This is a genomic window from Pseudomonas sp. C 49-2 (genome assembly GCF_003970195.1).
Classification (GTDB): Bacteria; Pseudomonadota; Gammaproteobacteria; order Pseudomonadales; family Pseudomonadaceae; genus Aquipseudomonas; species Aquipseudomonas canadensis.
Genome location: NZ_RXYG01000013.1, coordinates 112,773 through 169,306, shown reverse-complemented (window position 1 = coordinate 169,306; position 56,534 = coordinate 112,773). Strand labels below are relative to the sequence as shown.

53 protein-coding genes and 3 pseudogenes (2 of these 56 cut by a window edge) are annotated in these 56,534 nt (G+C 60.7%); 33 read left to right on the top strand and 23 right to left on the bottom strand.

Features of this window, described 5'->3' with window-relative positions; genetic code table 11:
- Window positions 1-955 carry the 3' portion of a GlxA family transcriptional regulator gene (locus EJ576_RS23840; RefSeq protein WP_122724106.1) on the top strand. Its footprint begins 50 nt before the window's first position, so 955 of the gene's 1,005 nt are visible here — the last part of the coding sequence; its start codon lies off the left edge, out of view; its stop codon occupies window positions 953-955.
- On the opposite strand, the gene EJ576_RS23835 is transcribed toward EJ576_RS23840, so the two are convergent.
- The 4 genes from EJ576_RS23835 to EJ576_RS23820 form a co-directional block, all read right to left on the bottom strand.
- Window positions 889-1,803, bottom strand: a complete 915-nt coding sequence (locus tag EJ576_RS23835; protein ID WP_126571281.1) for an alpha/beta fold hydrolase — start codon at window positions 1,801-1,803, stop codon at window positions 889-891. The genes EJ576_RS23840 and EJ576_RS23835 overlap by 67 nt on opposite strands.
- A 74-nt stretch (window positions 1,804-1,877) precedes the next feature.
- Window positions 1,878-2,351, bottom strand: a complete 474-nt coding sequence (locus EJ576_RS23830; protein WP_122724110.1) for an isochorismatase family protein — start codon at window positions 2,349-2,351, stop codon at window positions 1,878-1,880.
- Between the two features lie 48 nt (window positions 2,352-2,399).
- Complete coding sequence (locus EJ576_RS23825) at window positions 2,400-4,226, bottom strand: glycoside hydrolase family 15 protein (RefSeq protein ID WP_123474266.1); 1,827 nt, start codon at window positions 4,224-4,226, stop codon at window positions 2,400-2,402.
- Window positions 4,219-5,019, bottom strand: a complete 801-nt coding sequence (locus EJ576_RS23820; protein ID WP_126571280.1) for a glucose 1-dehydrogenase — start codon at window positions 5,017-5,019, stop codon at window positions 4,219-4,221. Before EJ576_RS23820 ends, EJ576_RS23825 begins: the two co-directional genes overlap by 8 nt.
- 253 nt (window positions 5,020-5,272) lie before the next feature.
- On the opposite strand from EJ576_RS23820, the gene EJ576_RS23815 reads away from it, so the two are divergent.
- From EJ576_RS23815 to EJ576_RS23745, 14 genes are all read left to right on the top strand, one after another.
- Window positions 5,273-5,977 (top strand): HAD family phosphatase, encoded by a 705-nt coding sequence (locus tag EJ576_RS23815; protein ID WP_126571279.1) that lies wholly within the window; start codon window positions 5,273-5,275, stop codon window positions 5,975-5,977.
- Window positions 5,978-5,994: 17 nt separating this feature from the next.
- Window positions 5,995-7,218: a transaldolase family protein gene (locus EJ576_RS23810; RefSeq protein ID WP_126571278.1), complete on the top strand. Its 1,224-nt coding sequence runs from the start codon at window positions 5,995-5,997 to the stop codon at window positions 7,216-7,218.
- Entirely contained in the window at window positions 7,215-7,943 is a 729-nt protein-coding gene (locus EJ576_RS23805; protein ID WP_126571277.1) for a sulfotransferase family protein, read from the top strand. The genes EJ576_RS23810 and EJ576_RS23805 overlap by 4 nt, the downstream gene beginning before the upstream one ends.
- A 10-nt stretch (window positions 7,944-7,953) precedes the next feature.
- A complete protein-coding gene (locus EJ576_RS23800; protein ID WP_122724126.1) occupies window positions 7,954-8,679 on the top strand; it encodes an SDR family oxidoreductase in 726 nt (241 codons plus the stop codon).
- Complete coding sequence (locus tag EJ576_RS23795) at window positions 8,676-9,812, top strand: hypothetical protein (RefSeq protein ID WP_028619546.1); 1,137 nt, start codon at window positions 8,676-8,678, stop codon at window positions 9,810-9,812. The genes EJ576_RS23800 and EJ576_RS23795 overlap by 4 nt, the downstream gene beginning before the upstream one ends.
- A 7-nt stretch (window positions 9,813-9,819) precedes the next feature.
- The gene (locus tag EJ576_RS23790) at window positions 9,820-10,590 is read left to right on the top strand and encodes a bifunctional 2-polyprenyl-6-hydroxyphenol methylase/3-demethylubiquinol 3-O-methyltransferase UbiG (protein WP_122684182.1); all 771 of its coding nucleotides are present in this window, start codon (window positions 9,820-9,822) and stop codon (window positions 10,588-10,590) included.
- A 10-nt stretch (window positions 10,591-10,600) separates the two neighbouring features.
- Window positions 10,601-11,830 (top strand): nitrate/nitrite transporter, encoded by a 1,230-nt coding sequence (locus EJ576_RS23785; RefSeq protein ID WP_126571276.1) that lies wholly within the window; start codon window positions 10,601-10,603, stop codon window positions 11,828-11,830.
- The gene (gene cysC / locus EJ576_RS23780; RefSeq protein WP_123474257.1) at window positions 11,827-12,429 is read left to right on the top strand and encodes an adenylyl-sulfate kinase; all 603 of its coding nucleotides are present in this window, start codon (window positions 11,827-11,829) and stop codon (window positions 12,427-12,429) included. The genes EJ576_RS23785 and cysC overlap by 4 nt, the downstream gene beginning before the upstream one ends.
- A gap of 96 nt (window positions 12,430-12,525) precedes the next feature.
- A complete protein-coding gene (locus EJ576_RS23775) occupies window positions 12,526-13,170 on the top strand; it encodes a CGNR zinc finger domain-containing protein (protein ID WP_126571275.1) in 645 nt (214 codons plus the stop codon).
- An 83-nt stretch (window positions 13,171-13,253) separates the two neighbouring features.
- Entirely contained in the window at window positions 13,254-13,754 is a 501-nt protein-coding gene (locus tag EJ576_RS23770) for a sigma-70 family RNA polymerase sigma factor (RefSeq protein ID WP_123474256.1), read from the top strand.
- A gap of 26 nt (window positions 13,755-13,780) precedes the next feature.
- The gene (locus EJ576_RS23765; protein ID WP_126571274.1) at window positions 13,781-14,734 is read left to right on the top strand and encodes a FecR family protein; all 954 of its coding nucleotides are present in this window, start codon (window positions 13,781-13,783) and stop codon (window positions 14,732-14,734) included.
- 97 nt (window positions 14,735-14,831) lie between these two features.
- Entirely contained in the window at window positions 14,832-17,237 is a 2,406-nt protein-coding gene (locus EJ576_RS23760; RefSeq protein ID WP_126571273.1) for a TonB-dependent receptor, read from the top strand.
- Between the two features lie 224 nt (window positions 17,238-17,461).
- On the top strand, window positions 17,462-18,271 hold the full coding sequence (locus EJ576_RS30090) for a hypothetical protein (protein WP_256656645.1): 810 nt from the start codon (window positions 17,462-17,464) through the stop codon (window positions 18,269-18,271).
- A 651-nt stretch (window positions 18,272-18,922) separates the two neighbouring features.
- Window positions 18,923-19,816, top strand: a complete 894-nt coding sequence (locus tag EJ576_RS23745; protein ID WP_240037306.1) for a hypothetical protein — start codon at window positions 18,923-18,925, stop codon at window positions 19,814-19,816.
- 58 nt (window positions 19,817-19,874) lie between these two features.
- Here the strand turns inward: EJ576_RS23745 and EJ576_RS23740 are convergent, their stop codons facing one another.
- A complete protein-coding gene (locus EJ576_RS23740; protein WP_028619555.1) occupies window positions 19,875-21,026 on the bottom strand; it encodes an MFS transporter in 1,152 nt (383 codons plus the stop codon).
- A 269-nt stretch (window positions 21,027-21,295) separates the two neighbouring features.
- Complete coding sequence (locus tag EJ576_RS23735; RefSeq protein ID WP_123474252.1) at window positions 21,296-21,958, bottom strand: carboxymuconolactone decarboxylase family protein; 663 nt, start codon at window positions 21,956-21,958, stop codon at window positions 21,296-21,298.
- Window positions 21,959-22,131: 173 nt separating this feature from the next.
- Between EJ576_RS23735 and EJ576_RS23730 the strand changes: the two genes are divergently transcribed.
- From EJ576_RS23730 to EJ576_RS23710, 5 genes are all read left to right on the top strand, one after another.
- Window positions 22,132-23,106 (top strand): diaminopimelate epimerase, encoded by a 975-nt coding sequence (locus EJ576_RS23730; protein WP_126571272.1) that lies wholly within the window; start codon window positions 22,132-22,134, stop codon window positions 23,104-23,106.
- Window positions 23,107-23,410: 304 nt separating this feature from the next.
- Window positions 23,411-25,429, top strand: coding sequence for a type VI secretion system tip protein TssI/VgrG (gene tssI, locus EJ576_RS23725; RefSeq protein WP_126571271.1), 2,019 nt, complete (start codon window positions 23,411-23,413; stop codon window positions 25,427-25,429).
- A complete protein-coding gene (locus EJ576_RS23720) occupies window positions 25,429-26,265 on the top strand; it encodes a DUF4123 domain-containing protein (RefSeq protein ID WP_126571270.1) in 837 nt (278 codons plus the stop codon). The genes tssI and EJ576_RS23720 overlap by 1 nt, the downstream gene beginning before the upstream one ends.
- A complete protein-coding gene (locus tag EJ576_RS23715; RefSeq protein WP_126571269.1) occupies window positions 26,258-27,034 on the top strand; it encodes a hypothetical protein in 777 nt (258 codons plus the stop codon). The genes EJ576_RS23720 and EJ576_RS23715 overlap by 8 nt, the downstream gene beginning before the upstream one ends.
- A 14-nt stretch (window positions 27,035-27,048) precedes the next feature.
- Window positions 27,049-29,199, top strand: coding sequence for a lipase family protein (locus EJ576_RS23710; RefSeq protein ID WP_126571268.1), 2,151 nt, complete (start codon window positions 27,049-27,051; stop codon window positions 29,197-29,199).
- A gap of 9 nt (window positions 29,200-29,208) precedes the next feature.
- On the opposite strand, the gene codA is transcribed toward EJ576_RS23710, so the two are convergent.
- From codA to EJ576_RS23665, 9 genes are all read right to left on the bottom strand, one after another.
- Complete coding sequence (gene codA, locus EJ576_RS23705) at window positions 29,209-30,444, bottom strand: cytosine deaminase (RefSeq protein WP_068931749.1); 1,236 nt, start codon at window positions 30,442-30,444, stop codon at window positions 29,209-29,211.
- A gap of 27 nt (window positions 30,445-30,471) precedes the next feature.
- Window positions 30,472-31,677 (bottom strand): PucR family transcriptional regulator, encoded by a 1,206-nt coding sequence (locus EJ576_RS23700; protein WP_126571267.1) that lies wholly within the window; start codon window positions 31,675-31,677, stop codon window positions 30,472-30,474.
- Window positions 31,674-32,942, bottom strand: a complete 1,269-nt coding sequence (gene codB / locus EJ576_RS23695; RefSeq protein WP_126571266.1) for a cytosine permease — start codon at window positions 32,940-32,942, stop codon at window positions 31,674-31,676. The genes EJ576_RS23700 and codB overlap by 4 nt, the downstream gene beginning before the upstream one ends.
- Before the next feature lie 191 nt (window positions 32,943-33,133).
- Window positions 33,134-33,757 carry an NUDIX hydrolase gene (locus EJ576_RS23690; protein WP_126571265.1) on the bottom strand — a complete coding sequence of 208 codons (624 nt, stop codon included), beginning with the start codon at window positions 33,755-33,757 and terminating at the stop codon, window positions 33,134-33,136.
- A gap of 3 nt (window positions 33,758-33,760) precedes the next feature.
- Window positions 33,761-34,207 (bottom strand): GNAT family N-acetyltransferase, encoded by a 447-nt coding sequence (locus EJ576_RS23685; protein ID WP_126571264.1) that lies wholly within the window; start codon window positions 34,205-34,207, stop codon window positions 33,761-33,763.
- A gap of 26 nt (window positions 34,208-34,233) precedes the next feature.
- On the bottom strand, window positions 34,234-34,431 hold the full coding sequence (locus EJ576_RS23680; protein ID WP_016980040.1) for a helix-turn-helix transcriptional regulator: 198 nt from the start codon (window positions 34,429-34,431) through the stop codon (window positions 34,234-34,236).
- The gene (locus tag EJ576_RS23675) at window positions 34,428-34,802 is read right to left on the bottom strand and encodes a hypothetical protein (RefSeq protein WP_126571263.1); all 375 of its coding nucleotides are present in this window, start codon (window positions 34,800-34,802) and stop codon (window positions 34,428-34,430) included. The genes EJ576_RS23680 and EJ576_RS23675 overlap by 4 nt, the downstream gene beginning before the upstream one ends.
- 128 nt (window positions 34,803-34,930) lie before the next feature.
- Window positions 34,931-35,287, bottom strand: coding sequence for a 6-carboxytetrahydropterin synthase QueD (gene queD, locus EJ576_RS23670; RefSeq protein WP_003190259.1), 357 nt, complete (start codon window positions 35,285-35,287; stop codon window positions 34,931-34,933).
- A gap of 663 nt (window positions 35,288-35,950) precedes the next feature.
- Entirely contained in the window at window positions 35,951-37,030 is a 1,080-nt protein-coding gene (locus tag EJ576_RS23665; protein WP_122724173.1) for a patatin-like phospholipase family protein, read from the bottom strand.
- Between the two features lie 157 nt (window positions 37,031-37,187).
- Between EJ576_RS23665 and EJ576_RS23660 the strand changes: the two genes are divergently transcribed.
- The 4 genes from EJ576_RS23660 to EJ576_RS23645 are packed head-to-tail and all read left to right on the top strand — an operon-like array spanning window position 37,188 to window position 39,785.
- Entirely contained in the window at window positions 37,188-37,490 is a 303-nt protein-coding gene (locus tag EJ576_RS23660) for a PepSY domain-containing protein (protein WP_122724176.1), read from the top strand.
- The gene (locus EJ576_RS23655) at window positions 37,490-37,801 is read left to right on the top strand and encodes a PepSY domain-containing protein (RefSeq protein WP_028619569.1); all 312 of its coding nucleotides are present in this window, start codon (window positions 37,490-37,492) and stop codon (window positions 37,799-37,801) included. The genes EJ576_RS23660 and EJ576_RS23655 overlap by 1 nt, the downstream gene beginning before the upstream one ends.
- Complete coding sequence (locus EJ576_RS23650) at window positions 37,801-38,469, top strand: response regulator transcription factor (protein ID WP_028619570.1); 669 nt, start codon at window positions 37,801-37,803, stop codon at window positions 38,467-38,469. Before EJ576_RS23655 ends, EJ576_RS23650 begins: the two co-directional genes overlap by 1 nt.
- Window positions 38,466-39,785, top strand: a complete 1,320-nt coding sequence (locus EJ576_RS23645) for a sensor histidine kinase (protein WP_122724178.1) — start codon at window positions 38,466-38,468, stop codon at window positions 39,783-39,785. Before EJ576_RS23650 ends, EJ576_RS23645 begins: the two co-directional genes overlap by 4 nt.
- A gap of 25 nt (window positions 39,786-39,810) precedes the next feature.
- Here the strand turns inward: EJ576_RS23645 and EJ576_RS30330 are convergent.
- Window positions 39,811-40,398: pseudogene (locus EJ576_RS30330) on the bottom strand (methyl-accepting chemotaxis protein); the annotation flags it as partial.
- A gap of 270 nt (window positions 40,399-40,668) precedes the next feature.
- A pseudogene (locus EJ576_RS30325) lies at window positions 40,669-41,739 on the bottom strand (HAMP domain-containing protein); the annotation flags it as partial.
- Window positions 41,740-42,313: 574 nt separating this feature from the next.
- Between EJ576_RS30325 and EJ576_RS23635 the strand changes: the two are divergent.
- The 3 genes and pseudogenes from EJ576_RS23635 to EJ576_RS30315 all read left to right on the top strand — a co-directional run bounded on the left by EJ576_RS23635 (window position 42,314) and on the right by EJ576_RS30315 (window position 45,404).
- Window positions 42,314-43,633, top strand: coding sequence for a Na+/H+ antiporter family protein (locus EJ576_RS23635; RefSeq protein WP_164393630.1), 1,320 nt, complete (start codon window positions 42,314-42,316; stop codon window positions 43,631-43,633).
- Between the two features lie 91 nt (window positions 43,634-43,724).
- Window positions 43,725-44,546, top strand: a pseudogene (locus EJ576_RS30320) (cache domain-containing protein); the annotation flags it as partial.
- 36 nt (window positions 44,547-44,582) lie between these two features.
- Window positions 44,583-45,404, top strand: a complete 822-nt coding sequence (locus tag EJ576_RS30315; protein WP_371923955.1) for a methyl-accepting chemotaxis protein — start codon at window positions 44,583-44,585, stop codon at window positions 45,402-45,404.
- A 120-nt stretch (window positions 45,405-45,524) separates the two neighbouring features.
- Here the strand turns inward: EJ576_RS30315 and yegQ are convergent, their stop codons facing one another.
- Window positions 45,525-46,838, bottom strand: coding sequence for a tRNA 5-hydroxyuridine modification protein YegQ (yegQ, locus tag EJ576_RS23625; RefSeq protein ID WP_126571260.1), 1,314 nt, complete (start codon window positions 46,836-46,838; stop codon window positions 45,525-45,527).
- Between the two features lie 224 nt (window positions 46,839-47,062).
- Between yegQ and EJ576_RS23620 the strand changes: the two genes are divergently transcribed.
- From EJ576_RS23620 to EJ576_RS23610, 3 genes are read left to right on the top strand one after another with little or no spacing between them, the layout of a single operon-like run.
- Window positions 47,063-47,326: a DUF2790 domain-containing protein gene (locus EJ576_RS23620; protein WP_028619575.1), complete on the top strand. Its 264-nt coding sequence runs from the start codon at window positions 47,063-47,065 to the stop codon at window positions 47,324-47,326.
- 42 nt (window positions 47,327-47,368) lie between these two features.
- Window positions 47,369-47,581, top strand: a complete 213-nt coding sequence (locus EJ576_RS23615) for a hypothetical protein (protein ID WP_122724194.1) — start codon at window positions 47,369-47,371, stop codon at window positions 47,579-47,581.
- Between the two features lie 31 nt (window positions 47,582-47,612).
- Window positions 47,613-48,821: a cytochrome c biogenesis protein DipZ gene (locus tag EJ576_RS23610; protein ID WP_122724196.1), complete on the top strand. Its 1,209-nt coding sequence runs from the start codon at window positions 47,613-47,615 to the stop codon at window positions 48,819-48,821.
- Between the two features lies 1 nt (window position 48,822).
- Here the strand turns inward: EJ576_RS23610 and EJ576_RS23605 are convergent, their stop codons facing one another.
- The 3 genes from EJ576_RS23605 to EJ576_RS23595 are packed head-to-tail and all read right to left on the bottom strand — an operon-like array spanning window position 48,823 to window position 51,461.
- On the bottom strand, window positions 48,823-49,488 hold the full coding sequence (locus EJ576_RS23605) for a response regulator transcription factor (RefSeq protein ID WP_122724198.1): 666 nt from the start codon (window positions 49,486-49,488) through the stop codon (window positions 48,823-48,825).
- A gap of 39 nt (window positions 49,489-49,527) precedes the next feature.
- Window positions 49,528-49,899: a response regulator transcription factor gene (locus EJ576_RS23600; RefSeq protein WP_100491106.1), complete on the bottom strand. Its 372-nt coding sequence runs from the start codon at window positions 49,897-49,899 to the stop codon at window positions 49,528-49,530.
- A complete protein-coding gene (locus EJ576_RS23595; protein WP_122724200.1) occupies window positions 49,899-51,461 on the bottom strand; it encodes a PAS domain-containing sensor histidine kinase in 1,563 nt (520 codons plus the stop codon). Before EJ576_RS23595 ends, EJ576_RS23600 begins: the two co-directional genes overlap by 1 nt.
- A 197-nt stretch (window positions 51,462-51,658) precedes the next feature.
- Here EJ576_RS23595 and EJ576_RS23590 point away from each other — a divergent pair, with 197 nt between their 5' ends.
- Together EJ576_RS23590 and EJ576_RS23585 are read left to right on the top strand one after the other, a co-directional pair.
- Entirely contained in the window at window positions 51,659-52,075 is a 417-nt protein-coding gene (locus tag EJ576_RS23590) for an organic hydroperoxide resistance protein (RefSeq protein ID WP_099494521.1), read from the top strand.
- A 148-nt stretch (window positions 52,076-52,223) separates the two neighbouring features.
- Window positions 52,224-53,195 (top strand): quinone oxidoreductase, encoded by a 972-nt coding sequence (locus EJ576_RS23585; protein WP_164393636.1) that lies wholly within the window; start codon window positions 52,224-52,226, stop codon window positions 53,193-53,195.
- On the opposite strand, the gene EJ576_RS23580 is transcribed toward EJ576_RS23585, so the two are convergent.
- Window positions 53,176-54,402 (bottom strand): MFS transporter, encoded by a 1,227-nt coding sequence (locus EJ576_RS23580; RefSeq protein ID WP_122724202.1) that lies wholly within the window; start codon window positions 54,400-54,402, stop codon window positions 53,176-53,178. The two genes, EJ576_RS23585 and EJ576_RS23580, sit on opposite strands and share 20 nt — an antisense overlap.
- 173 nt (window positions 54,403-54,575) lie before the next feature.
- Between EJ576_RS23580 and EJ576_RS23575 the strand changes: the two genes are divergently transcribed.
- Window positions 54,576-55,868, top strand: a complete 1,293-nt coding sequence (locus EJ576_RS23575) for an epoxide hydrolase family protein (RefSeq protein WP_122724205.1) — start codon at window positions 54,576-54,578, stop codon at window positions 55,866-55,868.
- Between the two features lie 7 nt (window positions 55,869-55,875).
- On the opposite strand, the gene EJ576_RS23570 is transcribed toward EJ576_RS23575, so the two are convergent.
- A protein-coding gene (locus EJ576_RS23570; protein WP_126571259.1) for a winged helix-turn-helix domain-containing protein crosses the window boundary here: on the bottom strand, window positions 55,876-56,534 show its 3' end. It continues 2,212 nt past the right edge of the window; the window shows 659 of its 2,871 coding nt (coding positions 2,213-2,871); its start codon lies beyond the right edge, outside the window; the stop codon is at window positions 55,876-55,878.

Sequence of the window (56,534 nt, the reverse complement as noted above, 5' to 3'; positions counted from 1 at the left end):
TGTCACCGGACCGTTGCAGGTGTTCGCCTCCACCAATGACCTGGCGCGTCAGCGCGGCCTGCCGTTGCCTTACGCCGTGTCGGTGATTGCTGCCCAAGCGGAGCCGGTGATGACGTCGGCTGGCTTGGCACTGCTGGCCGAGCCGCTGCCCGCCGTCGATGCGCCGTGCGATACGTTGGTGATTGCCGGCGGCTGGGGCGTATACGGCGCCGCCGAAGATCCGGCGCTGGTGGAGTGGGTGCGCGAGAAAGCCCGTCACACCCGGCGCATGACGTCAGTGTGTACCGGCGCGTTCCTGCTCGCCGCCAGTGGCATGCTCGATGGCTGTCGCGTGGCCACCCATTGGACACGTTGCGAAGAATTGGCGCGCAAATTCCCGGCGTTGACGGTGGAGTCCAACCCGATCTTCATCCAGCAAGGCGCCGTATGGACGTCCGCCGGCGTCACTGCTGGCATCGACCTGTGTCTGGCGCTGGTGGAAGAAGACCTGGGCCGCGCTGTGGCCCTGGAAGTGGCGCGGCACCTGGTGGTGTTCCTCAAGCGCCCCGGCGGCCAGTCCCAATTCAGCGTGACCCTGTCCCTGCAAAAAGACGACAGCCGCTTCGCCGAACTTCACGCCTGGATCGCCGAAAACCTCACCCTGGACCTGAACATCGCCACCCTGGCCGCCCAAGCCGGCATGAGCGAACGCAGCTTTGTACGCCACTACCGCGCCGAAACCGGTCAGACCCCGGCACGTGCCGTCGAATTGATCCGCGTCGAAACCGCGCGTCGGCAATTGGCTGACAGCGCGGCGTCGATCAAACGCATCGCCGTGCAGTGTGGTTTTGGCTGTGAAGAAACCCTGCGCCGCAGCTTCCTTCGCGCCTTGTCGGTGACGCCCCAGGCTTACCGCGAACGCTTTTCGCCCAGCAACTCCAGCAGCGCATCCAGCGTGGCTTGCGGTGCTTCCTGAGGGATATTGTGACCCACGCCGGGCAGCACCTGACGCCGGTAAAACCCGCTGAAATGCTCGACATCATCATCCACTTCAGGCGGTGGCCCCACCCCATCATCGGCGCCGCACAGCGAAATGCTCGGCACCGAGATCGGCGGCTGCAAAGCCAGCGCCTGCTCGATGGCTTCCAACGTCGGGTCGCCGGGCGCATACATGAAGCGGTGGCGATAGGAGTGAATCACCACCTCGACAAAATCCGGGTTATCGAACGACGGCGCGGTCTGCTCATACAGCCCCGGCCCCTCGGCCCACGACGGCGACCATAACGACCACAGCAACTTGCACAGTTCGCCACGGTTGGCGGTCAAGCCGTCCACGCCGCGCTGGGTGTGAAAGTAGAACTGATACCACAAGCGATGCTCCGTCATTGGCGCCCTGGGCTTCAGTGACTTGGCGATGTCCTGGATGTTGTAGCCATCGCCGGTCACCAACCCGCGCACGCGCTGCGGCCACAACGCCGCGACGATACACGCGGCTCGCCCACCCCAGTCGTACCCGGCGAGGGTGGCTTGCGGGATCGCCAGCGCATCCATGAAATCCAGTAGGTCCTTGGCCAATGCGGCCTGCTGTCCGGAACGCATCACCTGCTCGTTGATAAACCGCGTCGGGCCGTAACCGCGCAGGTACGGCACCAGTACCCGGTAGCCACGCTCGGCCAGTACCGGCGCAATCGCGTCATAGCCGCGCGGGTCATAGGGAAAACCGTGTAGCAGGATCACCGGCTCACCGTCGAGGGGACCGTGGGCTTCGTAGGCGATATCGAGCATGGGCGTGCGTGCGTACAGCAGCGGGGTGGCGATCGTCATCGGAGGCTCCTGTTAGATGCTGGAACTCTAGCCCAAAGGTGTGACGCAATGGCGTGCAGATAAACGCAGTGGTGTTACTTGTCTAGACTCAGCTCGGTGCTGTGCAGCACATGCTTGAAATGATGCCGCCACAGATCCACCCCCAACTGCCCCGACCGGTCCAGCGACGAACCTACCGTGAGGTCGCTGATCAAGGTCGGCTGCAACCCCGCGTCGAACAGCGCGAACCCCGCCGCCAGCACGCAGGTGTCGGTCTGGATACCACACACCAGTACACGTTGTGGCGCGAGGCTTTTCAGGTAGGAAACGGTCTCGGGGGTTGGCGCATAGCCGTGTTTGATAAAGATGCGATCAGCGGCCACCAGGCTTTGGTCGTTCGGCGCCGGTTGCCAGCCGAGTTGCCGGGCGAAGGGCGTGACGCTCTCGTCGTGGCGCTCCACGGTGGCGACTGACGGCATGCGCCCCAGCAGGGTGTTGATGCCGTCCACCAGCCACGTGGGCGGGTTGAAGGAAGGTTGCACGTCGATGATCAGCAGTACCTGGCGCATGGCGTTCCTGTCCGTGGTCGAGTGGCCGCCCATTGTGCACAGGCCACTTCAGGGTTGCCAGGTGGTTTTCTCCCCGCTGAGCTTGCGATCCAGGAACGTCGCCGCGCTGATCAACGCCAGGTGGCTCAAGGCCTGGGGTGTATTGCCCAGGTGGCGGGCCTGGGTGTCGAACTCTTCGGCGTACAGGCCCAGCGGGTTGGCGTAGCGCAGCAGTTGCTCGAATTCCAGGTGGGCCTTTTCAACTTGCCCGGCGCGGGCCAGGCATTCGACGTACCAGAACGAGCAGGCCGCAAACGCGCCTTCGGTGCCTTGCAGACCGTCGATCTGGCTGTCGTCGTTACGATAGCGGTAGACCATGCCGTCGCGCACCAGGCTTTTCTGGATGGCTTCCAGGGTCGAGAGCCAGCGTGGATCGGTGGCCGCGACAAACCTCACCAACGGCATCAATAACATCGAACCGTCGAGCGCGGTGGTGCCGGTATGCTGCACGAAATGCCCGCGCTCTTCGTTCCAGAAATTGCTCCAGATGTCGGCGTAGATCGCCTGGCGGGTCTGGTCCCAGCGTGCAAACGGCGCCGGCAACGAGCGCTTGGAGGCCAGGCGGATGGCGCGGTCCAGCGCTACCCAGCACATGAGTCGTGAGTGCAGGAAGTGATGCTGCTCGCCGCGCATTTCCCAGATGCCCACGTCTTTAGTGTTCCAGATTTCACAGACCTGGTCGGCAACTTCTACTGTATGTTTCCAGCCCTCATGGGAGATGGCTTCACCGTACTTGTTGACCAGATACACCGCGTCCATCAGCTCGCCATAAATGTCCAGCTGGATCTGGTCAAACGCCTCGTTGCCGATGCGCACCGGTTTGGCGCCGCCGTGGCCTTGGAAGTGCTCAAGCTCGGCCTCGGGTAATTCCTGGCGACCGTCGATGCCATACAAAATGTTGATCTTGGTCGGCTGGTCGCAGCAGTCGCTCACGCGGCCTTTGAGCCAGCGCATATAAGCGTTGGCTTCCTCGACAAACCCCAGGCGCATGAAGGCATACACGGTGAACGATGCGTCGCGGATCCAGGTGTAGCGATAGTCCCAGTTGCGTTCGCCGCCGGGGGTTTCCGGCAGGCCGAAGGTGGCGGCGGCGATGATCGCGCCGTGTTTACGCGAGGTCAGCAGTTTGAGCGCCAGGGCCGAACGGTTGACCATTTCGCGCCAGCGTCCACGGTAGTTCGATTGCGCGATCCAGCCGCGCCAGAACTTCAAGGTATGGGCCAGCGCCAGGTCCGTACAGCTGCTGTCCACCCGTTCATCCTCTTGGCCGCCGAGGACGAATTCGGCACCTTCTTCCTGGCCCAGGGTAAAGCTGGCCACGGCGGCGCCGTCTTTGATCTGCAAGGGGTGGCTGCCGGACAAACGCAGGCCGGGTTGGCCTTCGGCGCTGAAGCACACCGTGCCGTTGTCAAGGGTGGCTTGGGTGAGCGTGCGCGCGTAGTCATGGCGCACCGCACAGCGCAGATGAATATCGGCCTTGCCGCTGACCACACGTACGCGGCGGATCAGCAGCGGCAGGTCATCGATTTCTTCGCTGATAGCCAGCAGGTCGGTGATCTCTACTACGGCCTCATCGCTGAGCCAGCGGGTTTGCAGCACATTGGTGTCGGGCAGGTAGATCTGTTCGCGGCGCGCGTTGGGCAGGTCCGGGGTGAGCTGGAAAATGCCGGCATCGGGGCTGTCCAGCAGCGAGCAGAAGATCGACGGGCTGTCGAACTCCGGCCAGCAGAAGAAGTCGATGCTGCCTTTATCGTTCACCAATGCGGCACTGCGCATATCGCCGATGATGCCGTGGGCATCGATGGCGCTTTGTTGTTCGTTCTTCAAATCAACCATTGCCACGGAACTCCGGATAAAGGCTCATGCCGCCATCAATAAAGAGTGTGCTGCCTACTACATAGTCGGATGCATCACTGGCCAGCCACACGACGGCGTTGGCCACATCTTCCACATTACCTACGCGACCGTAGGGAATCAGCTTGAGCAACTCCTGTTCCGCCGCGCCTTCGGTGGCCGCCCGATTGATCGCCGTACGGATCGCCCCCGGCGCAATCCCGTTGATGCGGATGCGCTGTTCACTGACTTCCTGGGCGAGGGTGCGCATCAGCATTTCCACACCGCCTTTGGAAGCCGCGTAGTTCACATGCCCGGCCCACGGGATCAGTTGGTGCACCGAACTCATGTGGATGATTTTGCCCGCCGCCCGCGATACGCCTTCGCGGATGCCCTGGCGGTTGAAGATGCGCACTGCCGCGCGGGCACACAGGAACTGGCCGGTAAGGTTGACGCCGATCACCGCATTCCAGTCATCCAGGCTCATGTCCACCAGGTTGGCGTCCTTCTGCATCCCGGAGTTGGCCACCAGGATGTCCAGGTGGCCGAAGGCATCGAGGGTCTGGGCAAAAAGCCTTTCCACCTCTTCTTCTTTAGAAACGTTGGCGCCGATGGCAATCGCCCGGCCGCCCTCGGCATTGATCTGCTCTGCCAGTGCCTCGGCCGGTGCGGCCTGGCTGTTGTAGTTCAGCACCACGGCTGCTCCGGCTTGCGCCAGAGCCTTGGCCGCGCCCGCGCCGATTCCGGAACTGGCACCGGTCACCAGCGCCACTTGTTGCTCCAACGAGATACGCATTGCTCACCGACCTTAAATTCGTGAGTTCAAGTAGCTGACTGATCGCGCGCAAGGGAAGTTCACCCGTGTGAAATTAGCGACTACAACCATCGTGAAAAATGGAATAACAGAACTATAAAAAATAACCATAAGATACTAAAAAACCGCTCAAAAGCGTTTGACAGGCTTTTTCGCCCCGTGTCTTATAGGCACACATCAACCCGCTCCGTTGGTAGTTCGGAAGTCATCGCGGGGCCACCTATAAGAGATTTCTATGTGCCTTTCGGCCGATATAGGGGAACTACCAGTTCAGGTAAAAGCAGCGGCCTTAGTTGGCGTGCCTAAGTTAGTTATCTTCGATTGCGACGGTGTGCTCGTCCAAAGTGAAGAAATAACCCTGTCTGTATTGATCTCCATGCTTAATGCCCTTGTTCAGGGCGACCCGCTGCTTGATGTCACCTGTTTTACCGAGCGCTTCCGTGGGCGGAAGATTGCCGAATGTTTGCGCGAGGCTGAACAGATATTAAATATCAGTTTGGATACAGAGTTTGAACAGCACTTTCGCGAGCGGGCGTTGCAAGCACTGACACTCAGTTTGAAAGCCTCGGATGGGGTGCTGGAAGTATTGCAAAAGTTGGAAGTTCCTTATTGCGTAGCCTCAAGTGCACCCCGCAACAAGATAGAGCATTGCTTACGCCTGGCTGGGCTGTTTTCTTATTTTAAAGGGCGAATATTCAGTTGTTACGAGTTGGGTAGTTGGAAGCCTGATCCCCTGGTATTTCTGACGGCCTGCCGAACTTACCGCATTGACGTGAGTGATGCGCTGGTGGTGGAAGACAGTGTGACGGGTATCCAGGCTGCTGTAGCGGCCAATATAAAAGTGTTGGGCTTTGGTCCCGCGCATCGGCATGCGCAATTGGCCGCGGCCGGAGCATTGCCGATTGCTGACATGCGTGAAGTATTGACCATTTTTAATTGACTCAGGGAGGAGGCGTCGTGAACACACTTGGTTACCCGGAACGGCTCAAACGCAACGATCAATCTTCAGAAGTGTGGTGGGATTCATCGCCTGCCGTATACCTACCGTATAAAAAACACCTGCTGGAAAAATACCCGGCCGCTGTGACTTATATAGAAGCGTTGATGCCGGATGAATTCTCCCAGCCCTGGGGCTTGTGCAGTGTGACCACCAACCCTCGGTTAGTGACGGCCGTCATCCTCGAAAAGCGCGAGTATTGGTCCTCACGTTTCAACGTGGGCAAGCTGTCTCCCAGGGAGTTGCGCAAGCAGTTGTACAACGCAGTCATCGTCGAAGGGGCCGCCACGCTCAAGCCGCGTTGGATTCAGTCGGCGCAGGCCGAAGGGTGGATTTCCGCCCAGGTCGACCCGGTTGACGTGCGCTGCACTGAGCGCATGAGCGCCCGGGGATTGGAACTGCAGCGCCTGGCGCCGAACGTGATGGTCAAGGTGCCGGGTAGCCTGGAAGGGCTGGTAACGGTTGAACACCTGGTGGCCCAGGGCGGCTCGGTGAATATCACGTTCTGCTTCACGGTTGCGCAATTCCAGGCCGGTCTCCAGGCCATCGAGCGCGGTAGGGCGACTGCCCGCAGCAATGGTATCGACACTGCGCGCTGCAAGTACGTCATTACGTTCATGATCGGGCGTTTCGCCTGCCAGCCCGAGTTTACGCTGCAGGCCGCCGAGCGTGGTCTGGCTTTGAGTGCCGAGGAACTGCGCTGGGCTGAGTTGATGATCTACGAGCAGATCCAAGCGCTGGTGGCGGCCTCGAAGACGCCGGTCAAGACCCTGCTGTCCAGCATAAAGGTCGATGTGGACGAGCGTGGCAACAAACATTGCTGGCACCTGGAGAAGACCGGGCATACGGCGACCTGCTACACGCTGACACCGGAGGTGGTGGAGTTCCTGATCGAGCGCGAAAGCCATGGCAAACCCGTCGTGCCCGCGCTGGAACCTCAGAAACCGCCGGCGTCGACCTTCGCAAAGCTGATCCGCATTCCGTATTTCTACGAAGCCTACTTTGTCGACAGCATCGAACCCTACGACTTCGGTAACCATGAAGCCTTTATCAACGCCTGCAATGAAGCCAACAGCGCGCATCGGCGCCTGGCGGATTACTGCGTTCGGCTCTGCCCAGTGACGACGCCGTTCAAGCGTGCGCTCAACGCGTTGCTCGCCGCTGAATTCGGGGTGATCGCATGAACAGGATGATCGGGTTGTGGGCACATCCACGTTCGCGCTCCACGGTGCTCGAACGTGTGTTTATCGAGCGGGGCGATTTCGAGGTCTTCCATGAGCCGTTTGCGCATATGGCGTTTTCCGAGGACTCGGCGATTCCCTCGGATGAGTGGGATCACAGTTTGCCCACCACTTACCCAGGCATAAAAGAGCATCTGCTTAATGTCCGTGAGCGTGCGAACGTTTTTCATAAAGACATGTGTTATCACTGTTTGGATGACTTGAAAGTGGATGTTGGCTTTCTCGCGCAACAGGACAATATCTTTCTTATTCGTGAACCCGCCAGCAGCATTATTTCCCATCATCGGGTGCATCCCGATATGCCGTTACAGGCTATTGGGCATAAAGCGCTATACGACATATTTTGCGTGGTCACCAAGCTGACCGGCAAAGTGCCTTATGTGATCAATGCGGATGACCTGGCCGCAGAGCCGGAACGGGTGATCCGTAAACTCTGTGATCATTTGAATATAGAGTTTATGCCACATGCGATGACGTGGAAGCGTGAGTGCCCACAACAATGGAAAACGTGGCGACGTTGGCATGTCGACGCGGAAAACAGTGAGCGGATTGTTTCTCCAGATACTCCGCACGTTGATATCAAAGCATTTGATCAATATCCGAATTTAAAGGCGATGTACGAATATCACCGTACGTTTTACGCGCGCATGAATGAATTTTGCCAATAGGGATTGTTGCATGAAGAAGTTGATTATTACCGGAGCGGCCAACGGGATTGGCCGGGCCACTGTGGAGCTGGCGATTCTACAGGGCTATTTTGTTATCGGCGCGGACAAGGATGCCGAGGGCTTGAAAGTACTGCAAGGTCTCTATGGCGCTGATGTGTTCGAGGCGCACATTGCCGACTTTTCGGATATGACCGTTATCAAGGGGTTCATTCCACGACTCTATGAGCGCCATGCAAGTATTTATGGTTTGGTGAATAACGCCGGTATTTATCACGGTAAAAGTGTCTATGCCTACTCCGATGAGCAGATAGACGAGATCCTCACCGTCAACCTCAAGGCGCTGGTCTATCTCTCCAAAGACTTCGCCGAACGGGAAATGCCGCACGAAGCCCCGCGCAGCATCGTCAACATCGCTTCGGTGGCCGGTGAAGTGGGCAGTTGCGACGCGCTCTACGGCGCCACGAAGGCGGCGGTGATCGGCCTGAGCAAGGCCAACGCCTGGAACTTCGCGCCGTTCGTGCGGGTAAATGTGGTGTCCCCGGCGCTGATCCATGAAACCGCCATCTACGGCACCATCCCCGAATACCGACGTGCTGAGTACGCCCGCCAGGAAGTCCTCAAGGACCCCATCCTGCCTGGTGGCGTGGCTGAGGTTATCTTGCTGTTGTTGGGCGATGCGATGCGTCACATCACCGGAAGGGTCATCCCGGTCGACAACGGAGCCTACCCGCGATGAGTCTTCCGGTGCGCAAGAAAAAGCTGTTGCTGGTGGGCGCCGGCAACCTGTGCTTGCAGATACTCAAGATTCTGGGGCCGAAAAACGCGTTCGACTTTGTGGTGCTGGGGCGCAATGAAGAAGCCACGATCCGCTTGTGCAATCTGGTGGCGTTGTCGTGTGCGCAGTTGGGCCAGTTTATCGACATTAAGCCCGTCGTTGCCGACCTGACGGATGTCGGCAAGGTCACGCAGCTGCTGCGTGAAGAAGCCCCGGATATGCTGGTGAACTGTGCGTCGCTGCAGTCATGGCGGGTGATCACCGGGCTGCCCAAGCTGTCGTTCGAAAAGCTCGACCAGGCCCAGTTCGGCCCCTGGCTGCCCATGCACCTGACGTTGATGCATTGCCTGATGCAGGCGGTGAAAGCCTCCGGCATCAGCACCAAAACTGTGAACGCGGCGTTCCCCGATGCGGTCAACCCGATCCTGGCGCGCATCGGCCTGGCGCCGGACATTGGCGTTGGTAATGTGGCCAACCTGATTCCGGCTGTGCGTTTTTCCATTGCACGGTTGCTCGAATGTGCACCCGCTGATGTGCACGTGCAGCTGTATGCCCAGCATTACTTCAGCCACTACGTGCCGCGCGGTGGTTTACCGCCGCGTGCCAATTACCGCTTGTTGTATGAAGTGCGCGATCGACCGGAAGTGGGGCGCCTGCCGGCCGAGGCGATTTTCTCGACGGTGAAATCCGAGTTCCGTCGCCTGGGCGGGGTGGATGGGCAGTTCCTCACCGCGTGCTCTGCGGTCACGGTCATCGAAGGGCTGTTTTCGCCCGTGCCGGTCCTGGTGCATGCGCCGGGGCCTCTTGGGCTTCCGGGCGGGTATCCGGTGTGGCTGCACGATGGGCGGATCCAGGTGCAGTTCTCCAACGCGTGCCCACAGGACGAGGCGGTGCGCATCAATAGCATCTGCCAAAGCCAGGATGGCATTGATGAAATCCATTGCGATGGTTCGGTCACTTACAACCCGCAGTGCATGGCCGTCATGCAATCGATGCTGGGGTATTCCAAGAACACCATGGCCATCGAGCAGTCCGCCGAATTTGCCCGCGAGCTGGCGAGCAAATACCTGTCCTTCAAGAATTCAACCTGGTAGGTGTGTGATGAATCAAGTTTTCAGAAACAAGCACAGCGAAGTTGCCAGTTATGCCACGCAGTACTCTCCGGATTTCGTCGAGCGTTGGGATGAGTTGATCGATTGGAATAAACGCAAGGCCGGGGAGGACGGGTTCTTCGAAAACCTGCTGCGTAGCCACGGTGTGCACTCGGTGATCGACGTGTCGACGGGCAGCGGTTTCCATGCCGTCCAGCTTAAGCAGGCGGGCTTCGAAGTGGTGGCCACGGACGGCAGTAGCACCATGTTGACCAAGGCGCGGGCGAACTTTCGCAAGCATGGCCTGGACATTCAGTCTCATTACCGAGACTGGCATTCACTGGACTCCCAGGAGCTTGGCCAGTTCGATGCTGTGGTGTGCCTGGGCAGCTCGTTGTGTCATGTCTTTGCCGCCCACGATCGGTTGCGGGTGCTGGCGAAATTCCGCTCCTTGCTCAAGCCGGGTGGCTTGCTGATTGTGGATCAGCGTAATTTTTTCGCCATTCGTGCCGGCAAGTACAAGGCCAGCGGAAATTACTATTACTGCGGTACGAATGCGTCGGTCAGTCTGGGGGAGGTCAATGAGCGTCTGTGTGAGTTCATCTATTCCTTTGATAACGCAGAACAGTACCGGTTGCAGGTCTATCCCCTGTTGCCGGGTGAATTGAAGGGGGAAGTGCTCAAGTCCGGGTTCACTCACCATGAGAGTTACGGCGACTTCGAGCGTGACTACGACATGATGAATTGTGATTTCGTCATCCACACGGCGCGCGCCGAATAAGGAGGGCTTGATGAGCACACTCGTACAGAGCAATGCCCGGCCCTTGGACAGCGTCGTATTGGCGGTGGTCCTTACCGGGTTCGTGGCCAGCACTTATGGCTTTGGCGTCTACCTGTTCGCCAACCTGGTGGTGGACATGCGCCGCGACATCGGTTTCGACTACACCACGGTGGGCCTGATCACCGGCGGCGCGCAGATTGGTTTCCTGCTGTTTTCATCGGTTACAAGCTATATAAGCCGGTTTTTCGAGGGCTGGAAGATCAGCCTGGTATCTACGGTGATGACGTCCCTGGCACTGCTGGGGTTGAGCGTCAGTCACAGCATCTGGTTGTCGGGGGCGTTGTTGATCCTGCTCGGTGGCTGTTCCGCCTCGGTGTACATCCCGTTGGCGGAGATCGTCACCAAAGGCTTCAGCCCGGGAAATCGCTCCCGCGTCATGGGGCTGATTTCCAGCGGCACCAGCTACGGCGTATTCATCAACGGTTTGCTGGTGTCGTTCCTGACATTGAATGGTGGCTGGCGCTCGATCTGGCTCACCGCGGGCCTGATCTCGGTGGTCCTGTGCGTGGTGGCCTGGTTTCTGTTACGCAACCTCGCCGCGAGCCAGGACACCGGGTTTTCCGGGGAGCGCGCCACCGCCTTCGACAGTCGGCAGCCCTGGCTCAGTCGTTCGTTATACCTGACCTGGGCCATCGCCTTTCTCAATGGCATGGCGTTGCTGCCGTTCCAGACTTACCTGGCGCCGTTCCTGCGTGATGAGTTGGGCGTGTCGGTACAGGACGCCGGGTTTATCTGGACCACCATCGGTGCGGTGGGCATGGCGTCGGGCTTCCTGGTGGGGTGGATTGCCGACAAGGTGGGCGTACGTGCGTCGTTGGCGATGTGTTTCCTGAGCGCGGGACTGGCTGCCGCCTTGGTGTTCAGTTTCAACAGCCTGCCGTTGTTCTACTTGGCGGCGTTTCTGTTTGCGCTGGCGTTTTATCCTATCTTCGGGCTGGTCCCCAGTTACATCGGGCAAATCGTGCCGGTCAGCCGCCTGACCCAGGCCTTCGGTATTGCCAACGTGCTGATCGGCTTGGGCGGTGTGTGCGGTAATTTCCTGGGCGGGTTCTCCAAGGATTTGACCGGGTCCTTCTCGACGGTCTACTGGGTGGTGGCACTGTTGCTGTTCGTGCAATGCGTGATGGTGTTCCTGTTGGGTAAACAGCCTGTTTCGGTCAAGGAGAGCGAGCAGCCATGAGTTATTTTCCAGACACGCCGCACCGCAACCTGCACGCGTTTGCGTTCAGTCACCGCGCTGGCATGAAACACAACCCCGTGGTCATCTGGATGACCGGGCTCTCCGCGTCCGGCAAGTCGACCATTGCCGATGCGTTGGACAATGCCCTGCAGGAACAGGGCCGGATCACTGCGATTATCGACGGCGACTCGGTACGTGGCGGGCTGTGCCGAGACCTGGGTTTTACCGACAGCGACCGCGACGAGAATATCCGGCGTGTCGCCGAGGTGGCGCGGCTGATGCTGGAGGCGGGGCTGATCGTGATCGTGGCGCTGATTTCACCCTCGTCGGCGAGCCGACACTACGCGCGCTCGATCATCGGCAATGAGTGCTTTGTTGAAGTGCATGTGGACGCGCCGTTGGAAACCGCCGAGCAACGTGATCCAAAGGGCCTCTATAAAAAAGCCCGAGCGGGCTTGATCAAGAACTTTACCGGTATCGACTCCAATTACGATGTACCGGTATTTCCGGAAGTGCACTTGGACACCCAGGCGCTTTCAGTGGAACAGTCGGTTGCGACGATTCTTGATTGGCTTGCGCATAACGACGTTCGCACTTAGCCGTCTGTCTTTGCGCGGGGATGACACGCTTTGCACGCTGAAAAAACAAGGTAATCTGCGCCATCGCAGGGAGAACGCGTTTTTTCAGGAGTAGGCATGACACATTTCACGGGCACTGCAAAATCGATCCGTCTGATTGGTGGAGCCCGTGTATTGGACTTCATCAATACCACCAATGGGCGTCGCCCTGGCACTTCGCTCAAGGTCATAGAGGAGCGACTCACCAGCTTTCAGTTCTTCTTCGAGTGGGCATTGCATGCGTCGTTGATCTCGGCCCGAGAGTTTGACGACTACAAGCCGATGGTATTTGCGTCATCCATGGCCTACCAGCCGGACCTGGACGCGATCATTGCATTCAGGGAGTGCCTGTACGCGGTGTTTTATCCCTTGTCGTTACAGGGGGCCGCGCCCGATGACGCTTTGCAGCATATAAACCAGATGTTCCAGCAAGGCGTTGCCTGGCGGGTGCTCCGTTCCGTGGAGGGCAAACCTGCCTGGACGTGGAAGCCCTGCACCACGGCGCAGGAGTTGACGGCCATGGTGCTCGGGCGCTTGGCCATCGAGGCCACGCAGTTACTGGTCTCTGGTGATCTGCACGCATTGCGCATTTGCGGCGCAGCTGACTGCGATTGGGTGTTCTTCGATAGCTCCAAGAACAAGCAGCGCAAATGGTGCCAGATGAGCGTGTGCGGCAGCCGCGAAAAGCTCAGCCGACTCAAGCAGGTGACCAGCACCCATTAGTTTGAGGTCATCCGGCGGGTAGCAATTGCCCCACTTAATAGGAAGCATTACTATTCACGCCCCGCCTCCCCAGTGCACCCGCGATGATCCCTCAGCCGCCCCGCAGAACAGGCTTTTTCGAACATTACGAAGAGTTGATCGGAACCTGGACGCGCCGCCTGAGAAACCGTCAGCAGGCCGAAGATCTGGCCCATGACACCTTTTTGCGGGTGCTGGAGTCAACTTCCTCCGAGGTTGAGCAACCGCGCGCCTATCTGCATCAGACTGCGCGCAATATCGCAGTGGATGCCTATCGACGCGAAGACCGTCGCGGGGCCATCACGCTGGAAGCCTTTGATCAGCGCTCGCCCCACAGCGGCGACCCGGAGCATTTCATGCACGCGATCCAGTTGGCGGACTCAATCGAGCGGGCCTTGGCTGAGCTGCCACTCAACTGCCGCAAGATTTTCATCTGGCAGAAGATCGAAGGCCTGACGCAGCAGGAAATCGCCGGACGCCTGGGGCTGTCTAAAAACATGGTGGAAAAGTATATGATCCGCACCCTGCGGCATCTGCGCGACCGCCTGGACGCGATGGCGCCATGACTGCCCGCTTTGAAACAGGATCTTCCATGATGGATAACCGTGCCCGAGACGAAGCCGCGCAATGGTTTGTGCGCCTGCAAGACGCCGAATTGAGCGCTGCCGATCGCCAACGCTTTGATGCATGGTGCAACGAGCATCCCGATCACCAGTATGAATTCGATGTGTTGCAAGGCCTGTGGAGCGCCACCGACTTGCTACCCAAGGCGCGTTTGCGGGCGTTGTGTGAGACCCCGGTGGAGCGGCCCAAGCGCCGCGCCGTGTTGCGTTATGCGGTCGCCGCCAGTGTGGTCACCGTCGCTCTGGGTTTGGGCCTGTTCAGCGGGCTTGATCATCCCAAACCCTACAGTGCCGAGTTCAGCACGCGCCTGGGTGAACATCGCCAGGTGGCCTTGCCCGACGGTTCGGTGATGGACCTCAACAGCCGCAGCGTGGTCGCGGTGCATTTTGAAAAAGGCCGGCGTGGCGTGGAACTCAAGCAGGGCGAGGCGATGTTCAGCGTCGAGCATGACGCCAGTCGACCCTTTGTGGTGGCCGCCGGGGCAGGGCAGGTGACGGTAACCGGCACGCGCTTTGATGTGCGTCGTGATGAAGACCAGACTCGCGTGATGGTCGATGCCGGGACCGTGAAGGTGCAAGGGCATTCAGCGGACAAGGTGGTGACGCTGACGGCAGGCCTGGGTACCCACGTCGACAACAAAGGGTCGGTGGCCGCGGCCTACGCCGTGAACACCGAAGAATTGACCGCCTGGCGCACGGGCAAGCTGGTCTTCAACAACGCTTCGCTGGGCGAAGTGGCGCGCGAGGTTTCGCGCTATCGCGAGCAACCGCTGCGGGTTAGTACGCCTGCGGTGGGTAGCCTGCGCCTGACCAGCGTGTTCAAGGCCAACGACACCGACGCCTTGCTCAAGGCCTTGCCGCATATACTGCCGGTGGCCTTGCGTACCTTGCCGGACGGCAGCCAGGAAATTATTTCACGCTGACATTCAGGTTTTTTTCGAGTTCTTCGTCTTCTCCTGCAACTGCAACTGGTTTGCATTAACAGCCGCATACTCTTGCGATCACAGGACTAGGTTCGACGTGAAAAAACTCGCCGTTAACAACAATAAAATCTCCCGCTGGGCGCCGCTGGCCCTGGCGCTCGCGGTCAGTGCCGCGCTCCCAGCGGCCTATGCGGCCGACGCCATTCATATCCAGGCCCAGCCCCTCGGCGCGGCGCTGAGCCAGTTGGGCCAGCAGACTTCCCTGCAAGTGTTCTTCAGCCCCGAGCTGGTCGCGGGCAAGCAGGCGCCGGCAGTAGACGGCAACCTTTCCCCTGAACAAGCCCTGCGCCAATTGCTGCAAGGCAGCGGCCTGGACTACCAGATCGACGCCGGTTCCGTCACCTTGCGCCCGCTGAACAGCGGCACCGGTGAAGCCGGCTCACCCCTCGAGCTGGGCGCCACCGACATCAAGGTGGTCGGCGACTGGCTCGGCGATGCCAACGCTGAAGTCGTGCAGAACCATCCCGGCGCCCGCACGGTGATTCGCCGCGAAGCCATGGCAGAGCAGGGCGCAATGAACGTCGGCGACGTGTTGCGTCGTGTGCCAGGCGTGCAGGTGCAGGAATCCAACGGCACCGGCGGCAGTGATATTTCCCTCAACGTCGGCGTACGTGGTCTGACGTCGCGCCTGTCGCCGCGATCTACCGTTCTGATCGACGGCGTGCCAGCCGCATTTGCACCTTATGGCCAGCCGCAATTGTCGATGGCGCCGATTTCAGCGGGTAACCTGGACAGCATCGACGTGGTGCGCGGTGCCGGTTCCGTGCGTTACGGGCCACAAAACGTCGGCGGCGTGATCAACTTCGTGACCCGTGCCATTCCCGAGAAATTCTCCGGCGAAGTCGGCACCACCCTGCAAACCTCCGCCCACGGCGGCTGGAAGCACGTGGACAACGCTTTTATCGGCGGCACCGCCGACAACGGTATCGGCGCCGCTTTGCTGTACTCCGGGGTCAATGGCAACGGTTACCGCAACAGCAACAATTCCAACGACATCGACGACGTGATCTTCAAGACCCACTGGGCGCCGACCGATCAAGACGACTTCTCGCTGAACTTCCACTACTACGACGCCAGCGCCGACATGCCCGGCGGCCTGACCCAGAAGCAGTTCGATGCCAACCCGTACCAATCGGTGCGTGACTGGGACAACTTCAGCGGTCGCCGCAAGGACGTGTCCTTCAAGTACATCCGCCAGATCGACGACCGCACTCAGGCCGAAGTGCTGACTTACTATTCCGACAGTTTCCGCGGTAGCAACATCGCCAACCGCGACCTCAAGACGATCGGCTCTTACCCGCGCACCTACTACACCTTTGGCATCGAGCCGCGGGTGTCCCATGTGTTCGACGTGGGCCCGAGTACCCAGGAAGTCAGCCTGGGCTATCGCTACCTCAAGGAAGGCATGCATGAGCAGGCCACCAGCCTGAACCTGGTCAACAATGTGCCGACGCCGGGTGGGCAGAGCGATGGTCACGTCTACCAGGACCGCACCGGGGGGACCGAGGCCAACGCGTTCTATATCGATAACAAAGTCGATATCGGCAAGTGGACCATTACGCCCGGTATCCGCTTCGAGGACATCCGTACCGAATGGCACGACCGCCCGGTGGTTGCCTTGAACGGCACGCGTACCCAGGAAAAACGCCGTGAAGTCCACAACAACGAACCGCTGCCGGCCTTGAGCGTGATGTACCACGTCTCCGACGCCTGGAAACTGTTCGCCAACTACGAGACTTCGTTTGGCAGCCTGCAATACTTCCAACTGGGCCAGGGCGGCACAGGCGATCAGACTGCCAATGGCCTGAACCCGGAAAAGGCCAAGACCTACGAAGTGGGTACGCGTTACAACGACAATGTGTGGGGCGGCGAACTGACGTTCTTCTACATCGACTTCTCGGATGAGCTGCAATACGTCAGTAACGACGTGGGCTGGACCAACCTCGGTGCGACCAAGCACACCGGCATCGAAGCCTCGGCCCATTACGACTTGTCGAACCTGGACCCACGCCTGGATGGCCTGACTGCGAATGCCGGCTTCACCTACACCAAGGCCACCTCGGAGGGCGACGTACCGTTCAAGGGCCGTGACCTGCCGTTGTATTCACGTGAAGTGGCCACCTTGGGCCTGCGCTACGACGTCAACCGCTGGACCCATAACCTGGATGTGTACGCCCAGTCCGGCCAGCGCGCACCAGGCACGACAAGCACCTACGTCACTCAGGGCACAGCTGACGGTCAGTACGGTGATATCCCCGGTTACGTCTCAGTCAACGTGCGCAGCGGTTATGACTTTGGCGAGCAATTGTCCAACCTGAAGCTGGGTGTGGGCGTAAAAAATGTCTTCGATCAACAGCACTACACCCGTTCCAGCGACAACAATGCCGGGTTGTACCTGGGCGAGCCGCGTACGTTCTTCGTACAGGCCAGCGTCGGGTTCTGATTGAAAAAGCGCCGCTCTTCCTGATCAAGGAGAGCGGCAAGTCCTGCCGATAGAGTGGGTTGTCTCTCACTCGTCCAGATGCTCTTCCTACTTCAATTCTGGAAAATTTCAGCGCTCTCAGGAACCGGCTCCTACCGTTCTGCCACTCAGCAAATGCCTGCCTTCGCTGGCTTCCTTGGCGATTCAAGGTCAGGCACTTGAATACACCGAACTGGAGAACTGGAATGTCGGTATCAGCATACAATCAGAGCGTCGCTCCTAATTTTGATAGCACATCCCCCGGAGCGGAAAAACCCAGTAACGAACGGTCTGCCACCGCAACACGTGCTCAGGTCTCGGCAGGCATCCATTTCACCTCGCATTCCAGTCATTGCGGCCCGATATTCGGCGGCCCACCGCCGCGCCCACTCCCAGAAAATGTGTGCCCGAACCCCGGCCCACCTCCGCGTCCGACCCCGGTATTGCCGGACCCTCATTATTCAAAGCAGAGCAACGAGCAATTGGCCCAGGCGCTTTTAAACAATTATGACGCGTTCAGGGGGCGCTGGCCTTCGCGCTCCGTCACGCAACAGAGTTTGGAAAAAATGGCCAATCGACCGTTGACCGGTAACCCTTCAACGGACGCGAATATTCGGCTGGCGAACGAACTGCTGCGTCGTCCTGGGCTGCTGCAATCGCTCGATCGAAATGGCAGCACCGGTGGACTGGACGGGCGTTTGTCCAAGGACGATATCAGGAGCTTTATTCAGTCAGACAACCCGTTGAAATCGAAAGACGACAAGCAAATCGTTCAGGAAATGCTGAACCATTTCAATGAATTGAAAGGTGGATTCTTCAGCGGCACGATCAAGCTTCGTGACCTCCATGCGCTTGCGATGCGACCGTTGACCGGCAATCCACGCAGCGATCATCTCATCCAGTTGGCGCAGGAGGTCATGGCGCGTTCGAACCTGATGTCGGCTATGGACAACGTTCACAGTTGGCAGCGCGATGGGAAGATCTCTCGACAGGAATTGTACGCACTGCTTCGTTAGACCTGGGGCCCCCTGCGCTGCACTACGCGGCAGGGGGCCGCAAGCGCTTGGCGCAGCCATACCCTCCAATCAGGTGGAGCTGGTTGCAAAGAGCTACCACCAAGAAAATATCCACCGGCCATTGAATGCCGATGGGGGCCTTCATCTACCGGATTAGGTCTGGACCATGAACTCGACAACATTTGAATCCCGATACTCTCAGTACAACGCCCCGAACTTGGCTGCACTTGCACAAGAGGTAAAAAATCCAAGAGAGCCAAAGGGGCTCAACCTCACATCCTCGCCGAAGTTCAGCTTCAAGGCGCCCACCGCCGAAGATTTTGACAAAGGTTCTCGGGTGTTGACGGAGGAGTCGGCGCCCAGTTCTGTGATTTCCATATTAGCCAGTTTTTGGAGCAAGTTGTCCCGGCGCTAGATGTCGTTGTTTTTGAACAGTGGGATTTTCCAGGGTAGAGATGCGCGGCAGGGGATCTGGTTACAAGCGCTTAACATTCCCTGGGGCATATCCAGTGTTTTGGATGACTGTCTTCGGAACCGTTGTTTTCTGGGGACCACTCAATAGCTGCTTGTGCCATCTTGATTTCGAGGCCTTTTCGAAGATCAGGCAATCAAGGCCCAGGCTACGAAATCTAGATAGGGTGGAGGTGAATCATGATTAGTCGTTTCAATAATCTGAGATATACGCAAACTGGGCCAACGGGGAGCGGTCAGTCTCGCTTTGAGGTCGATGCGCGTGCGCTGGGTAAGCCGCTGCCGGCGGCGCAGCCATTCAACACCCGTTTCGCGAACGGCGCCGACCGACACTTCGACGGCCAGAATATGTATGGAGGCATGACAAAAGTTGGCAACCCCTTCGTCAGCTCGGACGACCATCTGCTGGCGACCGACTTGAAGAACAACCTGCCATTGCTGGACGCCTTCAAGAAAGATGGCCGGCTGACCCAGGACTCCTTACAAGAGATAGCCAAAGAGGAACCCAGCAGCAGCAAGGTCTCAGAGCGCACCATTATGTTGGCGCGAGAGATACTCAACCGGCCCCGATTGAACGATGCGATTATTGCCAAGGGTGGCGAAATCACTCATGACAGCCTGACCAAGGCTGGCGACGCACAGATCGGCAATACCAACCCCAATACACAAAGCGCGGACCCGTTCCATGCGAAAACCGACGCTCAGGTCGTCCAGGCATTCAGAGGCATGTTTGATGATTTCAGGGATAAGTCCGAAGACCGCACATTCTTTTTCGAAAAACACCGGTACGTCAAAAAAGACACAATCATCGAGATCAGCAAGGATCCGAACCAGACTGATAAGAAAGGCGAGCCTTTACGCGATGTGCGCACCGGGTTTCCCTTGAAAAAGTACAGCGAACAACAGGTCTACCTGGCCAAGAATCTGATGGAACGACCAGGATTGATAGCCTCTCTGGACAGTCATAAAGCCAACGGCTACAACATCTTCGGCAGTCATAACGACGATGGCTGGTTGAAGAACTACAGCATTGACCGCTGGCTGGAGAACGACAAGGCAGAGAAGGGGAAGTAAGGTATGCAGGCGCGCATCAGCGGCTTGAAAGCCTCAAGCCGACGATGCCGCCCTACGTTCAGACCCGCAAGACTTTTCCACTGACAGCCACTGCCACAAGTAACCCTCCAATTAACAGGAAGGCGGTGGCCAGGCTGCTGCCATGGGCGATGAACCCGATTACCGCCGGCCCAGCCAATATCCCTGCATAGCCCAGGGTGGTGATGGCCGGCACGGCGATATGTTCTGGCATGACGGTCTGCTTGCCAACAGCGGTATAGAGTACCGGGACGATATTGGAGCAACCGGCGCCTATCAATGCATAACCCAGCAAGGCCATTTCCCAGGCCGGAGACAATGTGGCAAGGAATGTACCGGCCGCCGCCAGTGCGCCACCGGCTACGATCACCCGCGTAGCGCCCAGTCGGCGCACGATGGCATCGCCGGTCAATCGCCCGGCCGTCATGGTCAAGGCAAAGGCCGCGTAACCCAAACCCGCATAGGCTTCGTCCACGCCGCGTTCGGCACTGAGGAACACTGCGCTCCAGTCGAGTACCGCACCCTCGGCCAGGAACACGATAAAACACAGGCAACCGATGAACAGCACCACGCCGTGGGGCACGGCAAACGCCGGGCCCGAACTCTCGCTGCCGTAGGGCAGCAAGTGCGGCGCGGCCTTGAGCAGTGCCGCCAGCGTGATAACGATCACTACCAGGGTCGCCTGCAGTGGCGACAGTCCTAGCCCCAGTAACGCCGAAACGCCCGCCGCACCGACAATCCCACCCAGGCTGAACAGCCCGTGAAAGCCCGACATCATGGTCTTGCCGCTGGCTCTCTCGACGATCACCGCCTGCAGGTTGACCGTGGAGTCCACGGTGCCGAGGCCGGCGCCGAACAGGAACAGCCCCGCCATCAATAACGGAATTGAGCTGACCGTCGCCAGCATCGGCAATGCCAGGCAGATCATGATCGTCCCGGCGCTGAGCACGCGACGGCAGCCAAAACGCGATGCCAACGCACCGGCGGCCGGCATGGCAATGATCGAGCCGACACCCAGGCACAGCAACAACAGGCCCAGTGTGCCTTCGCTCAAATCGGCACGGGCCTTGGCATAGGGCACCAGCGGCGCCCAGGCTGCGATGCCGAAGCCGGCAATGAAGAAAGCGATACGGGTCGACATTTGCTCCAGCCGTCCGGGAACCACGGGCGCTGAGGTGGGGATGGCAGTCATGAAAAATCCTTGGTTTTGCGTTCTACGAACGATGTCCGGCGTGACATCCTTGCACATCAGGCCGTGGCACGCGAGCCGGGTTCCCTTGGGATTGCGGCGGTCGGGAATTTTATTTTTACACATCTGGAACGTCCGTACGGCGCGCCGCCACACAAGCAGTATCGAGTGTGTAGGAGGCGGTCTGGAAGGTGCGTAATCCCTGTGGGGGCTTTTGAACCCCAGGGTTCTCGCGGTGGATTACCACCTTCCAGGCCGCCTTCGGCACCTGGTCAGGCAGACGTTGGCCCATAGACCTTGACCTCAACCACCTCGGCGCCCACCACACGCACCAGTAGCATCCCTCTGGGGTGGGTTTCCTTACCCTTGTAACTCTCGATCACCACCCTATCCGCCGCTGTGGCGTGCAGTGACAGGCGGCGAGGATTGCGCAGGAGTTTGCGGACCTCGGCGTCCACCGGGAAGGAAGGCTGGCCCCTGCGTACACTGGCGCAAAAAGCCATGACGATTGCGCGTGGTGCCGGTGGCGGAGGAGAAGGCAGGCCCGCGCTGGCGAACAGTTGGTTGAGTTGATCGGCCGTCGCCACCGCGCGGGGGAACCCTGTGAAAGCTGACGCAACCAGTAGCAGTTCGGTCAGTTCACCCGGCGCAAGGCCCTCTGCGAGACTGGTCTTGAAGTGCACGCTCAGCGGCGGCCCAACCATGCCCGCTGCCACAATCGCGGCAAAGATCGCGGCCTCTTGCAAGCGTGGGTCAAGGCCGGGGCGGCTATGCAGATAGCCGTACACCACGCCTACCGCCAACTCACCGAGGGCGGGTGCCGTATGGAACAGCGCATCCAACCGTGCACCGCCATCCGGCACCAATTCGATAAATGTCTTGCGGCCTTCTCGGTATAAGGCTTCAACGGGACTGTGTGGGGTGATTGTCTTCATGCTTGCATCCTCTAGCGTGAGAGGACGGCGTTTGCTCGACTGCGCACGGACTTCGGCCTGATGAAAACGTCCATCCAGGGGAACTGAGAGTGTAGTGCTTGCAGGATGGTGTATAGCGTCGAGATCCCACACAATCTGCTCCTCCTTCAGCACATGCCCAGGTGGACGACCTCATGGCACTGTTCTACGACGCCCGCGGCAATATCTACGGCGTGGTCAGCCCGGCCTCATTGAGAGACGCGGGCATTGCTGTACCCGAGAGCGCTGCGCGGGCTGCGCGTACCCGCAACAACTGGACATTGTCGGCTATCGCCGCCGAATGCAGTTGGGGCTCGCTACCACGTCCGGCCGGTGCCAAGGCTCATCGCTGTGATGGCTTGCTGGTCGGGCCGTTCCAGGCCGAGCCGCCGTTTGACCTGCTGATCGTCAACACCGACGGCTCCCTGGCCGAACGCAGTGGCAACGGCTTGACGATTTTCGCCCAGGCACTCACCGACCAGGCCCTGATGAGCGAGGCCTGTGAGTTGCGGGTGCACCACGACAAATCGGACGCGGTATCACCCGTGTCGACACGGGTTGAACCGGCAATCCTTGAACAGGTCGCGGGGTTCTGGCTTGAGTTGGGGAGGCCGGGTTTCGGGCCCGAGGCGGTGGGCGCGCAGAGGGATGTGGATGAAGCTGGACTGAGTCATGTGAGCGACTTGGCGGCGATCGACCCACAGTGGGCAACCAGCCAATTTGTACGGGTGGGTAACCCCCATTGCGTGACGCTGGTCGAGCTGGTGTCGGCGTTGCCGGACAACACACAGATGCAGCAACCCGCCCTGTTCGAACCCTTGAAGGCCATTGCGTTTGCGCCGCCTGCGGGTAGTGGTCGGCCCTGTGCAGCAGGGGTGAACCTGCAATGGGCGGCGCGCTTGCCCGGCAATCGAGTCATCGCGCGGGTGTTCGAGCGGGGAGAGGGGCCCACCGCGTCTTCCGGAACCAGCGCCAGTGCGGTGGCGTGTGCCGCTTGGCGGGCGGGCTGGGTCGAGAGTGGCGAGGTGTCGGTGGTGATGCCAGGTGGCATTGCGCCGGTTCGCTTGCTCACTCAGGGCGAGACGTTGTTGAGCGTCAGTCTGTTCGGCACTGCGCAGCTGCAGGCATGAAGTTTTTTAACGGCTGACGCTGTAAATCAGTGTCGGCCGTTTCTATGTTAGTTAGTTATGCTGGTGTAAGTTTTTGTAGGACATTTCTTGTTATTAAGGGATGGCACACTGGCTCGTTTTATTGTTTTGTAAAAGATACTTCCAACTTCGCCGTACGAAACTTCTTTTTTATTTTTAAACGGTCGATTCCTGTCTGAAATGACTAAGCTTTGGGGCGTTCCAGCACTTTTCTCGGCCACTAATTTCACATTTGGCGCGAGGGAATATCTCAGGGTTTTCCTTCATTAACGGCGGGTAACAACGGATGGTTAACGCGTTTGTTTCTTCACGTTTCAATCTGGTTCTTCCACCCCTCAACATCGATTCGCAAGTCCTGGCATTTAAAGGCAGTGAAACCCTCGATCAACTGTATTTCATCCACATACAGGTGGTCAGCGAAAACCCTTTTCTTGATCTGGAGGCGCTGCTCCACCAACCCGCCTACCTGGATTTCGGCGAAACGAACGGGGGCCTGCACGGGTTGATCTACGCCATTGGCCGTGATGACCCCGGTCGGCGCACCACGCGCTACCACCTGACCCTGGCACCCCGGCTGGCTTACCTTGCACACCGACGTGACCAGAGGATTTTCCAGCAGCGCAGCGTGCCACAGATCATCGCAGAGGTCCTTGAGCAACATGGCATCCTGGCGGACGCCTACGTTTTCGAGCTTGGCCCCGTGGTTTATCCGCCGCGCGAGTTCTGTGTGCAGTACGCAGAGAGTGATCTTCACTTCATCCAGCGGTTGTGTGAGGAGGAGGGAATTCACTACCATTTTCGTCACAGCGTGGACACTCATCTGCTGGTGTTTGGCGATGACCAGACCGTGTTTCGGCGTTTACCCGTGCAACGCTATAGCGCTCCTGGCGGGCCACAAGCAGATGCGCCGGTTATCCAGCGTTTCGACGTACGCCTGGGCATCCGCAGCCAAAAGACGGTGCGTCGTGATTACGACTTCGAACATCCCTCCTTGCATCTGCACGACAGCGCGGGTGTCGCGTCGACACTCCCGCTTGAGGACTATCAGTATCCCGCAGGATTCACCGGTCATACCCGTGGCAAGCAATTGGCATGTCGGAGCCTGGAGCGTCACCAGCGCGACCGGCATCGGGCATTGGGTAAGAGTGATCAGCCAATTCTGCGCAGCGGGCACTTCCTTGAGATACGAGACCACCCCGACCCATCCTGCAACGACCTGTGGTTGATCACGTCAGTGCGTCATGAGGGTTATCAACCCCAGGTGCTGGAGGAAGCAACGCCCACAACCGACCTGTTCCAAGGCTATCGCAATCGTTTTACCGCAACGCCTTGGCAGGCTGTGCATCGGCCGCCCCTCAGGCATCCCAAGCCGACCATCAATGGCAGCCAGACCGCAACCGTGACCGGGCCTGCCGGTGAGGACGTGCATTGCGATGCCCATGGCCGGGTGAAGGTGCGCTTTCACTGGGACCGCCTGGACAACACGGATGATAAAAGCAGTTGTTGGGTGCGCGTGGCGTCCGGGTGGGCCGGTGACGGGTTTGGTGCAACGATGATCCCGCGGGTCGGTATGGAAGTGCTGGTTACCTTCCTGGACGGGGATCCCGACCGCCCTTTGATCAACGGCTGCCTGCCGAATGCGTTGCACCGGCCGGCCTATTCCTTGCCGCAGCACAAGACCCGCAGCGTTTTGCGTAGTCGCACTTCCCGTGGTGGTGACGGCGCCAACGAGGTGTACCTGGAAGACCGTCGTGGCGAGGAGCTTGTCTACCTGCGTGCGCAACGGGACCTGGAGCAACGGGTCGGTCATGACAGCCGGTTGGAGGTCGTGGGGGAGCGGCGAGAAGTCATCCATGGGCTAAGCACGGTTTACTTGGAAAACGAAGAGCATCGTCAGGTCACCGGCGATCGCAAAGTGCTGCTCAAGGCGAGCGACTACCTTGATGTGCAGGGCGATAGCCGGACCCACGTGGCGCAGACCTTGGTCATTGAGGCTGGGCAGCAACTCCACCTTAAATCCGGTGCCAGCCTGGTAATCGATGCCGGGGCGCAACTGAGCCTCAAGGCAGGTGGAGAGCATCTGGTCATCCAGGCTGGAGGCATCTTCAGCAGTCGTCCCATCGCCCTTGGCGGTTTACCGTCTGCGACCCAATTGGCGAGCGCCTTGAGTGTGGCCGGTGCGCCAGAGGTCTCCAAGGTACAAGGCGCGATCATGACCCTGGCCAGGCAATTGGGGGCGGACTACTGCCCGGTGTGCGCGCGCTGCCGTGAAGGCCTGTGTGATTTGCCGGCGAGGGCTGCCTGATGCAGGACATGCCAGGCCACTGGATGGCCCAACAACAGCAGGTCGGGCGGCACCTGTGTTTGATCCTCGACGGGCAGAGCGCCGCGCGCGCGCCGCTGCTGGCTGTGCGCAGCTTGTCGGACTATTGCAGCGTCTATGGTGAGACGGTACTGGCGGAACTCGCGATGGAAGGCCCTGTGATCCTGCGGCTGAAGCAGATGAACGAGCCTGCATTAGGAGACCTCCTGCAACAGTCCGAGAGTAACTGGGGTTGGCTGGGCAGCTTGCCGAGCGATGACCTGGCGGCCGTGACTCGACATTGGCGCGATCGTTTGCTGACGGGACCGGAAGAAGCGCAATCGCTGTACCGCTTTCACGACAACCGCACCCTGGCGCGTGCGCTGGCCCATATGTCTGCAGAGCACTGGCCGGCATTCCTCGGCCCCTTGATCAGCGTCTGTTATTGGCACGAAGACCGCTGGCGCATCGCGGACAACCCGGCCCCTGGCGAGAACTCGCTGCCCGACCCGGTCCCTTGGCTGAACACACCCAACCCAAACGCCGAAGCCATCCTGCACGCCAATATCCTGCGTTACCTGTTGGCCGAACACAGCGAAGACCTGGTTGCATTGGTGGAATTCCAGGACCCGAGAATCTGGCTGAGCCAGGTGTTGGAGCAGGCGCGTGTCTGGCAATGGCGGGGGGCCGAGCGATTGGAGTTTCTGGTGGTGCGACGGTTGGAGGAGGCCATACGGGAGAGTGTCATTCGGTGGCAACCGCTGGCTGGGGAGGCACCGGCGGATCACTTTGAGCGGGTAGTGGAGCAGTGGAGACTGATGGGGAAAAAAGATGAGTAGGCGAAGGCTAGGTGTGTGGGGTGTGGTGGGGATGCTGGGGCTGACGGGGTGTGCGGGCAAGGCGGTTGACCGCTTTACGCTGGAGGTGGATCTGCCGCCGGAGTTTGAGCTTAAAACGGCCGCAAATTATTTTCCCGCTACGGGTGAAATCTGCACTTTGCCGCGACGTCGAGGAAAGAGGCCTGAGCGGAAAGTCTTTTTTACGGACTACAAACCTCTGGCAAGTCGGGTGAGTTATGAGTTGCCGCTGAGCGAAAAAATCGAGGGCTGCCCTTCGGTACTGCGAAGTCTGGAGTTTGAGTTTTATGCGAAGTGGGGAAAGCGTGATACGGACGTAGGTGGAGATCGTGCAGGTATCGCCATTCGAGATCGCGGGGATGATCAATCTGGAATGCCTGAGTCGGGTGTCCAGGAATTGGTTGGGCAATGTCATTGGCGGTTCAGGACGGTGGGGCCGTTTCATGCGATCAGGAAGCTTCTGCAATGTCGCTCGATAAATGAACAGGGACAGTTGCAGAAGTCTGTGGCGGGTGGTGTTGCTCACCGTGATCAATTAGCGGGAAAAACGCTCAGGTTGACGCTGACCGTCACTGATAAGGAAGAACCGGCTGTTGGTGATAACTGGGTAGTCGTTCCGGGCGGTTGGAAGCGTTGTAGAGGTAAAAGCTTTGAAGACCTTTATGCGTTTTGTAACGGCAACACCTCCGACTTTAAACCTATAAAAATGCCGGATGGTCGCGTCTGTGATGTCTATCCGTCGTGTAAATGACAAGGAGCAAGGCCATGAAGCTGGATGCAAGGAAGCAGTCTTTTTTCAGTGATAGCAAGCCGGCCTGTTCATTGCGCGGGCATTGGGTGAGCTTTTGCCTGGTCGATGAGCTGGGCGTCGGAACGGCATACGGTGGCCTGCCTTATACTGTCTACGATAGTGCAGGGCAGCAATACAAAGGCAGGCTCAATGGAGAAGGGTTTGCCAAGCTGCAAGATATATATTGTGGGCCCGTGGTACTTGTTTTTGATGACCTGTATTCCGGTGCAGAGCAGACATACCAATGGCTGATGGTGCGCTCCACCTACAAACTCCCTATCACCGAGCTTCAGGCTCGGGCTGAACAGACGCGGTTTGCCGCCTCTGATGGGCGGCGCCTCGAAAGTAATCCTGCTCAGCAAAAGGCCAACCGGTTCTATCAGGTCGAAGTGCGCGATTTAGTCCGTCATGTCGCCCACTTGCCACCGATTGCGCAGCGGAGTCATCAACCCCAGCGGCACGCATTAAAAATGATGGGCGACTTGGGGTTTGGACCGCCCCAATCAAACTTGGCAGGAGTCGTGTTGTTTCCCAACAACCACACTGCTTTGGAGGTCCGGCCACTGCGAGCCTTCCGTCCGATGCTTTCAATCGAAGACGGTTTCTGCGCCTTGAACCTTTATCAACTGGCATTGATGGCCACCTTGAGTTATTGCAACTTCGGCCAAGAACCACCTAAAAAACCCCAGGACCAAGTTCGCTTCCCCCTTGATCCCAGCGTCGGTCATCTATTCGCCGAACAGCTCTCGGGTTACCACGAGGGTTGGCGATTTGATGCAGAGCAAGTGCAGCGTTTCTACCCCATTTACGAAGAGGTCCCTTACTCCCAGCGATTTGAGATCCTTCCCTTCGATCCTGAACTGTATCCACAAAACCAACCCGAGCTGGGGGAGAAACAGGAGCATCCGGCGAATCTGCATTTTTTCGATGATGACAAATTTGGTACGGATACCCAGGCGTTTATCACCCATCACGATGAGGTAATCCTGATCGCAGTGCGTGGAACCGCCAGCGCCGCAGATGGGATGCGTGATGCAAACGCCCATCAAGTAGCTTTTGTGGAAGGTGTCGGCAAGGCACATGAAGGTTTCTACCAAGCGTACCGTGCAATGCGCAATTTCGTGCTGCGCTACCTCGACCAATTCTACACAGGCCAACGAATTATCATCTGCGGCCACAGCCTGGGCGGCGCAATCGCGTTGCTCCTGGCGGAAGGGTTACGCCGAGCGCCCGAGGGCAACTACAACATCCTCCTCTACACCTACGGCGCCCCCCGCGCCGCCGACGCCGAGTTCACCGAGGGCGCCTCAACCCTGGTCCACCACCGCATCGTCAATCACAACGACCCGGTCCCCAGCGTGCCGGCCCCGTGGATGAACACCACCGCCAAACTCTGGATCCCTGGCGCCATCACACTGTTCAGCGCCCCTGCGCCGGGCGGCCTGTTGTTCGCCGCCGGTATGGTGCGTATGGGTGGAAACCCTTACCAACACCACGGCGAACAACACCATTTCATGCCGATCATGTTGCCGGACGGCACGCAGTCATCGGTGTTGTGGAAGCCTGGGTGTGAGTCCATCCAGGAGGCCGGTTGCAACCGAGCCTTGCAACTCCATGGCGACATGCCCGAGCGGGATAACTTGCTGAAACAGCTGTTCCAGGCCAACCAGCACTTCATGACCGCTAGCTACATTCCGGCGGCCTGGGCGACGCTGCGTCGTTGGCAACAAACCCAGGAAAACAACGGCCCGCTGATCACGCCAAGAGAGTTCGAGTTACTCGACCTGGCGCTTGAGACCATGCGCCAGCAACTGCGCAACAAGCGCCGGGAACTGGCGCGTCTAAGGCCTGTCAACGACCGAAGCTATGAACACAGCGAAGCTCTGAATACCGAAATAGACCGCTTGCACATCAGTCGAGAGCGCCTTGCGACCCTGCGCTGGCGACGCCTGGATGCCCGTGATGTCTATGGCAGTCAAGCCCATAGCGCCCACTTGCAACCCAGCCTCAAGCGCTGGTTCAGCCACCGTGAAAACCATGAACTGTCGCAGGTCGCCCGCATTCCTCCTGCGCTTCATCACGAATGGGGGAGGGCGCAAACACTGGATATCGATTCGATCGTCTGAGCCAGGCGTTTACGCAAACTCCACCTGCGCCGGCTGGCGCTTCATCAACACCTTGCCGTTGCGAATCGAGTACAGCGGCAAGCCTTGGCTGCGGATGACCTCGTAGTCGCTGTCCGCCGAAAGGATCAACACGTTGGCTGGCCGTCCGGGCTCCAGGCCGTAGCGGTCACCGAGGGCCATCGCTTTGGCGCTGTTGTCAGTGACCAGGTCCAGGGCGGTTTGCAGGTTGCGGTAGCCGAGCATATGGCAAATGTGCAAACCCGCTTCCAGTACCCGCAGGATGTTGCCGTTGCCCAGGGGATACCAGGGATCGACGATGGAATCCTGGCCGAAACACACGTTCATGCCGGCCTCCAGCAGCTCATTGACCCGGGTGACGCCGCGACGTTTCGGGAAGCTGTCGAAGCGGCCTTGCAGGTGGATACTCTCGGTTGGGCAAGAGACGAAGCTGATTCCCGAGTGCCCCAGCAGGCGGAAGAGCTTGGCGCAGTAAGCGTTGTCGTAGGAGCCCATGGCCGTGGTGTGGCTGGCAGTGACGCGGGTGCCCATGTCACGGCTGCGGGCTTCTTCGGCCAGCACTTCGAGAAAGCGTGAGTGTGGGTCGTCGGTTTCGTCGCAGTGTACGTCCACCAGGCAGCCGGTACGTTCAGCCAGGTCCATGAGGAACTTCACCGAACTCACGCCCTGGTCGCGGGTGTATTCAAAGTGCGGGATACCGCCGATCACGTCGGCGCCCAGGCGGATGGCTTCTTCCATCAACTCGCGGCCATTGCGATAGGACTCGATGCCTTCCTGGGGGAAAGCGACGATCTGCAGGTCGATCAGGTGCGCGCTTTCCTGGCGCACTTCCAACATGGCCTTTAGCGCCGTGAGGTCCGGGTCGGTGACGTCGACGTGGGTACGCACATGTTGGATGCCGTGGGCAGCGAGGGCCTGGATTGTCTTTTTGGCGCGGGTCTTGGTGTCTTCCTGGGTGATGGTAGCTTTGCGCTCACCCCAGCACTCGATGCCTTCGAACAGGGTGCCGCTCATGTTCCAGCGCGGTTCGCCGGCCGTCAGGGTGGCGTCGAGGTGGATATGCGGTTCGACAAAGGGGGGAATCACCAGGTTGCCGGCGGCGTCCAGGTCGTCGGCTGCGGCTATCGGTGATCCCGATTGCCGCGTGATACTGGCGATCCGGCCATGTTCCAGGTGCAGATCATGCAGGCCTTCACGGTTGCGCAGGCGGGCGTTGATGATGTGCATGGGCAAGTTCCTCTTGGCTAAAAACAATCAGGCAGACAGCCGCCAGATCATCAGCGCAATGCCGATGTCCAGGCGATCATAAGCATTATCCAGCGTCAGGCCGCACAGGGCTTCGATGCGCTGGACGCGGTGCGTCAGGGTGTTGCGATGCACGGCTAGCCGCTGAGCGGCGGCCACAAGGTTACCATTCTCGTGAAACCAGGCTTCCAAGGTGGGCATCAGGCTGGGGCCATGGTGCAGGTCATGGCGCAGTAGCGGGCCCAGGCGCTCATTGAGGAACTGGTCGAGCAGGGCGCGATCGCGCACGCCGCTGAGCAACTTGAGTACGCCCAGTTCGTCGTACACGCACAACCCGGCGCGCTCGCTGAAGCGTCGCGCAGCGGCCAGCGCCTGGCGGGCTTCATCCTGCGCCTGGGCCAGGTGTGCCGGTGGATGAGCGGCGGCGCTCAGGCCGATAAACAGTTTGAGCGGTGCCAGGCGCAGGTTCAGCGGCTTGAGCCAGTTGGCCAATTGGTGGCGGTTAGCCAATGCTGCGACAGCATCCGGAGCAGGGAGCAGCATCGTCCATTGCCCGGCACGGCCCAATACCGGTAAACCGGCCGAGAGTTGACGCAATCGACGGCTGATACCGTCATGTTGGCGGGCCAAATGCACCTCCACACAGGCCGCATCACCGTGGGCAAACAGCAACTCACTGCCCTCCAGTTGCAATTGAACCACCTGCCAATTCCCGGCCAATGGCATGCCCAGTTGCGAGGCTCGATGCAGCAACACCTCCAGGGATTGGTAATCGCCAGTCAGCAAACGCTCCAGCACATCATGCTTCGAACGCCCCAACTGCTCGGACTGGATCAGTGCTGAACCAATAGCCTGGGTCACCAACACCATTTTCAGTGAGTAAGGCTGTTCGATCAGCGGCATGCCCGCGGCTTCGGCGGCGTCGAGCAAACGCGGGGGAATCGCCTGGATATACGCGGGCCCCGTCAGGACCACCAGTCCGGCCACCTGACGTTCGCAGGCTTCCTCTAGCAGTTGCAGCAGGTTGGCCTCGTCGCGTGGGTGATTGATCCCGGTCACGAACACCAGTTCGCCCCCCAATACCCACTCGGCGATCCCGCTGTTTTCCGCCACATACGGCCAACGCACGCCGTTATCCAGGCCAGCCGCGCCGGCACGCAGGCACATGGACTCCAGGCCCGGCAAGGCCAGCACATCGGCGAGGGTCAGGCTCATGCCTGGACGTCAACCAAAGGCGCACGCACGCGTAATACGGCGGTAAGCACGATGTAGGTCAACGACGCGGCGACGATACCCACCAACGGTGCGACCCAAGGCGAGTTGAACGCCAGCACGGTACCCACCCCATAGGCCACAAGCCCCGGCCAGTTGAATGCCGGTAGACGCGCATCTGCCAGGCGCGGGTACTGGCCGCGATAGCGATAGAAGAAGTCCGCCATGATCACCCCGCCAATCGGCGGGATCACCGTGCCCAGCAGAATCAAGTACGGCACCAGCATGTCGTACATGCCGAGCAACGCCAGCAGCGTGCCGATCACCGCGCCGGCCAGGGTCACGGTCTTGCGACGCTGGGTGCGCAGCAGGTTGCAGCCGGCCACCGCGAAGTTGTAAATGGTGTTGTCCTGGGTGCTCCAGATGTTGAGCAGCAACATGGCCATTGCTGCCATGGCAAAACCTTGCAGCAGCAACACTTCGACCACATCCGGTTGTTGATAGACGATGGCACCGTAGGCGCCGATCAGCACCATCAAGCCGTTACCGATAAAGAAACCGATCAGGCTGGCCAGCACCGCCACCCTGGCCGAGCGCGAAAAACGTGTCCAGTTGGTGGCCTGGGTCGCACCGCTGACAAAGGTGCCGAACACCAGGGTGATCGCCGTGGACAAGTCCAGTTCACCGGTCGGCACCACCGCCAGCAGCCCATCCAGCCCGCCGACTTTGGCCGTGGCCACCCACATCGACAGAAACAACAGGATGCCCATCGCCGGTACTGCGATGTAGGACAGAATCTCCAGCCCGCGATAGCCAACGTACGCCGTGGCGCAGAACACCAGGCCGAACAGCACCATCAACGCCAGCACGCTGCCCTGGTTCAGTTCGAAATACTTGCCCAGCACCACGGCGGCCGTGGCGGTGCCCCAGGCGTACCAGCCGATCTGGGTGAAACCGAGGATCAAGTCACTGAGCTTGCTGCCCACTTCGCCAAAGCAGAAGCGCCCCATCAACACCGAATTCAGCCCGCTCTTGAAGGCGATGTAACCCAGACCTGCGGCGTAGATACCCAGCAGCAGGTTACCCAGGGCCACGACGCCGAGCATCTCGGTAAAGCTGAACGCCACCCCCAGCTTGCCGCCAGCAAACATGGTCGCGGTAAAAAAGGTAAAGCCCAGCAGCACCATGGCGGTAGACGCCAGGCCTTTGCGCGCATGCATCGGGACTTCGCTGAGGGGGTAATCGTTGCCCGGTTCTTGCTGCGTCATGTGCCTTGCTCCCTGAATGAGTGACGCAGGCCTATTGCACCGCGCGTGCCAAACCGGCAGCAGTGACGAGCGCACGACGGGTGCTGTGCACCGTGCACAGTATTTATAGCTAAACAGGGCGACAACGCAGGCAGAAATGTTCGCCGTGCCCAATTGGGCACGAAAGCGGTGCAGCAGTGATACAAATTGGATCAGTCGAACAGCGTCTGGGTGGTCTCGCCACGGTGGAAGGCGAATGCGGCCTCCAGATCACTTTCAATAGTTCGCCCCCGTGACAGCGGTGGCAGCTCGTCCAGACGGAAAAAGCCCACTTCGGTGGTCTCGAACCCCGCCATCGGTGCCGACTGATCCACCGGTTCACACAGGAAGTACAGTTTGTAGAAGTCGCGCACATCCGGTCGATACAAACCCTTGGCCTTGTGCGTCACGCTGTACAGGGCCCGCGCCGTTACCGTCAGCCCGGCTTCCTCGCGAATCTCCTTGACGATGTTTTCCGCCGCCGACAAGCCGATGTCCGCATAGCCCCCCGGTAACGCCCAGCAGCCGTCGGTCAATTCACGAACCAGCAGAATTCGCTCGCCTTGGATGACCGCCCCGCGCACGTCGGTCATCGGCGTCGAGTAGCGTTTGGCAAAATCCGTGACCAACCCGGTGATGCGCTCCAAGGGCACATTGCCCAATTGCGCGAGCATGTTGTGAGCAATCTCGGCGATTTCTTCCAGGCGCTCGCGCTCGAAATCATCGGTGCAAAAGTGCAGCCCGGTGGACGCCAACGCCTGCAAACGTTTGGCCTGGGCCAGCCAAGTGTTTTCCATGGTTTACTCCCGGAGTTGCTTGGTCATGTACACACGCCGCAGGCCATGTTCTTCGGCCCGGTGGGTCTCGACATAGCCCCGACGGGTGTACAGCGTGATGTTCTCGTTCATGGCTTCGTTGGTGTATAGACGGATGGTCGCGCGCCCGACAGTGAGCGCCTGGCATTCGGCAAAATCCATCAGCAATCGCCCGTAGCCCAACCCCTGGGCGTCCGGGGCGACGGCCAGGTTATCCAGCAAAAGCGTATCGCCATCATCCAGCAGGATAATAAAGCCCTGAACGCTCCCGGCATTTTCCAGCACATGTACGCCTCCGTTCTGCACCAACTGGCGGTAATCCTCCAGCATCGGCCCGGGCTCGCGGCCGATCCGCTCGATATAAGGCGAGTAGGCCGCCTGGACAATGGCCTCGATGGCAGCAACATCAGCAGCAGTGGCGGGACGCATCATGGCAGCGGGCTCCTCTGGACAGTCGATCAGTCTGCCGGCGCTTCGAAGATGCCTTCGATAGGCCGCTCGAACACCTTGGCGATCTTGAACGCCAAGGGCAAGCTCGGATCGTAGCGGCCGGTTTCGATGGCGTTGACGGTTTGGCGCGACACCCCCAGGCGCTCGGCGAGGTCAGCCTGGGACCAACCCAGTTCCGAGCGCAACTGGCGCATCAGGTTGTTCATTGATAGCGCCTTGTGCCGATGATCGTGGCGACGCACCAGACGCCGCCCATGATCGGCCACACCATAAAGGCCGACAGCCGTGGGAAGCCAGCGGTTTCCAGGAAGCCGTAGCTGAAGGTCGTCAACGCCGTGCACACAAAAGCCACCGCCAGCGCCTCCAATTGGATCTTGCGGCCCATTTCATCCATGGCGTTCAACCGACGGATGATCGCAATCGCCATCGCGATCATCGGAATGACCGGCAGCAACGCCAGGGCAATTTTGCCCGCGCCTTCGGGCATGGACGACATATAGGCGCTGGAAACCACGACGCACACCAGATACGCCAGCAGGGCCACCGTGAATTCCACCAGGAAGCGCTTGACCGACATAATCATCTCCATGAGTAAAGGGTGCTTTACATTAGGCACAGGCTATTGCTGTGTCAAGGGTGCTTTACATGGAGGCGTGTCAGGCACAAAAAAACCACCGCGCAGGGTGGTTTCTTCACATCGCAGGTTTACTCGCCGCGATAGATGCAACCGCTGGTGCAGGTCTCGTGGATACGAATTGCACTGAGCTCAGGCAGCAGGGGTTTCAATTCATTCCAGATCCACTTGGCCAGCACTTCGCTGGTGGGGTTTTCCAGGCCTGGGATGTCATTGAGGTAGTTGTGGTCGAGGCGTTCATAGAGCGGCTTGAAAATCGCCTTGATCTCCGAGAAGTCGCGAATCCAGCCGGTATGGGGATCCAGGTCGCCGCTCAGGTGGATCGCCACCTTGAACGAATGCCCATGCAGGCGCCCGCATTTGTGGCCTTCCGGTACGTGGGGCAGGCGGTGGGCGGATTCGAATGTAAATTCCTTGAAGATTTCCACAGTGTTTTCAGCTCGGTCGATGTCTGGCAGGCGGCGAGTTTAACAGTTTGATTCGTTGCTGCGCATACCGTCCCTCTGTAGGGGGCGGCTTGCGGGCGAAATGTTGATGGCAGGTGGCGAGGGGGCTTGCTGCCGCTGGCGGTCTGACAGCCGACCACAATCTAACTATCACCCCGCGATCCAACTGTAGGAGCTGGCTTGCCAGCGATGGCAGCCTGACAGCCGACCACTCTCTAACTGTTGCCCAGCAATCCAAATGTGGGAGCTGGCTTGCCAGCGATGGCGGCCTGACAGCCAACCTGGATGTTGGATCAGACCGGGTACATATCCGTTATTTGGGTAACGGCTGCTAATGGTTCCGCCCTTACGGCGGCTCACTTTTGAACAGCCGGAATGCCGGCCCAGTCAAAAGTAAGCAAAACGCTCTTGCCCCAACACTCGGCACCTCGCCCAGGCTCGGTGTACCCGTAATCCGACAGGGATTTGGGGGGCCGCCGCCACGCGCCATCCATGGCGCGGGGCGGCTAAACCGGCATCCCTGCCGGTTTACCCCCAAATCCCTGTCAGATTCCGGCCAGCGTGTTTTACGGGGCGCCTGAGATCAAAAGCAAGTCAAGATCAAGAGCGGCTCGCTTCGCATCGTGGTTAGCGGTAAGCCAGCGCCTAGAGGGCCAGTAGTCTCTCGCCCAATTGGCCGTTATCCGCCAGTTGCAGAAACTCATCGCCCAGCCGCTGGCTCTCGCTCATCGCAGTCTGCCAGTACTTGTTGCGGCTTGGGTCATCGCCCATGAAACGCTTGAAGTCGCTGCGATCCGGCAGTTTGCCGTGGGGCAGGCGGGCGAGGTAATCCTTGGACGGCGCCAGCAGTAACACATCCTGCAAACCCTGCGGGTTGCTGCGTCGCCACGGCAGGCCCTTGTCGAACCAGCCGGGGATGACCCGATCGGTGAAGTGCGGGTACAGCACGATATCGTCGCCGTGGTAGGGCAGATCAAGGTGATAGTCCAGCAGGCCGCCGTCGCGGTAGGTGCCGGCGCCTGCACCCGGCAGGTCGCGCACGCCTTGCATCACCATAGGGATCGAGCCCGAGGCCAGCAGGGCCTGGCGCAGGTTGCCCAATTCCAGGGCCAGGAAGCGCGACGGGAAGTCCTTCAGTGGATGTACCGGTGGCGCCTGGCGGGGGTCGTGGATGATCAGCCGTTCAAAGTGTCGAGACAGTCGCGCGCGGCCGCGCAGGTTATCGGCGATCACCGACGACAGGCCCAGCCCCAGGCGCCCACGGTGGTCATCGGCGAGCAGACCATGGCTCTTGACCACCATGATGTTGAGGCGATAGTTCGGGTTGTCCAGCACCCGCGCATCGCGGCCGGCCAGCAAGTCGTCGAGCATGCGCTGGCAGCTCTGGCTGACCTCGGCCATGGACACGCCTTTGGCAAAGCTTTGCTCATTGTACAGGCGACCGAGGTCCAGCAGGCCTTGCACCGGGTCGGGCAGGCACGCGCTGGCAAACCGCCAGGAGCCGATGGACGCACCGACCAACGCCCGCTCCCGTGGCGCGCGGGGTAACCAGTCGCCGAACAGCGCCAGGTCCAATCCCTGGATACCCAATGCCTTGGGGCCGCCGGCTGCGCCGGGTAGGATGCCGACGTCGGCCGGCGTGAGGCCTTGCTCGCGAATGCGGGCAAAGGCGCGTTTGCCGGCCTTGAGCGTCAGCGCGGGAAACTTGATGTGGATGGCTGTCATACCGGTCTCTGTTCGAGCGAGCGGGGCATTATAGAAAATCTCGCGGAATGTGTGAAAAGGCCTTGCAGGGAATTGCCATGGTGGCAATTCAGTTTCAGTTAAGTTGCAGCGCGTACGGTGACCGGCGTAGGAAAACATCCTGTAACGGAGACTTATCATGAAGCGCCTCACCGCGCTGTTTGCTGCCGGTATCATCGCCCTCACGGCGACCCAGGCCCAAGCCGTGGACCCCGACAAGCCACTGAAAGTGCCGGCCGCTGTTACTATTGTCGCCTTCGATCAACTGGAAGCCACGGCCCTGGCCTTGCACCCCGGTTCGACACTGCTGGACACCGACCTGGACGAGGCCTACGGCAAGTACGTCTACGAGGTCGAATTGGAAGATGCCCAGGGCATCGAATGGGACGTTGAATTGGACGCGCTCACCGGGCGGGTTCTCAAGAATCATCAGGATACGTAATGAAGGTAAATCTATGCGCCAGCAGTCGTGTCGCGCTGGTGCTCATGGCATTCTGCTCCAGCCTGGCGGCCCGCGACCTCAATCAGGATGAGGCCTTGGCGCTGCGTCAGCAGGGGGTGATCCTGCCGCTGGAGCAACTGTTGCAGCAGGCCATGGCGCGCTACCCCGGCTCACGCCTGCTGGAGGCTGAGCTGGAAAAGAAACACGGCCAATATGCCTATGAAGTGGAGCTGGTGACCACCGAAGGCGTAGTGCGCGAGATCAAGCTGGACGCCAGCACCGGTGTGCTGATCAAAGACGAGGAAGACTGATGCGCCTGCTGTTGGTAGAAGACAACGTGCCTCTGGTCGATGAACTGCTGGCCGGCCTGCAGCGCCAGGGTTATGCCGTCGACTGGCTGGCGGACGGGCGTGACGCGGTGTACCAGGGCCGAAGCGAGCCCTACGACCTGATCATTCTTGACCTCGGCCTGCCGGGCCTGCCCGGCCTTGAGGTGCTGGCGCAATGGCGCGCTGCTGCGCTGACCACGCCGGTCCTGGTGCTTACCGCCCGCGACTCCTGGGCTGAGCGCATCGAAGGGCTCAAGGCGGGCGCCGATGATTACCTGAGCAAACCCTTTCACCCCGAGGAACTGCACCTGCGCATTCAGGCGCTGTTGCGCCGTTCCCATGGCCAAGCCAACCAACCCACCTTGCAAGCGGCTGGCCTGCACTTGGACGAAGGCCGTCAGTGCGTGCTGCGCGATGGCGCGGAAATCCAACTGACCGCCGCCGAGTTTCGCCTGTTGCGCTACTTCATGCTGCATCCCGAACAGATCCTGTCCAAAAGCCACTTGGCCGAACATTTGTACGACGGTGAGACCGAGCGCGACTCCAATGTGCTGGAAGTCCACGTCAACCACCTGCGCCGCAAATTGGGCCGCAGCGTGATCGAAACCCGGCGCGGCCAGGGTTACCGGTTTGGCGCCAGCCCTGCATGAAGTCCATCCAGCGACGCCTGAGCCTGGGGCTGATCAGTGTGATGGTGATCGTCGGCGTGGTGCTGGCACAAACCAGCTTGTGGTTGTTTGAAGCCGGTTTGCAGCGTTACCTGGAAGCCGGTTTGCGCAACGACGCCGAAAACCTGTTGGTGGCGCTGGTGCGTGGACCGAACGGCGTTCAGCTGGATGAACAACGCCTGTCGCCAGCCTACCAGCGTCCGTTTTCCGGGCATTACTTCCGCATCGACTTTGCCGATACCCACTGGCGCTCGCGCTCGCTGTGGGATCAGGAACTGCCGCGCCTGCCCGAAGCCGGAATCAAGGGCAATCTGCAATTGGGGCCGGAAGGCCAGCAACTGCTGGTGCTGCGTTCGGACTACAAACGCTTTGGCCAACCGATTTCCATCAGCGTGGCCCAGGACTACACCCCGGTGCGGGAAAGCTTTCGTCTCATGCGTCAGATCGGCCTGGTGCTCGGGCTGGCGGCTCTGCTGCTGGTGCTGATCCTGCAACGGGTCACCGTGCGCCGGGCCTTGCGTCCGCTGGAAACCGCGCGCAACCAGATCGCTCAACTGCAACAGGGCCAGCGTTCACAGCTCGACACCCAGGTGCCGCTTGAACTGGAGCCGCTGGTGGCGCAGATCAACCACCTGCTGGCGCACACCGAAGACAGCCTCAAGCGTTCACGCAATGCCTTGGGCAACCTCGGCCATGCCCTCAAGACTCCGCTGGCGGTACTGTTGAGCGCCGCATCGAGCGAGGCGCTGAAGGATCGTCCCGAACTGAGCAAGCTGTTGCGCGATCAGTTGGAGCAGGTGCAACAACGCCTCAACCGTGAGCTCAACCGTGCGCGCCTGGCTGGGGAAACCCTGCCGGGCGCGCTGTTTGATTGCGAAAAAGAACTGCCCGGCCTGCTCGCCACGCTCAACATGATCCACGGCGAACATCTGGACCTGAGCTACCACGCTGCGTCAGGCCTGCAACTGCCTTGGGACCGTGAAGACCTGTTGGAGCTGCTCGGCAATCTCTTGGATAACGCCTGCAAATGGGCGGATGCCGAGGTGCGCTTGACCGTCACCGAGGCTGAGCACAGCTACCGGTTGGCGGTGGAGGATGATGGTCCTGGCATTCCTGAAACCCAACGCGACCAGGTGTTCAGCCGAGGCACGCGCCTGGATGAACAGATCGATGGCCATGGCCTGGGGTTGGGGATCGTGCGGGACATCGTCGAGGTGTGGGGCGGGGTGTTGCAGTTGCAGGAAAGCGAGTTGGGCGGGCTGAAAGTGCTGATCGAATTGCCGAAGCGTCAGGGATAAGCCTGTCGCTCCGACAAGGGTCTGATCACACCCTGAACTGATCCATCAACCCCTGCTGCTGATTCGCCAGGCTGTTCAGCGCCTGGCTCACCCGTGCCGATTCATTCGCCTGTTCCGAGAGCGACTCAGTCACATCGCGAATCGTCGCCACATTGCTGTTGATCTCCTCGGCCACGGCGCTTTGTTCTTCGGCGGCGCTGGCGATCTGCAGGTTCATGTCGCTGATCACCGTCACGGCGTCGCCAATCTGGCGCAAGGCCGTCACGGCTTGCCCAACCTGCTCGACACTGCCCTGGGCCTGGCGATAGCTGTTGCCCATGGCGCCGACCACCTCTTCGGTGCCGCTTTGCAGGTGCTCGATGACCACGCGGGTTTCTTCCACCGATTCCTGGGTGCGTTGCGCCAGGTTGCGCACTTCGTCGGCCACCACCGCAAAGCCACGGCCGGCCTCACCGGCGCGAGCGGCTTCGATGGCGGCGTTAAGGGCTAGCAAGTTGGTCTGCTCGGCAATGCCGCGAATCACTTCGAGTACCGAACCGATTTTTTCGCTGTTGGCGGCCAGGCCTTCGACCTGGGTCATGGCCGTGCTCATGTCCGCCGCCAACTCCCCGATATTACGCGTGGTGTGGTCGATCACCTTCAAGCCATCACGGGTGGCCTGGTCGGCGTCGCGGGCGGCTTGTGCCGCCTGGGCAGCGCTGCGCGCCACGTCCTGGGCCGTGGCACTCATCTCATGGGACGCGGTGGCCACCTGGTCGACCTGGCGGTATTGCTGTTCCATGCCGGCGCTGGTTTCAGTGGCAATCGCAGCGGATTGATCCGCAGTGCTACGGGCGTCCTGCACCGAGCGTTTTACCTCGGCAATGATCGGTTGCAGCTTGTCGAGGAAGCGATTGAACCAGCCGGCCAACTGGCCCAGCTCGTCCTGTTTGTCGTAGGCCAGGCGGCGGGTGAGGTCGCCTTCACCGCTGGCGATGTCTTCCAGCATGCGGGCCACGCCGAGGATCGGGCGGGTCACGCTGCGTGCCATCAACCACACCAGGATCAAGCCGACCACCGCAGCCAGCAGGCCCAGGCCCAGTTCCAGCAAGGTGCCACGGGTGTTATCGGCGTCCATCTGTGCTTTCAGCGCTTCAGCAGGGCCGACCAGGACTTTCTCCGGCACATCGAGCAACACGCCCCAGGACTTGCCGTCCGGGATTGGCGCGAACGGTGCCAGTACCTTCAACTGGTGGTCAGTCCGCAGGCTACGGATTTGCGTGCTGCTGGCCAGGGCGCCGATCAATTGCGCACCGTTGGCGGTATCGACTTGGTCCAAGCGTTGGCTGAGTTTACTCGCGTCCGGGCTGTAGCCGGCGAGCAAACCGGTGGGGCTGAGGATGCTGACCTGGGTCTGGCCGTCGTACAGCTTGTGGCTGGCCTGTTGGCTCACGGCCTGCAGGCTGTTGAGGTTGATGTCCACCGACAGCGAGGCGATGACTTTGCCGTTGACCATCAACGGGAAGACGATGCTGGTCATCAGCACGTCTTGCCCGTTGATTCTGTAGAAATACGGTTCGATCACGCACGGCTTGAGCGTGGTGCGTGGGCAGGTGAACCAGGCGTTGGCCTTTTCACCGCTGGGGCCGACGCTGGTGTCGGACATGTCGCTTTCCGGCAGCGCCATCGACTCCAGCTTGCCGGGTGTCGGCTGCGACCAGTAGAGGGCGAAGCGGCCTTTGTCGTTACTGCCCAACTCGGCCTGGCCGGCGAACAGCTCATCCTTGCCGTCCAGGGCGTTGGCTTCGAACACCAGGGACAGACCGAGCAAATCCGGGTTGGCCTGCAACGCAGCCTTGACCTGGCGGGTCAGGTCTTCGCGGGTGTCGAAAGCGTCGAGAAAGCGCTTTTCGGCCTGCTCACGCAAGAACAGCACCTGGCGGGAAAAGCCATGGCCGTATTGATAGGCGTCCATGAATTGGCGACGAATGCCCAATGCCTGCACTTCGCCTTGGGCCTCGATGCGCGCCTGGGCGGCCTCATCCAGCATCTGCATGCTGGATGCCTTGACCTGCTGCGAACTCTGCTCCATGCGATACAACGACAGACCCACCAGCAGGGTCACGATTCCCAGCAGGCAGAGGCCGGCGAGCAGGGTGATTTTCCATTGAATGGAGAGCTGTCTAAGCGACATCGGTACATCCTTACCTGAAAACACATAGAGGCTCTATATCGGCGGTTTTGGAGTTTTCTTTATTCAAACAGTCAATTTAAACCTGCTTTTGTGGAGAGGGCGTTTCTGTGGTGAGCGAGCTTGCTCGCGCTGGAGTGCGTAGCGCTCCCGCCTGCGCAGCCCAGCGCGAGCAAGCTCGCTCACCACAGAAGGCTGCTCACCACAAAGGTCCGTTTTTTGACATGTGAACCTGCGTCCGGCAAAGTGCGCGCCCTCTAATAAGACCTCCTTCAAGCCTGCACGCTGGCTGCCACCCTATGGCCGCCTGGGCGCGGGCATGCCTGTTTTTTAAGTTTTTCTGCTTGAGGTAACCATGATTAACGCAGTCATTGCCGCGGTCGGCACCATGCTGGTGCTCAGTTTGTCCCGCGTGCATGTGGTCATCGCCATCATTGTCGGCGCCCTGGTGGGTGGCTTGACCGGTGGCCTGGGCATCGACGCCACGCTCAAGGCCTTCAACGGCGGCTTGGGTGGTGGTGCGACCGTGGCATTGTCCTACGCCTTGCTCGGCGCTTTCGCCGTGGCGATTGCCAAATCCGGCCTGGCCCACGCCTTGGCTGACAAGGCGCTGCTGCTGGTGGACCGCCAGGAAGCCAACGGCGGTAGCCATGTCAAATGGCTGCTGATCGGCCTGTTGTGGGTGGTGGCGATTGCGTCGCAGAACATCCTGCCGATTCATATCGCGTTTATTCCGTTGCTGGTGCCGCCCTTGTTGTACGTGCTGACCAAGCTGCAACTGGACCGCCGCCTGATCGCCTGCGTGATGACCTTCGGCCTGATCACGCCTTACATGTTCCTACCGGTAGGCTTTGGCAATATCTTCCTCAACCAGATCCTGCTGGCCAACGTGGCCAAGAGCGGCGTGGACATCAGCCAGGTCAACGTCACCCACGCCATGAGCCTGCCGGCGCTGGGCATGGTGGTGGGCCTGCTGGTGGCGGTGTTTATCAGCTACCGCAAGAAGCGCGTGTACGATCTGGAAAAAATCGAGAGGGTCGAGCAGGTGGCGGTGCAATACAACCCGCTGACCCTGCTGGTGGCCGGCCTGGCGATTGCCTCGGCGTTCATTATCCAACTGTGGCTGGACTCGATGATCATCGGCGCCCTGGCCGGCTTCCTGATCTTCTCGGTGTCGGGCATCGTGCGCTGGCGCGATACCGACGACCTGTTCACCGAAGGCATGAAGATGATGGCGATGATCGGCTTCATCATGATCGCCTCCTCGGGTTTCGCCGAAGTGCTCAAGGCCACGGGCGACGTGCGCTCGCTGGTGGAAACTTCGGCGGCGTTCATCGGCCACAACCGTGGTGTCGGCGCGTTGTTGATGTTGCTGGTGGGCCTGCTGGTGACCATGGGCATCGGCTCGTCGTTTTCCACGGTGCCGATCCTGGCCGCGATCTTTGTGCCGCTGTGTGTGCAACTGGGCTTCAGCCCGGTGGCCATCGTGTGCATCGTCGGCACGGCCGGTGCACTGGGTGATGCCGGTTCGCCTGCTTCGGATTCCACCCTCGGTCCGACCTCCGGCCTGAATGTCGACGGTCAGCATCACCATATCTGGGACACGGTGGTGCCGACGTTCCTGCACTACAACCTGCCGTTGCTGGCGTTCGGCTGGCTGGCCGCGATGACCCTCTGACACCCCCCAACCTGTAGGAGCCGGCTTCTACAGGTATTTCGCAACTGGTCGATAACCTCTCAAGTTGCCACTAATAAGAGAGAGAAACGCCATGCGTCTGAGCCTCAAGGCCAAAGTCCTGTCCCTCGCCGTAGTGCCGGTGTTGCTGTTTGCCGTGGTCATCAGCCTGACCACCGTGTGGATCCTGCAGGGGCAGGCGCGCAACGAGGTGGATGAAACCCGCCAGCGCCTGCTCAACGACGCCAAGGCCACGCTGCAAAGTTATGTAGAAGTGGCCATGACCACCATCAAACCGCTCTACGACGCGGCGGCCCCCGGCGATACCGCCGCCCGTGCCCAAGTGGTCAAGCTCCTGTCGAACACCAGCTACGGCAAGGACGGTTACTTCTTCGGCTACGACTCCGAGACCATCCGCCTGTTCAAGGGCAACAGCCCCGACGGCGTGGGCAAGAGCTTCAAGGACAACCGCGACCCCAATGGCGTGTACGTCAACCGTGACCTGGTCAAGGTCGGCAAGGACGGCACCCACTACCTGCAATACAGCTCGACCCAGCCGGGCCAGACCGAACTGGTGCCCAAGCTCGGCTACACCGAATACCTGCCGAAATGGGACATGGTCATCGGTACGTCAGTGAACCTGGACGGCATTGAGGCCCAGGTCGCGGTGGTCGAAGCCAAGGTGCACAAGCGCATGGAGGGCGTGCTGCTGAGCATTTTCGGCGTGGCTGTGGTGGTGTTGTTGGTGATCGCTGCCGTGGGCATGCTGCTGGCCAATACCATCCTGCGCCCGCTGAACCTGATGAAAGCCAACCTCGACGACATCGCGGCCGGCGAAGGCGACTTGACCCGCCGCCTGGCCATCACCAGCCAGGACGAACTGGGCGACCTGGCGGGCGCGTTCAACCGGTTTGTCGACAAGATCCACGGCCTGGTGCGCCAGATCACTGAGATGACCAGCCAACTCACTGGCCTGGTCAGCCAAGTCTCCGATCAGGCCCAGCGCTCCGAACAGGCCATGGAACGCCAGCGCCACGAGACCGATCAGGTCGCCACTGCGATCAACCAGATGTCTTCGGCTGCGCAAGAAGTGGCGCGCAGTGCCCAGGGCGCCTCGGTCGCGGCCCAGCAGACCGATGCCGAAGGCCAGGCCGCCAAGCGTGTGGTGGACGGCAGCATTGCGCAGATCCACGCGTTGGTGAGCGATATCCGCACCAGCGGCGTGTCCCTCGACAGCCTGCAGCAGGACGTGTCCTCCATCGTCAGCGTGCTCAGCGTGATCCGCTCCATCGCCGAACAAACCAACCTGCTGGCGCTCAACGCCGCCATCGAAGCGGCGCGGGCAGGGGAGGCCGGGCGTGGTTTTGCGGTGGTCGCCGACGAAGTACGCGCCCTGGCCAGCCGCACCCAGACCAGCACCCAGGAAATCCAGGGCATGATCGACCGCCTGCAAAAAGGCACCGAGGCCGCGGTGGAGGCCATGCGCCGCTCCAGCGATGCCGGCGACGGCACCTCGGCACAGGCTAACGAGGCCGGGGCGTCTTTGGACACCATGGCCCAGTTGATCGGCACCATCAATTCGATGAACGCCCAGATTGCCAGCGCCGCCGAAGAGCAGACCGCCGTGGCCGAAGAGATCAACCGCAGCGTGCATCAGATTGCCGTGGCGGTGGACAGCGTCGCCGATGAGACCCAACTGGGTGCCCAGACGTCCCGCAGCCTGGCGGAGCTGGGTCAGCGCCTGGGGCAGTTGGTCGGTCAGTTCAGGATCTGAGGCCTGTGGCGAGGGCGCTTGTCGAACCGTCCCGTTCGACAGCGCAGATGGCGCCGGCTTTTAGGGCCGCTTCGCGCCCCAGCGGGAGCGAGCGCCCTCGCCACAAAGGTTGGGCAACATTTAAACATCACGCATCAGCAAGCCGAAGCGCACATCCATCTCCGCCGGGACCGGCACATACACCGTGTGCCCATCCCCCGGCGCGACCTCGACAGCCTCGCCCTGACTGTTGTGCATCCTCTCCAGGTCAAAGTGGAAGTTGCCGGCGGAGGTCATCAATTCCAGGTGATTGCCCACAGCGAAGCGGTTCTTCACCTTGACCTCGGCCAGCTCGCCCCGGCGTTCGCCGGTCAGCTCGCCGACGAACTGCTGGCGTTCCGACACGGAGCTACCGTTCTGGTAATTCTGGTATTCATCGTGCACATGGCGACGCAGGAAACCTTCGGTGTAGCCGCGCTGTGCCAGGGATTCGAGGTCGGTCATCAGGGTGCGGTCGAAGGCGCGACCGGCCACCGCATCATCGATGGCCTGGCGATACACCTGGGTGGTGCGCGCGCAGTAGAAGTGCGACTTGGTGCGGCCTTCGATCTTCAGTGAGTGCACGCCCATCCGGGTCAGGCGCTCCACATGCTGCACGGCGCGCAGGTCCTTGGCGTTCATGATGTAGGTGCCGTGTTCGTCCTCGAAGGCGGGCATCTGTTCATCGGGGCGGTTGGCTTCCTGGAGCAGGAACACCTGATCGGTGGGCGCGCCGATGCCCAGTGTGGGCTGGCATTGCTGGACGATATCCCCCGTGGCGTTTTCCACCGCAGGGGTGGCCTGGTATTTCCAGCGACAAGCATTGGTGCACGTGCCCTGGTTGGCGTCGCGCTTGTTCATGTAGCCCGAGAGCAGGCAGCGCCCGGAATAGGCCATGCACAAGGCACCGTGCACAAACACTTCCAGCTCCATGGCCGGTACCTGCTGGCGGATCTCATCGATCTCTTCCAGCGACAATTCCCGCGACAGGATGACCCGACCTATCCCTTGCTGCTGCCAGAACTCCACGCTGGCCCAGTTCACCGTGTTGGCTTGCACCGACAAGTGGATCGGCATCTGTGGAAAGTGCCGGCGCACCAGCATGATCAGCCCAGGGTCGGACATGATCAGCGCGTCCGGCCCCATGGCGATCACTGGCGCCAAGTCCTTGAGGAAGGTCTTCAACTTGGCGTTGTGCGGCGCGATGTTCACCACCACGTAGAAACGCTTGCCCAGGGCGTGCGCTTCCTGGATGCCGAGGGCCAGGTTGGCGTGGTCGAACTCGTTGTTGCGCACCCGCAGGCTGTAGCGCGGCTGGCCGGCGTAGACCGCATCGGCGCCGTAGGCAAAGGCATAGCGCATGTTTTTCAGGGTGCCGGCGGGGGCGAGCAGTTCGGGAGCGAGGATGGGAGGCATGGGCACGGGTCGCAAAAGGTCGCGAAGGTAGCCGAGCGGCGAGGGCGGTTTATTGATCCAGGTCGTCCTTTGGGCTTTTTGTATCGCTGTGTATCGGCAGGGGCTGTGGATACGTATCGATTTATCCGCGTGGTTTTCCGACACAGGCGCGATACCTCAGGGGCTTTTAATTGATTCCAACGAGGCACACCGCCTCCAACCCTGAGAACCTGGAGTCAACCACCATGAACACCAAAGCCATCTACGCCGCCTGCCTGTTTGCCGCCCTGAACATCTGCACCTTGTCGGCCCGCGCCGAAGCCGCCGTTACCGCTCAGACCTACAACTACGGCACGCACCTGGACATCAAGCAAGTGGTATCGATGAGCCAGGACTCCAAGCCCACCTGCGGCGTGGTGAATGCGCGCATGACCTACCTGGACTCCCACGACAAGACCCAGGTGCTGGATTACCTCAAGTTCGGCGACGGTTGCGTCGGCGATAACTGAGTCCCGCTGTCCTCTCCCATTGTTTGCCACAGGAAGACCGCCATGAACCCGCTGACCCGCTTTTTGACCGCCACCGCCTTTGCCCTTGCCGGCACTGCCGTGCACGCCAACGCCGCCGTGGAGAAAAGCAGCTGCGCCGCCAGCACCTGCTTCCAACTGACCCCGGTGCAACACGCCGCCGGCCATAACCTGCTGGTAGAGGACGGCAGCCGCCGCACACCGCTCGGCCAGGCGCTGGACCACCAGACAGCGTGACGCCGTCTCCCCACTCGATAAGGTGAACACCATGCTACTCATCGCATTCCTGGGCGGCATCCTGACCGTCCTCAGCCCCTGTATCCTGCCGGTGGTGCCGTTTCTGTTCGCCGGCGTCGACCGCACCCGCCGTTCAATCCTGTTGACCCTCGGCGGCATGGTCCTGACCTTCGCGCTGGTGTCCAGCCTGGCGGTGGTCAGCACGGAGTGGGTGATACAGGCCAATAACACCGGCCGCCATGTGGCGCTGATCGTGATGGGGCTGTTCGCGCTGTCGCTGATCTCAGCGCGGGTCGGTGGCTGGCTGGCACGCCCCTTTGTGTTGTTGGGCAACCGTATCGATCCTGACAGCCGCACGCTGTCCGGTCCGCTGAAGTCGGTGATGATCGGCGTCGCCACAGGCCTGCTGTGGGCGCCCTGCGCCGGGCCGATCCTGGGTGTGATCCTGACCAGCGCAATGCTGCAAGGCGCCAATGCGCAGACCAGCCTGTTGCTGGTGGCCTACGGCCTGGGCAGCGCGTTGTCCCTGGGTGCGCTGATTTTTGCCGGGCGTGGCCTGGTCAATCGACTCAAGGCGTCCATTCCGGTGACCGGTTGGCTGCGCCGTGGGGCAGGGGTGGCGGTACTGGCGGCGGCGGTGGTGATTTCCACCGGAGCGGACAAGACCCTGCTCGCCGGCACATCGTCCGAAGGGGTCAGCAGCCTGGAAAAAGGCGTGCTGGAAAACGTGCCCAAAGTGGTGGATTACGTGGTGAGCAAGGTCAAGGCCGACCCGGCCCAGGACAATACCAAGGGCGCCATGCCATCGCTGGCCGGTGCGGTCGAGTGGCTCAACTCACCCGAACTCACCCGCGAATCCTTGAAAGGTAAAGTGGTGCTGGTGGATTTTTGGACCTACGACTGCATCAACTGTCAGCACACCCTGCCGTATGTGAAGCAATGGGCGAAGAAATACGAGAACGAAGGTTTGGTGGTGATCGGCGTCCACACCCCGGAATACGGTTATGAGCGCATCATCGGCAACGTCAAGGACCAGGTGCGCAAGCTGGGTATCACCTACCCGGTGGCCATCGACAACAACTATGCGATCTGGCGCAATTTCGACAACCAGTACTGGCCCGCCCATTACCTGATCGACGCCAAGGGGCAGGTGCGTTACACCCATTTTGGCGAGGGTCGTTATGACGCGCAGGAGCAGATGATCCAGACGCTGTTGAACGAGGCTAAGGCCCCTCAGTGATTCAATGCAGCGGCTTTGCCAGCAAAGCCGCCATCTTGACCAGGTCCGCCAACGAGCGGGCCTTCATTTTGCGCATTGCCTTGCCCCGATGGGCCTTGACCGTGATCTCGCTGATCGCCAGGTCGCAGGCAATGACTTTGTTCATATGCCCTGCGACGACCCTTGTCATTACTTCCTGCTCCCGTGGCGTCAGGGTGGCGTAGGCCGCCCGCAGGACGCGCAATTGATCCTGTTGGTCCAGCAGGGTGCGGCTCTTTTCGAGTGCACCGGCAATCGCGGTCAACAGCACGTCATCATTGAACGGCTTGGTCAGGAACTCCACCGCCCCCGCCTTCATGGCGCGCACCGTCAGAGGGATGTCGCCGTAGCCGGTGATGAAAATGATCGGCGTGTCCGGGCGTTCGTTGGCGATGGCGGCTTGCAGGTCCAGGCCGTTGAGGTCGGGCAGGTTGATGTCCAGCACCAGGCAGGTGGGCACGTCTGCACGCGGCTGGCTCAGAAACGCCTGGGCCGATTCGAACAGCCGGGGCTGCCACTGGGCGAACCGGATCAACAGCTCCAGGGATTCGCGCACAGAAACATCGTCATCGACAACGAATACGATCGGCTGGGTGTTGGTCATCGGCGCGGCTCTGCGTGCATGGGCGATGGGGTGAGTCGAGTACATCATGATAGCTCCTTCAAGATAGCTCCCTGCTGGAGCGGTTCAGACGACTGGAAAGGCCGCGCTCAGCGCTTTGAGCAATTGCGCTTCGCTGAACGGCTTCATCAGGCAGTCCACCACGCCGGTGCGCATCAGTTTGAGCCGGTCGCCGGCATCGCCATGGGCAGTGATAAAGATCACCGGAATGCCATGGCCGCGCAGTTGGAGGGTGGCGTGCAGTTCCGGGCCGGACATGCCTGGCATCGCCACATCCAGGATCAGGCAGCGCGTGCCCGTCACATGGGGCGATGCCAGGAACGCTGGCGCCGAGGAAAACGCTTCGACCGCAAAACCGAACTCCCGGAGCAGGTCCGGCAGGGATTCGCGCACCGATTCGTCATCATCGACAACCGCTATAAGAACAGGCTGTTCCATCAGATTCCCTCCTTGGTCGAGTCGGCGTCCTGGTCGGTCATGCGCGGCAGGGCAAATCGGAAAGTGGCCCCGGGGCCGTCATGGGCGGTGGCCCACAACACGCCATCATGGCGCTCGATAATGGAGCGACTGATGGACAGCCCAATGCCCATGCCGGTGGCCTTGGTGGTGTAGAACGCCTGGAACAGGCGCTCGGCATCCTGCGGGTCGAAACCATTGCCGTTGTCCTTCACGGCAAGGTAGACGCTCTGTTGTTCATCCAGCCCGGTGGTGACATGCAGGTGCCGCGAACGACCCGTCATGGTGTTCATCGCCTCGGTGGCATTGAGGATCAGGTTGAGGATCACTTGTTGCAGTTGCACGCGGTCGGCGTTGACGGTGGGCAGCGCATCGGCAAATTCCGGGATCAGCTTCACGTCATTGCGCTGCAATTCGCCCAGCAGCATGGCGATGACCTCCTGTGCCGCCTCGTTCAAATCGACTGGTTCGAGGGTGATGCATTTCTTCGAAAAGAGCGCACGCAGGCGGTTGATCACCTCGGCGGCGCGGTTGCCATCGCGAATGGTACGCCGCGCGGTCTCCAGGGCACCGGTGACATTCGGCGGGTCGGCGCCCAACATGCGCAGGCAGGTGCTGGCATTGGTGATGATGCCGGCCAGCGGCTGATTGACTTCGTGGGCAATCGAGGCGGTGACGGTGCTCAGGCTCGCCACACGTGCAAGGTGCGCCAGCTCCGCGCGCACCTTGCTCAGGGTTTCTTCCGATAACCGGCGTTCGATGGCGATGCTCGCCGCGAGCATTTCGGCGCGCTTGCGGTCTTCGATATCGGTGTTCTCGCCGTACCAGCGCAGCACCACGCCCCACGCATCACGTTGCGGTACCGCGCGCACCAGGAACCAGCGGTAGTCGCCGTCGAAGCGGCGCAACCGCGCCTCGTACTCTCCGGCTTCGCCCGACTGCAGCAGGGCACCCCAATACTGTGCCAGTTGCTCGGCGTCGTCGGGGTGGACCGAGCGCGCCCAGCCATCGCCGCGCGCTTCGTCCAGGCTCATGCCGGTGTAGTCGCACCAGCGCTGGTTGACGAAGCCGACACTGCCGTCGGGCGCCGCACTCCAGACAAATCCGGGAATGGCGTTGATGATGTTGCTGAGGCGGTCTTCCGAGGCGCTGACTTCGGCCAGTGCGTGGGCGATCAAGGCTTTGTCGCGCTTTTGCTCGTTGATGTCCACGCTGATCACCCACCAGCGGAGGATCCGGCCCTGGCTGTCGCACATCGGCTTGCCGTCACTGACAAACCAGCGGTAGGCACCGTCCGCCTGGCGCAGGCGCAGTTCCTTGCGATAGGGCTCGCCACTGCGTACCGCCTCGCGCCAGGCGTTGAGCGTGGTCTGCAGGTCGTCCGGGTGCACGGCCGCCTGCCAGCCGCAGCCGATGGCTGCGCTGGCACTGTGTCCGGTGTAGGCGCACCAGCCTTGGTTGACGTAGTCGACGCTGCCGTCCGCCAGGGCGGTGAAGGCCACCCCAGGCAGTGCATCGACGACGCGATCGAATTCATTCGACATACCGGTTCTCTAGTGACAGGCGCCGTGCGCAGAGAATGCCCTGTGGGCGGCTGTTCGCCCATCATACTTAGGTGTCGCATGCCCACGCCGGCGGGCAGGCAAACGATACCATCGTGTTATCGATGGCGGGCACGGGTTCTGTTTTGATTGAGCCGCGCATCCCGAGTGCGCTTTCCTCAATTTCCCGGAGCTCTGCCATGACCGCCAAACAAGTACTCTACACCGCCAAAGTCCACACCACCGGTGCCCGCGACGGGGGCACCTCGCGCAGCGACGACGGGCGCCTGGACATCCTCCATTCCCCGCCGGGCTCCAAAGGCAGCGGCACCAACCCCGAGCAACTGTTCGCGGCCGGCTGGTCGGCCTGTTTCAACGGCGCCCTGGGGTTGGCGGCGCGCAAGTTGAAGGTCGAGTTGCCGGCTGACGTGGCCATCGATGCTGAAGTCGACCTGTGCATGGAGGGCGACGCTTACTTCCTGCGGGCACGCTTGAACGTCAGCCTGCCGGGCTTGGAGCGGAATGTGGCGCTGGCGCTGATTGAAGGTGCCCACCAGACATGCCCGTACTCTAAGGCGGTGCGTGGCAACATCGATGTGGTGCTCAACCTGGTGTGAAGGTAAGCCACTGTATCCAGCGTGACTGACGTTACACAGCCATTCAAACCTGCTGCTTTGCCGACATGCCGCAGATACACGTGCTGCACAGCATGGTTGCAGGTTTGGCGTCATCCGACGCTGACGGATGTTGAAGGCTGTGAACACGATGAAAGCGGTGATGATCAACGCATTTGGCGGCCCCGAAGTCTTGGCCGTGCAAGAGGTTTCACTGGCCCGGCCAGGGCCTGGGCAGGCACTGGTTCAGGTCATGGCCGCCGGGGTGAATTTCATGGATACCGGCGCGCGCCGAGGTCTCGGCGCCGCCAGCCCGTTGCCGCTGACGCTGGGCGCAGAGGGCGCAGGTGTGGTGCTGGCCGTCGGGCCGGAGGTGACTGAGGTAACACCCGGTGATCGGGTGGCCTGGTATTACGTCCCTGGCAGCTATGCGCAACAGGTCATCGCCCCGGTCAGCCAATTGGTGCCGTTGCCCGATGACATCGGCTTCGAAACCGCCGCCGGCCTGATGATGCAAGGCCTCACCGCGAGCAACCTTGTGTTTGACGTGCACGCGATCCAGAAGGGTGATGTGGCATTCATCCACGCTGCGGCGGGGGGCGTAGGGCTGATGCTGACGCAGATGGTCAAGCTGCTCGGCGGCCAGGCGATTGGCCGGGTTTCCCATGCCGACAAGGTTGACAGCGTATTGGCGGCCGGCGCCGATTACGTGGTGATCGGGCACGCCGGGCATATCGCCGGTCAGGTCGAACGCCTGGTGGGCAAGCACGCGGTAAATGTGGTGTATGACGGCACCGGCAATGAAGGTTTCAACGAGTCACTCAATCTGCTGGATTACTTCGGCACCTTGGCCCTGTTCGGCCCGTTCATGGACCCGATTGCGCCGATCGATATCTTTTCCATCCCGCGCAGCGTCAAGCTGACCTACCCGGTGGTGATGCATCATGTGCGTAACCGCGAGACCCTGGTGGCCCGCGCGCAGCAGTTGTTCACCTGGGTAAGTACTGGAAGGCTCAAGGTGAACATCGGCCAGCATTATTCATTGGCGCAGGCGCACCAGGCACATCGGGATATCGAGTCACGCCGCAGCACAGGCAAGCTGATTATCCTGCCTCAAGCCTAGGCCGGCGCCTGCGCCAGATCAGCAGGGCAGCCAGCAATTGGCTGCCCGCATAGAAGGTAAACAGATCCTGGGGACGCCACTGGGCGTCGAGCAGTACACCGGCGAACGTGGGCGACACAATGGCCCCCAGCCTTCCCGCGGCCAGCACCAGGCCCACGCCGCGCGTACGTTCGGGGCTGTCGAACGTCTGGGGCGCGAGCACAAACAGCGCGGCAATGGCGGCATAGAGCAACAGGCCGGCCGTGAACCCCGTGGCAATCGCCAGCAGCGGTACGCGCGTGGCCGTCACCATCAGCAGCATCAGCACGGCATTGAGCAGCAGGCACATGCACAGCAACCGGTTGCAGCCCCAGCGAATTGCACCCAAGCCCAACAGCAGTGCACCGAACATGCCGCCAACCGTGAGCAACATGCCGCCGGTGATGCCGTGGCGTGCGGAAAAACCGCTATGGGTCAGCAGCATGGGGGTCCAGCTCATCACAAAATAAAACCCGAACATCAGCAAAAAGCATACGCAGGCCAAGGTGCAGGTCGATGCCCAGCGTCCGTGGCTGAACAGGCCGCGATAACCTTGGCCTGGCCGCTCGGCCGCCAGCGCTACCTGCGACGCAGACTCGCGCAACCACAGCACGCCGGCCACGCCGACCAACAGCGTCAGGCCGCCCCCTGCCAGGAACACATAACGCCAACCGAGGCCGTCATTAAGCAGATGGGCCAGCACCCCACCCAAGGTGGCGCCCAGCGCAAAGGCCACCGATTGCAAGGCAATTGCCAGGCTGCGACGGGTGGGTGGTGCATGGTCGTGGGTCAGGACATTGGCGCCCACCAACACCGCGCCCACGCCGATACCCGTGAGCAAGCGCAGGCACAGCAACGTGCAATAACCCTGGCTCCAGAAACACAGCACCATGGTCATGCCGCTGAGCATCAGGCTCGCCAGCAACACCCGGCGGCGTCCATGCCGGTTGGCCATCGGCGCAGCCCCCAACGAGCCGCAGGCCATGCCCACCAGGCTGGCGCTGAGCAGCAGGCCGATTTGCGCCGCGCTCAATGACCACTGCGCGGCCACGCGGCTGGCCGTGAACGTCATGGCCATGGCGTCCAGGCCGTCGATCACATTGAACAGCAAGCACAGCCCCACCACGATCCACGCAGCGCGCCACGTCGGAATGCCCGGTGTTGCCGCACTGATTGCCTGCCCACTCATTGGCTTTGGGTCCTTTATTTATCGAGGGTGGATGGCAGCATCGGGCGCTTCTGCTGGCAAGTCATACAAAGGTATCGACCAACACCTACGTGCAATCGGCCGCGGCAAACGCCGATGGTCTGATCGGTCTTGCACGGGCCACGAGGGCGCAGTGCCACGACAGGAGATTCATCATGCTTGCAGATTCGTCCCATTACCTGCGGCTTCGCTGCCGGGCCTCGTTGCTCGGCCTGGCGCTGCTCGCCGGCAGCCAGGCCGCGTGGGCGGCCACCGACGCCATCCGTCCTTACCGCATTCACGTTGATGAAGCCCAACTGACCGACCTGCATAAACGCATCGCCGCAACCCGCTGGCCCGATAAGGAAACCGTCAACGACACCTCCCAGGGGGTGCAATTGGCGCAAGTACAGGCACTGGTCAAGTACTGGGGCAATGGTTACGACTGGCGCAAGGCCGAGGCCAAGCTCAATGCGCTGCCTGAGTTCATGACCACCATTGACGGGGTCGACATCCAATTCATTCATGTGCGCTCGCGCAATCCGAACGCGCTGCCGTTGATTCTTACCCACGGGTGGCCGGGTTCTCAATTTGAATTCCTCAAAACCATCGGCCCGCTGACCGACCCGGTCGCCTACGGTGGCCGCATCGAAGATTCGTTCGACGTGGTGATCCCATCGATCCCAGGCCACGGTTTTTCCGGCAAGCCCACCGAACTGGGATGGGGCCCGGACCGGGTCGCCAAGGCCTGGGATGTGCTGATGAAACGCCTGGGCTACCAGCATTACGTGTCCCAGGGGGGCGACCATGGCTCGGTGATCTCCGACGCGCTGGGCCGCCTGGCGCCCCCCGGTTTGCTCGGCATTCACCTGAACATGCCGGCCACCGTGCCGCCTGAACTGGTCAAGCCGATCAACAGTGGCGAACCGGCGCCCGCCAACCTCACCGAACCTGAGCGCACGGCCTACAACGCGCTGAGTACCTTCTTTGGGCGCAACGCGGCGTACGGCGCGATGATGGTCACTCGCCCGCAAACCATCGGCTATCTGCTGGCCGACTCGCCGGCCGGTACGGCCGCCTGGATGTACGAGAAATTCGCCGCCTGGACCGACAGTGATGGCAAGCCCGAGCGTGTGCTCAGTCGTGACGAAATGCTCGACGACATCAGCCTGTATTGGCTGACCAACAGCGGTGCGGCGTCTTCGCGTTTCTACTGGGAGAACAACAACAATAACTTCAGCGCCGCAGCGCAGAAGACCGACACCATCAAGGTTCCGGTTGCCATTACCGCGTTCCCCCGCGAGATCTACCAGGCCCCGAAAACCTGGGCCCAGCGCGCCTATCCCTCGTTGTCCTACTACAGCCAGGTCAGCAAAGGCGGGCATTTCGCCGCCTGGGAACAGCCGCAACTGTTCAGCGAGGAACTGCGCGAGGCCTTCCGCCCATTGCGCCCTTCGGCCAAGCCCTGAGGCTTTTTCAGGTATGTTGAGCATCGTCCAGGCGCGCCTGTAGCAGGCGCAGGTCCTGGGTGTCAAAGCCTTCCGAAAACTGCTCGCGGTGTTGGCCCAGCAAACGCTGGGCCTCACTGCCACGACCTTGCGCCTGCCACAGCGCGGCCAGGTCGATGGCACTGCGCAACGCCCAGCTGCGTGAGCCTTGCTGCTGACTCAGGCTCAAGGATTCTTCCAGCAGTTTCTCAGGCCGTTTGTTGTCGCCGGGCACTTGTGCCTTATGAATGCTGGCCTGGAGGCGCAGCAGTTCCGGCAGGGGGAAGGCATCGCCGCTGTGTCGACAGTGTTCGATGGTCGCCTTCACTTGTACCAGGGCCTTTTCAAATTGCCCCTCCAGCATCAAGCCCTCGGCCAGGGCGATCTCGAAGGAGGTGGTCAGCAATTCGTAGCGCATGCCGTGCAGGCGGGCCAGGGTTTCCTCAAGGACGGCGACGGCATTGCCGGGCTGGCCTGCGCGGATGGCGACCGCCGCGCCAAAGCCCATGGCTGCGGCGATATAGGGGCCGAAGGCGTTGGCCTCGGCAATGGACTTGAAGGTGTGCAGGCGCTCGGCGGCGGTGTGCAGGTCACCGGTCCAGATGTAAATCTGCAGGGTCCAGACCAGCGCGATGCAATAGGTGGTTG

Coding starts and splice junctions, on each gene's coding strand:
- EJ576_RS23835 (WP_126571281.1), bottom strand. CDS start 1,803: ATGACGATCGCCACCCCGCTGCTGTACGCACGCACGCCCATGCTCGAT.
- EJ576_RS23830 (WP_122724110.1), bottom strand. CDS start 2,351: ATGCGCCAGGTACTGCTGATCATCGACGTGCAACCTTCCTTCAACCCG.
- EJ576_RS23825 (WP_123474266.1), bottom strand. CDS start 4,226: ATGGTTGATTTGAAGAACGAACAACAAAGCGCCATCGATGCCCACGGC.
- EJ576_RS23820 (WP_126571280.1), bottom strand. CDS start 5,019: ATGCGTATCTCGTTGGAGCAACAAGTGGCGCTGGTGACCGGTGCCAGT.
- EJ576_RS23815 (WP_126571279.1), top strand. CDS start 5,273: ATGTGCCTTTCGGCCGATATAGGGGAACTACCAGTTCAGGTAAAAGCA.
- EJ576_RS23805 (WP_126571277.1), top strand. CDS start 7,215: ATGAACAGGATGATCGGGTTGTGGGCACATCCACGTTCGCGCTCCACG.
- EJ576_RS23800 (WP_122724126.1), top strand. CDS start 7,954: ATGAAGAAGTTGATTATTACCGGAGCGGCCAACGGGATTGGCCGGGCC.
- EJ576_RS23795 (WP_028619546.1), top strand. CDS start 8,676: ATGAGTCTTCCGGTGCGCAAGAAAAAGCTGTTGCTGGTGGGCGCCGGC.
- EJ576_RS23790 (WP_122684182.1), top strand. CDS start 9,820: ATGAATCAAGTTTTCAGAAACAAGCACAGCGAAGTTGCCAGTTATGCC.
- EJ576_RS23785 (WP_126571276.1), top strand. CDS start 10,601: ATGAGCACACTCGTACAGAGCAATGCCCGGCCCTTGGACAGCGTCGTA.
- cysC (WP_123474257.1), top strand. CDS start 11,827: ATGAGTTATTTTCCAGACACGCCGCACCGCAACCTGCACGCGTTTGCG.
- EJ576_RS23775 (WP_126571275.1), top strand. CDS start 12,526: ATGACACATTTCACGGGCACTGCAAAATCGATCCGTCTGATTGGTGGA.
- EJ576_RS23770 (WP_123474256.1), top strand. CDS start 13,254: ATGATCCCTCAGCCGCCCCGCAGAACAGGCTTTTTCGAACATTACGAA.
- EJ576_RS23765 (WP_126571274.1), top strand. CDS start 13,781: ATGATGGATAACCGTGCCCGAGACGAAGCCGCGCAATGGTTTGTGCGC.
- EJ576_RS30090 (WP_256656645.1), top strand. CDS start 17,462: ATGTCGGTATCAGCATACAATCAGAGCGTCGCTCCTAATTTTGATAGC.
- EJ576_RS23745 (WP_240037306.1), top strand. CDS start 18,923: ATGATTAGTCGTTTCAATAATCTGAGATATACGCAAACTGGGCCAACG.
- EJ576_RS23740 (WP_028619555.1), bottom strand. CDS start 21,026: ATGACTGCCATCCCCACCTCAGCGCCCGTGGTTCCCGGACGGCTGGAG.
- EJ576_RS23735 (WP_123474252.1), bottom strand. CDS start 21,958: ATGAAGACAATCACCCCACACAGTCCCGTTGAAGCCTTATACCGAGAA.
- EJ576_RS23730 (WP_126571272.1), top strand. CDS start 22,132: ATGGCACTGTTCTACGACGCCCGCGGCAATATCTACGGCGTGGTCAGC.
- tssI (WP_126571271.1), top strand. CDS start 23,411: ATGGTTAACGCGTTTGTTTCTTCACGTTTCAATCTGGTTCTTCCACCC.
- EJ576_RS23720 (WP_126571270.1), top strand. CDS start 25,429: ATGCAGGACATGCCAGGCCACTGGATGGCCCAACAACAGCAGGTCGGG.
- EJ576_RS23715 (WP_126571269.1), top strand. CDS start 26,258: ATGAGTAGGCGAAGGCTAGGTGTGTGGGGTGTGGTGGGGATGCTGGGG.
- EJ576_RS23710 (WP_126571268.1), top strand. CDS start 27,049: ATGAAGCTGGATGCAAGGAAGCAGTCTTTTTTCAGTGATAGCAAGCCG.
- codA (WP_068931749.1), bottom strand. CDS start 30,444: ATGCACATCATCAACGCCCGCCTGCGCAACCGTGAAGGCCTGCATGAT.
- EJ576_RS23700 (WP_126571267.1), bottom strand. CDS start 31,677: ATGAGCCTGACCCTCGCCGATGTGCTGGCCTTGCCGGGCCTGGAGTCC.
- codB (WP_126571266.1), bottom strand. CDS start 32,942: ATGACGCAGCAAGAACCGGGCAACGATTACCCCCTCAGCGAAGTCCCG.
- EJ576_RS23690 (WP_126571265.1), bottom strand. CDS start 33,757: ATGGAAAACACTTGGCTGGCCCAGGCCAAACGTTTGCAGGCGTTGGCG.
- EJ576_RS23685 (WP_126571264.1), bottom strand. CDS start 34,207: ATGATGCGTCCCGCCACTGCTGCTGATGTTGCTGCCATCGAGGCCATT.
- EJ576_RS23680 (WP_016980040.1), bottom strand. CDS start 34,431: ATGAACAACCTGATGCGCCAGTTGCGCTCGGAACTGGGTTGGTCCCAG.
- EJ576_RS23675 (WP_126571263.1), bottom strand. CDS start 34,802: ATGTCGGTCAAGCGCTTCCTGGTGGAATTCACGGTGGCCCTGCTGGCG.
- EJ576_RS23665 (WP_122724173.1), bottom strand. CDS start 37,030: ATGACAGCCATCCACATCAAGTTTCCCGCGCTGACGCTCAAGGCCGGC.
- EJ576_RS23660 (WP_122724176.1), top strand. CDS start 37,188: ATGAAGCGCCTCACCGCGCTGTTTGCTGCCGGTATCATCGCCCTCACG.
- EJ576_RS23655 (WP_028619569.1), top strand. CDS start 37,490: ATGAAGGTAAATCTATGCGCCAGCAGTCGTGTCGCGCTGGTGCTCATG.
- EJ576_RS23650 (WP_028619570.1), top strand. CDS start 37,801: ATGCGCCTGCTGTTGGTAGAAGACAACGTGCCTCTGGTCGATGAACTG.
- EJ576_RS23645 (WP_122724178.1), top strand. CDS start 38,466: ATGAAGTCCATCCAGCGACGCCTGAGCCTGGGGCTGATCAGTGTGATG.
- EJ576_RS30315 (WP_371923955.1), top strand. CDS start 44,583: ATGACCAGCCAACTCACTGGCCTGGTCAGCCAAGTCTCCGATCAGGCC.
- yegQ (WP_126571260.1), bottom strand. CDS start 46,838: ATGCCTCCCATCCTCGCTCCCGAACTGCTCGCCCCCGCCGGCACCCTG.
- EJ576_RS23620 (WP_028619575.1), top strand. CDS start 47,063: ATGAACACCAAAGCCATCTACGCCGCCTGCCTGTTTGCCGCCCTGAAC.
- EJ576_RS23615 (WP_122724194.1), top strand. CDS start 47,369: ATGAACCCGCTGACCCGCTTTTTGACCGCCACCGCCTTTGCCCTTGCC.
- EJ576_RS23610 (WP_122724196.1), top strand. CDS start 47,613: ATGCTACTCATCGCATTCCTGGGCGGCATCCTGACCGTCCTCAGCCCC.
- EJ576_RS23605 (WP_122724198.1), bottom strand. CDS start 49,488: ATGTACTCGACTCACCCCATCGCCCATGCACGCAGAGCCGCGCCGATG.
- EJ576_RS23600 (WP_100491106.1), bottom strand. CDS start 49,899: ATGGAACAGCCTGTTCTTATAGCGGTTGTCGATGATGACGAATCGGTG.
- EJ576_RS23595 (WP_122724200.1), bottom strand. CDS start 51,461: ATGTCGAATGAATTCGATCGCGTCGTCGATGCACTGCCTGGGGTGGCC.
- EJ576_RS23590 (WP_099494521.1), top strand. CDS start 51,659: ATGACCGCCAAACAAGTACTCTACACCGCCAAAGTCCACACCACCGGT.
- EJ576_RS23585 (WP_164393636.1), top strand. CDS start 52,224: ATGAAAGCGGTGATGATCAACGCATTTGGCGGCCCCGAAGTCTTGGCC.
- EJ576_RS23580 (WP_122724202.1), bottom strand. CDS start 54,402: ATGAGTGGGCAGGCAATCAGTGCGGCAACACCGGGCATTCCGACGTGG.
- EJ576_RS23575 (WP_122724205.1), top strand. CDS start 54,576: ATGCTTGCAGATTCGTCCCATTACCTGCGGCTTCGCTGCCGGGCCTCG.